Below are 57,486 nucleotides of genomic sequence, written 5' to 3'. Positions count from 1 at the left end.
TACGGGAGACGAAGTCCACATGCAGACAGGCTGCCAGCGCAATCGGCCCAAGCGGACAGTGCGGTGCCAGCGCCACATCGTAGGCTTCTGCCATGCCGGCAATTTTGTAGCATTCGGTGATGCCACCCGCGTGGGAGAGGTCCGGTTGCAGGATCGCAATGCCGCCCGCTTCCAGCACGCGCTTAAACTCGAAGCGCGAGAACATACGCTCCCCCGCCGCGATGGGAATGTGCGTCTGTTCAGCCAGTTTTGGATAGTATTCCGCCTGCTCGGCCAGAACAGGCTCTTCAATAAACAGCGGGCGATACGGCTCCAGCTCTTTAATCAGCACTTTGGCCATTGGCGCGCTGACGCGGCCGTGGAAATCCAGGCCAAACTCAATCTCGTTGCCGAAAGCCTCGCGGATTTGCGCCACGGTGTTCACCGCCCGGTCTACCGCGCGCGAGTTATCGATAACGCCCATCTCTTCGCAGCCGTTGAGTTTGAAGGTGTCAAAACCGATGTTGCGCAGCTGCCGGATACCGTCGATCACTTCCGCAGGGCGGTCACCGCCCACCCAGCTGTAGGCTTTGATTTTGTCTCGCACCAGGCCGCCCATTAATTGCCAGACCGGGGCATTCAGAACTTTGCCTTTGATATCCCACAGCGCCTGATCGATACCGGCGATGGCGCTCATCAGGATCGGACCGCCACGGTAAAATCCCGCCCGGTACATGACCTGCCACAGGTCGTTGATGCGCGCCGGATCCTGGCCAATCAGGTATTCACCCAGCTCGTGAACCGCGGCTTCAACCGTACGCGCACGGCCTTCAATCACCGGCTCGCCCCAGCCAACCACGCCTTCGTCGGTTTCGATTTTCAGGAACATCCAACGCGGGGGTAAACGGTACGTGGTAAGTTTGGTTATTTTCATTGCACTGCCTCTCGATACGCTTTCACAAATGCTGCCGCCTGCTGTGCGGTACGCTCAACGGGCTGTCCGGCACGATAGAGATCGCTGCCCAGCCCCGCGCCCGCACAACCCGCTTTTATCCACTGCACCAGGTTTTCCGGCGTGACGCCGCCCACGGCAAAGACCGGCACGCTGGCGGGTAAGACCGCTTTCAGCGCTTTGATGTAATCCGGACCAAAGGCCGACGACGGGAAAATTTTGAGAGACTGTGCGCCCGCATCGAGGGCGGAAAAGGCTTCTGTGGCCGTGGCGCAACCCGGGCATACGGTCATGCCGTAATCCACCGCCCGGCGGATCACCTCGGGGTTGATATTCGGTGTGACGATAAGCTTGCAGCCCATCTTCGCCAGCTCATCCACCTGCTCCGGCTGTAATACGGTACCAGCACCAATCAGCGCCTTATCACCGAACGCCTTAACAACTGCCGGAATGCTTTTTTCCCATTCCGGGGAGTTGAGCGGGATTTCCACCGCGTCGAACCCGGCGTCGATCACCGCGCCAACGTGCGCTAAGGCCTCACCGGGCGTGATACCGCGCAAAATCGCGATCAGGGGAAGATCAGTTTGCCACTGCATGAGCGATGCTCCTTATACCTGCCTGAAATGCCGTGTCGCCTTCCACCGCAGCAACATCCCGTCCGATAGCGTGGAACGCCTGGCGGTAACGAGACGTCAGCGATGAACCCGCGACGAGCGTGATGGCCTGCTGCCCGGCGAATGCGTCGCTCAGGGTGGCGACTTCGGCGCCAATCAGCAGGCCGGACAGAAATTCGCTGACCTGCTCGCGCGGAAGATTTCCCAGCACGTGCGAGGCGCGAACCTCAAAAAGTTGCGGCAAAACGGCAGGGGATGCGATCCCGCGCTCAAGCCCGGCGGCAAACGCTTCCGGCGAAGGGGTTTGCTCCGGCAAACCGGCCCCCACCAGCGAATGCTTAAGCAGCAAGTGGTGCAGTTCGCCGGTCATCACCGTGCGGAAATCATGAATTTGCTCAGCATCCGCCTGGACCCATTTGCAGTGCGTCCCGGGCATGACGTAGACAGAAGAAGGAGAAAGGGTGCGCGCCCCGAGCAGCTGCGTCTCTTCGCCGCGCATCACGTTATGGTTATCGTCGCGAGAGACGCATAAACCGGGAATAATCCAGACATTGTCGCCAACGGACGTTAACTGCTCGCCAACGGCGGTGAAATGCACCGGAACCGACAGGTAAGGCGCAACCTTCCAGCCCACGTTACTGCCGACCATTCCGGCCATCACCACTGGCGTAGTACCGTCGCGCCAGTTTTGTGTCACCTCTGCTAACACCGCTTCGGGGGATTTACCGTTCAGGCGCGTCACACCTGCTTCTGATTGCCTGCTTTCCAGACACTGCTCCCCCTGGTAGAGCCAGGCGCGCAGATTGGTCGATCCCCAGTCAATTGCGATGTAGCGTGATGTCATGTGATTTCCTTCAACCTTCGTGTCGAGCTGGCGATCATGGTCAGCGCCGCCTGCTCTGCCGCATCGCCGTCTTGATGCCGTATCGCATCGAACAGCGCTTTATGTTCCTGAAGCGTTTTCGGCATGTTGGCCTCATCGCCCATCCAGGTACGTTCAAATACTGCTCGCTGTAGCGAGCTGATCGCCACGCTAAGCTGCTGTAACACCGGGTTATGCACCGACTGCAGTACCGCCTCGTGGTAGCGAATGTCCGCCTCGTTGAACGCCTCCCGATTCTGGTTATTGGCGATCATGTCGTTTAACGCCGACTCAATCTGTGCCAGGTCACCTGACGTTGCGCGCTCTGCCGCCCAGCGGGCGATGGCCGGTTCCACCAGATTTCGGACTTCGCTCATCGCGCCGATAAGCCGTGGGTCGTAGTCGTTTTCCAGTACCCATTGCAGAACATCGGTATCGAGGTAGTTCCACTGGTTACGCGGCGCAACAAACGCGCCGCGATAGCGCTTCATTTCAATCAGCCGCTTCGCCATCAGCGAGCGGAACACTTCCCGGATGATGTTGCGCGAGGTTTCAAACTCCTCGCACAGTTCCGCCTCTGCTGGCAGCGGCGAACCGGGAACGTATTTGCCACCCACAATCTGAGTGCCCAGCGTGATGACAATGCGATCGGTTTTATTGAGTGTCATGGAGAGTCCTTGTGCTCTGTAAGTCCATCACTACTTTACCGCGACCGCTGAATTTCGCCTCACTTTTGCAGTACAAACGTGAGTCCTTTCGCCTTTGCCGTGGTGACAATGTAGTACAATCAGTTAATGTTGTACTACAATCCAGATCACAAAAAGAACAATTCGATAAATTCAGGGCCAAAAAAAGCCCCGGTTGATAATCGAGGCTGATGATTACAGACAGCTGTTAGGACAGGACAAATTTCTCAATCGCATAAGCCACGCCGTCTTCCAGGTTAGATTTGGTGACGAAGTTCGCCACTTCTTTCACCGACGGGATGGCGTTATCCATCGCCACGCCCATGCCTGCATATTCGATCATCGCAATATCGTTTTCCTGGTCGCCCAGCGCCATAATCTCCTCAGGCTTAATGCCCAGCGCATCGGCAAGCGATTTGACACCCGTGCCTTTATTGACGCGTTTATCGAGGATTTCGAGGAAGTACGGCGCACTTTTCAGCACGGTGTATTTCTCTTTTACCTCAGCCGGAATGCGTGAGATGGCTTTGTCGAGAACCGCAGGTTCATCAATCATCATCACTTTCAGGAACTGGGTTGCCGGGTCCATGTTTTCCGCTTCGCAGAACACCAGTGGAATGGTTGCAACGTAGGACTCGTGCACCGTGTAGTAGCTGATATCGCGGTTGGCGGTGTAAAGCGTATTGCGATCGAGCGCGTGGAAGTGAGAGCCCACTTCGCGGGAGAGCTTTTCCAGGAAACGGTAGTCATCATAGCTCAGTGCAGTTTGCGCCACCGTGCTGCCATCGGCTGCCTTTTGCACCAGTGCGCCGTTATAGGTGATGCAGTAATCGCCAGGCTGATTCATGTGCAGCTCTTTCAGGTAGCTGTGCACCCCGGCATACGGGCGTCCGGTGGTGAGCACCACGTTCACGCCTTTTTCGCGTGCGGCGGCGATCGCATTTTTAACGGCAGGAGAGATAGTGTGGTCTGGCAGCAGCAGCGTGCCGTCCATATCGATTGCAATGAGTTTGATAGCCATGAGGTCCCCGGGATAAATGAGTGCTATCTCATGCTAACGCGATTAAGCACACAAAAACAGAGCTACCTTGCGCAACAAAAAGCCCCTTTTGTATTTATCCCGGGAACAAGAACTCACTCGCGGGTGAGAACGATTTTGCCAAACGCACCGCGATCCAGATGCTCAAGCGCCTGTTCCAGTTCGTCAAAACGATAGCGATGTTCAATCACCGGTTTTAACTCCGTGACATCAACAGCACGGACAAAATCTTCCAGCGCCCGGCGGTGTCCAACCCCAATTCCCTGAATGACGGGGGATTTCAGCAGCAGCTCGCCAGCAGGCAGGGAAATGTCCGTTCCGGCCAGCACGCCAATAACGGAGATACGCCCGTGAACGGCTACCGCGCGAAGGGAATGTCTCAGATTCTCCCCACCCACGGTTTCGATAATATGGTCGATGCCGCGATCCTGCGTCAGTGCCAGCGTATTTTCAGCCCAGTCGCCTTTCAGTCGGTTGATGCCCTGGCTGGCTCCCAGCTTTTTGGCCAGAGCCAGTTTTTCATCACTCCCCGACGTAACAATAACTTCTGCGCCGTGCGCTTTTGCTATCTGCAAAGCGAATAGCGCCACACCGCCCGTGCCTTGTACCAGCACCGATTGCCCGGCGCGTAAATGGCCGCGCTCCACCAGCGCGAACCATGCGGTAAGCCCCGCGCAAGGAAGCGTGCTGGCCTCAGCGTCATCCAGGCTTTCCGGGGACGCCACCAGCGCGTCTTCACTCACAATCACATATTCGGCCAGCATACCCTGGAAGTATCCGCCGGACGTTTTATAGGGCAAATCGCGCGCGTCTGCCTGCGGCTTGCCGTCGATCCATTCCGGGAAGAAGGTTGAGATGACGCGTGCGCCGGGTTTGAAACGCGTAACGCCGTCGCCAACGCTGTCCACCACGCCTGCCATGTCAGATGCTGGGGTAAACGGGAAGGAAAGCGGAATCGGCATCGTGCCTTCAATCACCATTTTATCCCGGTAGTTGAGCGCAACGGCATTAACCCTTACGCGAACCTCCCCCGGACCTGGCTGTGGCATAGGCACCTGAACAAGCTGAAGGCTCGCGCGCCCAAGGGCGTTCATTGACCAGCGCTGCATTGTTTCTGTCATTTTTTCTCTCCTGCCATCAAATAAGCTTTAGGACTGACAGTCTACCGTTGACGTTTGGTCGCCAGTGGCGATAAGTTTTCCCATAATTGATGACGCAGTGGATACAATTCATGACCGATACGCTGAAGGATATACCTGTATTTGTGGCCGCCGTTGAGGCGGGAAGTTTTGCGCAGGCCGCCGTCCGTCTGCATTTGTCGCGCTCGGCGGTAGGAAAAAGCATTGCTCGTCTTGAAGAGCGGCTGGGGGTACGTCTTTTCCAGCGTACCACCCGCAGCCAGAGGCTGACCGACAACGGCGCTCTGTTTTATGAACGCTGCCTTCGCGCGCTGGAGGAGATTCGGGGCGCGGAGTCGCTGCTTGAAACAGGGAAGCAGCAGGTCAGCGGCCGCCTGCGCGTTGCCATGCCGGTGCTGTTTGGTCGCCAGTGCGTCGCGCCACTGCTGATAGAACTGACGCAGGAACATCCCGGGCTTGAGCTTGAAATGTCATTCAGCGACCGCGTGGTGGATCTGGTAGAGGAAGGCTTTGATATGGCGGTACGTAACGGCACGCTGCAGGACAGCAGCCTGCTGGTCGCCAGAAGGCTGGGCGAGCATCGCATGGTGCTGTGTGCCGCCCCGGATTACCTGATGAAGAACGGCCATCCAGAAAACGTTGCTGATTTACCCCACCACACTGCCATTAACTATCTGCGATCAGGCAGAGTGCTGCCCTGGCAGCTAATGGATAGCGAAGGGAGATCGCACACCTTTACTCCCCGCTCATCGCTCAATATGGATGATTTACAGGCAATCTGCGACGCTGCGCTGGCCGGACACGGCCTTGCGTGGTTGCCCTGCTGGATGGCCCGCAGAGAAATACATCAGGGAAAACTCATCCCGCTTTTAAAGCAGGCACCGGACGTGCGCTTCGACGTTCATGCAGTCTGGCAGCAGACGCCGCATCTGCCGCTGAGGGTTAGAATAGCGATAGATACGCTGGCGAGCCGTTTACCGTCCGTGATGTCGCTGGATATGCCTGCGCCCATAAAAAAGCCGCGCTAAAAGCGCGGCCTGTTATCGTGCGGTATAACGACGATTAAATATCGATATTCGCCGCTTTCAGGGCGTTCTCTTCGATGAAGGCGCGACGTGGTTCAACCGCGTCACCCATCAGGGTAGTGAACAGCTGATCCGCTGCGATTGCGTCTTTAACGGTGACGCGCAGCATGCGACGGCTTTCCGGATCCATGGTGGTTTCCCACAGCTGATCCGGGTTCATTTCGCCCAGGCCTTTATAACGCTGAATAGAGAGGCCACGACGGGACTCTTTCACCAGCCACTCCAGCGCCTGTTCGAAGCTGGCTACCGGCTGACGACGCTCGCCACGTTCGATGAACGCGTCGTCTTCGATCAGACCACGCAGCTTCTCGCCGAGGGTGCAGATACGGCGGTATTCCGGACCAGTAACAAACTCGTGCTCCAGCGGGTAGTCGGTATCGACGCCGTGGGTACGCACGCGAACAATCGGCTCGAACTGCTGCTCAGCGTTCTGCTGAACGTCGAACTTCCACTGGCTGCCGTGCTGCTCTTTCTCGTTCAGCTCGCTCACCAGGGTGTTCACCCAGCGGGTGACGGTCTGCTCGTTGCTCAGCTCGGCTTCGGTCAGGGTCGGCTGATAAATCAGCTCTTTCAGCAGCGCTTTCGGATAGCGACGCTCCATACGGCCAATCATTTTCTGCGTGGCGTTGAACTCGGAGACCAGACGCTCCAGCGGTTCACCGGCCAGCGCTGGCGCGCTGGAGTTTGCGTGCAGGGTCGCACCATCAAGGGCGATCGCGATTTGGTACTGATCCATCGCCTCGTCATCTTTAATGTACTGTTCCTGCTTGCCTTTCTTCACTTTATACAGCGGCGGCTGGGCAATGTAGACGTGGCCGCGCTCAACGATTTCCGGCATCTGACGATAGAAGAAGGTCAACAGCAGCGTACGAATGTGCGAGCCGTCGACGTCCGCATCGGTCATGATGATGATGCTGTGATAGCGCAGTTTGTCCGGGTTGTACTCGTCGCGACCGATGCCGCAGCCGAGCGCGGTGATGAGCGTCGCCACTTCCTGAGAAGAGAGCATCTTGTCGAAGCGCGCTTTCTCAACGTTGAGGATTTTACCCTTCAGCGGCAGAATCGCCTGGTTCTTGCGGTTACGGCCCTGCTTCGCAGAACCGCCCGCGGAGTCCCCTTCCACAAGGTACAGTTCAGAAAGCGCCGGATCGCGTTCCTGGCAGTCAGCCAGTTTGCCCGGCAGGCCTGCCAGGTCCAGCGCGCCTTTACGGCGGGTCATTTCACGGGCTTTACGCGCCGCTTCACGGGCACGCGCCGCATCGATAATTTTACCCACCACGATTTTCGCGTCGGACGGGTTTTCCAGCAGGTATTCGCTCAGCAGTTCGTTCATCTGCTGTTCAACCGCCGATTTCACCTCAGAAGAGACCAGCTTGTCTTTGGTCTGTGAGGAGAATTTCGGATCCGGCACCTTCACGGAGACCACGGCAATCAGGCCTTCACGGGCATCGTCACCGGTGGCGCTGACTTTCGCTTTTTTGCTGTAGCCTTCTTTGTCCATGTAGGCGTTCAGGGTACGGGTCATCGCCGCGCGGAAGCCCGCAAGGTGAGTACCGCCGTCGCGCTGTGGAATGTTGTTGGTAAAGCAGTAGATGTTTTCCTGGAAACCATCGTTCCACTGCAGTGCCACTTCCACGCCGATACCGTCTTTTTCAGTAGAGAAGTAGAAGATATTCGGGTGAATTGGCGTTTTGTTCTTGTTCAGATACTCAACGAACGCCTTGATACCGCCTTCGTAGTGGAAGTGGTCTTCTTTGTTGTCGCGTTTGTCGCGCAGTCGAATCGACACGCCGGAGTTCAGGAACGACAGTTCACGCAGGCGTTTCGCCAGGATCTCGTACTCGAATTCGGTGACGTTGGTGAAGGTTTCAAGGCTCGGCCAGAAACGCACCATGGTACCGGTTTTGTCGGTATCACCGGTAACGGCCAGCGGTGCCTGCGGCACACCATGGGTGTAAATCTGGCGGTGAATTTTGCCTTCGCGCTGGATAACCAGCTCCAGCTTCTGCGACAGGGCGTTTACTACGGATACGCCTACGCCGTGCAGACCGCCGGAAACTTTATAGGAGTTATCATCGAACTTACCGCCTGCGTGCAGAACGGTCATGATAACTTCCGCAGCAGATACGCCCTCTTCCGGGTGAATACCGGTTGGGATGCCACGACCATCATCGGTAACGGACACGGAGTTGTCCGCATGGATCGTGACCACGATGTCTTTACAGTGACCCGCGAGCGCTTCGTCGATAGCGTTATCTACCACCTCGAATACCATGTGGTGCAGACCGGTGCCGTCATCCGTGTCGCCGATATACATACCCGGGCGCTTACGCACCGCATCCAGTCCTTTCAGGACTTTGATACTGGAGGAGTCATAAGAATTCGACATCAACGTTTCTCGCTCATTTCAACTTGGGTTAATCCGTTATTTTACCCTTTTCCACGGTAAACATCTTCGAATTTTCGTCCGACATGTCCATAACGTGTTCAGCGCTAATGGCGCTGACGAAAACCTGCGACTGCGTGGCTTTTAAGCGGCTGGCAAGTAGCCCGCGCCGCGCGTCGTCAAGTTCCGAGGCAAAATCATCTATCAGGTACAGGCAGCGTCGCCCACTTTCGCGGGTGAGGAATTCCCCCTGCGCCAGGCGCAGCGCGCACATCAGGAGCTTCAGCTGCCCGCGCGACAGCGTGTCTTCCACCGGCGCACCGTCGGCACGAATGCGGAAATCCGCCTTGTGCGGGCCGTGCGCGGTGTAGGTCAACATGCGATCGCGCTCGAAGCTTCTCTCTAACACCTCGGCATAATCCGTCTCTTTTTCCCAGCCACGCTGGAAAGAGAAGGTGAGAGAGAACTCGGGTAAAAACTGTTTGCAGGTATCGGCCATGTCTTCGGCGATACCTGCGCTGTATTCGGCACGCCAGCGGCTGATTTGTTCCGCAAGAGGAATTAATTCCATGTCCCACGGACGCAGCTGGGCGTAGCGCGTGACCTGGCGCAATGCGGCGTTACGCTGTTTAAGCAGACGCTTCAGATTGCTCCAGGCGTTAAAGAAACCGGCTTCATTGTGAAAGCATCCCCAGTCGAGGAACGCTCTTCTGTATTTGGGGCCGCCGTTGAGTAAAGTAAACCCCTCCGGCGTAATCAGCTGCATCGGCATCAGCAGTGCCAGCTCCGCCACCTTGTGGCCGTCGGTGCCGTCGATGCGCACCTTGCTGTCGCCCTGCTTGTCTTTGGTCAGGCCGATGGCAGTTTCCCGCTCGGCACCCTGTAAGCGCCCATGCAGCACAAACGCATCCTGCTCGTGGCGAATCACGCGACCAATCTGCAAACTGCGAAACGCCCGGCCATGACCGAGCGTATAGATGGCTTCCAGCACGCTGGTTTTGCCGCTGCCGTTCGCGCCAACCAGGAAATTAAAGCCAGGGGATAAAGCGAGATCCGCGCTCTCGATGTTGCGAAAGTCGCGGATCAACAGACGGGTGAGCGACATTACAGTCTCATTGGCATGACAACATAAGCAGCCGACTGTGATGCGGCATCTTCAATCTGTACGCTCGAAACGGAGTCAGTCAGCAGGATGCGAACGTTCTCGCATTTCAGTGCATTCAGCACATCCAGCACATAGCTGACGTTGAAGCCGATTTCCATCTCAGCCCCGGCGTAGGTGACGTCCAGAATCTCTTCTGCCTCTTCCTGCTCCGGGTTGTTGGCGGTGATTTTGATCTGGTTTTCACTCACGTACAGACGTACGCCGCGGAATTTCTCGTTGGAGAGAATAGCGGCGCGCGCGAACGCCTGCTTGAGGATGTCGCAACCTGCCTCCAGCGTTTTGTCCGGGTTCTTCGGCAATACGCGGCGATAATCCGGGAAACGTCCGTCTACCAGCTTCGATGTGAAGACAAAATCGCCCACGTGGGCACGAATATTGTTGCTACCGATCTGCACGCGCAGCGGGGTGTCGCCGCCGTCGAGCATACGCATCAGTTCAATTACGCCTTTACGCGGTACGATCACCGAATGGTTTGGCAGTGAATCGCCAATCGGCATAGAACAGACCGCCAGACGGTGACCGTCTGTAGCCACGGTACGCAGCTCTTCACCTTCGGTTTCGAACAGCATGCCGTTTAAGTAGTAACGAACGTCCTGATGCGCCATAGAGAACTGCGTGGCTTCAATCAGACGCTTCATCGTCGCCTGCGGCAGGGTAAATTCAACTTCGCTCTGCCAGTCATCCAGGTTCGGGAAGTCCGCAGCGGGCAGCGTGGAGAGGGAGAAACGGCTGCGGCCAGAGCGCACCAGCATGCGGTCGCCCTCCAGCTGCACGGCGATTTCAGCGCCTTCCGGCAGCCCACGGCAAATATCAAAGAATTTACGTGCCGGAACCGTGGTCGCGCCCGCGTCGTGCGGCTGAGTCAGCGTAACGCGCGCGATCATTTCCATTTCCAGATCTGTGCCGGTCAGCGACAGCGTACCGTCAGCGACCTGAAGCAGCAGGTTTCCAAGAATAGGCAGCGTAGGGCGGCCGCCTAATGGGCCACTCACCTGTTGCAGCGGTTTTAATAAATGTTCACGTTCAACGGTAAATTTCATAGCGTCACGATGATAATGTTCTGATTAAATTGGAAAAATCTTCTTTTATGTCGTGGCTTTCTTCGCGTAACTGCTCAATCTTGCGACAGGCGTGCAGCACGGTCGTATGGTCACGGCCACCAAACGCATCACCGATTTCCGGCAGGCTGTGGTTGGTGAGCTCTTTTGCCAGCGCCATCGCCATCTGACGCGGACGCGCCACCGAGCGGGAACGACGTTTAGACAGTAAATCTGCCACTTTGATCTTGTAGTACTCAGCCACCGTCTTCTGAATATTGTCGATGGTGACCAGTTTTTCCTGCAATGCCAACAAATCGCGCAGCGCTTCACGCACAAAATCGATGGTGATCGCACGACCGGTAAAATTGGCGTTGGCGATAACGCGGTTCAGTGCCCCTTCCAGCTCACGAACGTTGGAACGCAGGCGCTTGGCAATAAAGAACGCCACTTCACCCGGCAGGCGAATGTCGTTCTCGTCGGCTTTTTTCATCAGGATCGCGACGCGGGTTTCCAGCTCCGGCGGCTCGATCGCCACGGTCAGGCCCCAGCCGAAGCGGGATTTGAGACGATCTTCAACGCCGTTGATCTCTTTTGGATAACGATCCGAGGTCAAAATGATCTGCTGATTGCCTTCCAGCAGGGCGTTAAAGGTGTGGAAAAACTCTTCCTGCGATCGTTCTTTATTGGCAAAGAACTGGATGTCATCGATCAGCAGCGCATCAACGGAACGGTAGTAGCGTTTAAACTCTTCGATCGCATTGTTTTGCAGGGCTTTTACCATGTCCTGAACGAAGCGTTCGGAGTGCATATACACTACTTTGGCATTGGGCTTACGCGCCATAATGCCGTTGCCCACCGCATGCAGCAGGTGCGTTTTACCGAGACCCGTGCCGCCATAAAGGAACAGCGGGTTGTAAGCACCACCGGGATTATCGGCAACCTGGCGGGCCGCCGCGCGCGCCAGCTGGTTCGACTTACCTTCAACGAAGTTATCGAACGTGTGTTTCACGTTAACATTAGAGCGGTAGGTAGGCTCAGCGGGGGCCGGAACGTTATCCCAGCCCTGACGAGCCGGTGCAACGCGAGGCGCTGGAGTGGGCGCCGCCTGTGCAGGGGCTGCCACATTGACAACTTCACGAACGGTTTGGGTGACCGGCTTTGTGCCCACTTCAAAACGCAGCTGTGGGGCATCTGACCCGCAGAAATCGTTCAGCAGTCCATTGATGTTATTAAGGTATTTATCCCTTACCCAATCGAGCACGAAACGGTTTGGCGCGTACAAAGCCAGCGTGTTATCGCTCAGTTCCGCCTGCAATGGGCGGATCCACATACTGAATTCTGTGGCTGGTAACTCATCCTGCAATCGGGCAAGACACTGCTGCCAAAGCGAAAGTGACACGGCGGACTCCACTCGAACAATAAAAGAAAACTATTGAATATTCATGATTGTTGGCGCACATCGACATGACCCCATCAGGGTGATGTGCGAACCGCTATCTGCGGTTATACACGCTATCGTTGATAGAGCCTGAACGATGTTGTGTTTATGTCCGGCCAGGATCGCTGGATCCCGATCAGGACCGCGGATCATAGCCTAAACTGAGCCAGAGATCTTCTGTTTCTCACAGATTCTTCCCGATTTATCCACAGGAAGATCCGGAATCGGGTAAGTGTAAACGATCCTGACGCGAGTGCCTCGCGATTTAGGCCGCATATTGGAAAATTTAATGAGCACAGACAATTTTGGGCTTAAATGATCTAACGAAGATCCAGGAGGATCCTTGCGCTTTGTTGGCGAGCCCGTATAATCCTCGACCCGGCGCGTGATGCTCATCTTCCTGCGTCGTTCGTTGCTCATTTTCCACGCGAAATCGTGCGGAAATACGCAGGGATTTAAGGAAAGAGAATTGACTCCGGAGTGTACAATTATTACAATCCGGCCTCTTTAATCACCCACGCTGAGGCGTTAGTCGTTCGAATCTCGTTCGGGTATACGCAAAAGTCAGTGAATTTATTCAAGTTTAGGTAGAAATCGCCATGAAACGCACTTTTCAACCGTCTGTACTGAAGCGCAACCGTTCTCACGGCTTCCGTGCTCGTATGGCTACTAAAAATGGTCGTCAGGTTCTGGCACGTCGTCGTGCTAAAGGCCGCGCTCGTCTGACCGTTTCCAAGTAATAAAGCTAACCCCTGAGTGGTTAAGCTCGCATTTCCCAGGGAGTTACGTTTGTTAACTCCCACTCATTTCACTTTCGTCTTCCAGCAGCCACTACGGGCTGGCACGCCGCAAATCACCATCCTCGGCCGCCAAAATTCGCTGGGGCATCCCCGCATCGGTCTCACAGTCGCCAAGAAAAACGTTAAGCGTGCGCATGAACGCAACCGGATTAAACGTCTGACGCGTGAAAGCTTCCGTTTACGTCAGCACGAACTGCCTTCAATGGATTTCGTGGTGGTGGCTAAAAAAGGGGTTGCCGACCTCGATAACCGTGCTCTCTCGGAAGCGTTGGAAAAATTATGGCGCCGCCACTGTCGCCTGGCTCGCGGGTCCTGATAGCCCTCATTCGGGTCTATCAACGCCTGATTAGTCCGCTACTCGGGCCACATTGCCGTTTCACGCCAACATGCTCAAGCTACGGAATTGAGGCATTGCGCAGGTTTGGAGTGATAAAAGGCAGTTGGTTGACGGTGAAACGCGTATTAAAATGCCACCCTTTACACCCAGGTGGAGACGACCCCGTCCCTCCAGGACCTTTTGATACCAGAGAACACTAACGATGGATTCGCAACGCAATCTTCTTATCATCGCTTTGTTGTTCGTGTCTTTCATGATCTGGCAGGCATGGGAGCAGGATAAAAATCCTCAACCCCAGCAGCAGACCACGCAGACCACGACCACCGCAGCGGGTAGCGCCGCCGACCAGGGCGTACCGGCCAGTGGCCAGGGGAAACAGATTACGGTTAAGACCGATGTGCTTGAGCTGACTATCAACACCCGTGGTGGTGATGTTGAGCAGGCGCTGCTGTTGACCTACCCGAAAGAGCTGAAGTCTACCGAACCGTTCCAGTTACTGGAAACCACGCCTGAGTTTATCTACCAGGCACAGAGCGGCCTGACCGGTCGTGATGGCCCGGATAACCCGGCGAACGGTGCGCGTCCACTGTATAACGTCGAGAATGACACCTTTGTGCTGGCTGATGGCCAGAACGAACTGGTTATTCCGATGACCTACACCGACGCGGCAGGCAACACCTTCACCAAAACCTTCACCCTGAAACGCGGTGAATATGCGGTGAACGTGGGCTACAGCGTACAGAACACCGGTGCGAAACCGCTGGAAATCTCTACCTTTGGTCAGCTGAAGCAGTCCATCAATCTGCCGTCTCACCGTGACACCGGAAGCAGCAACTTTGCGCTGCATACCTTCCGTGGCGCGGCTTACTCCACGCCAGATACCAAGTACGAGAAATACAAATTCGACACCATTGCCGATAACGAAAACCTGAACGTCAGCTCTAAAGGCGGTTGGGTCGCAATGCTGCAACAGTATTTCGCGACGGCGTGGGTACCGAATAACGACGGTACGAACAACTTCTACACCGCGAACCTCGGCAACGGTATTGCAGCCATCGGCTACAAATCTCAGCCGGTTCTGGTGCAGCCGGGTCAAACCGGTAAGCTGGCAAGCACCCTGTGGGTCGGCCCGGAAATCCAGGACAAAATGGCTGCCGTTGCGCCGCACCTGGATCTGACCGTTGATTACGGTTGGTTGTGGTTCATCTCTCAGCCGCTGTTTAAGCTGCTGAAGTTCATCCACAGCTTCCTGGGTAACTGGGGCTTCTCCATCATCGTTATCACCTTTATCGTTCGTGGCATCATGTACCCGCTGACTAAAGCGCAGTACACCTCCATGGCGAAGATGCGTATGCTACAGCCGAAGATTCAGGCTATGCGTGAGCGTCTGGGCGATGACAAACAGCGTCAGAGCCAGGAGATGATGGCCCTGTATAAAGCAGAAAAAGTGAACCCACTGGGTGGTTGCTTCCCGCTGCTGATTCAGATGCCAATCTTCCTTGCGCTGTACTACATGCTGATGGGTTCCGTTGAGCTGCGCCACGCGCCGTTCGCCCTGTGGATCCATGACCTGTCCGCACAGGACCCGTACTACATCCTGCCGATCCTGATGGGCGTGACGATGTTCTTCATCCAGAAGATGTCTCCGACCACCGTGACTGACCCGATGCAGCAGAAGATCATGACCTTTATGCCGGTCATCTTCACCGTGTTCTTCCTGTGGTTCCCGTCAGGTCTGGTGCTGTACTATATCGTCAGCAACCTGGTGACCATCATCCAGCAGCAGCTGATTTACCGTGGTCTGGAAAAACGTGGTCTGCATAGCCGCGAAAAGAAAAAGTCCTGATTCGGTAACTTAACGCTAAAATAAGGGCGGTCGATTGACCGCCTTTTTTATTTGTATTGAACGAGAGCAACCATGAGCCATAACGACACTATCGTCGCCCAGGCAACCCCACCGGGACGCGGTGGTGTAGGCATTCTGCGCATCTCCGGCCTGAAGGCGCGTGAGGTGGCCGAAGCGGTGCTGGGTAAACTGCCAAAGCCGCGCTACGCTGATTATCTGCCATTTAAAGATGCCGACGGCACCTCGCTGGACCAGGGCATTGCGCTGTGGTTCCCCGGCCCAAACTCCTTTACCGGCGAAGACGTGCTGGAGCTTCAGGGTCACGGCGGCCCGGTGATCCTCGACCTGCTGTTAAAACGTATTCTGACCCTGCCTGGCCTGCGCATTGCGAAGCCGGGTGAGTTCTCCGAGCGTGCCTTCCTGAACGATAAGCTCGACCTGGCTCAGGCCGAAGCGATTGCCGACCTGATCGACGCCAGTTCCGAACAGGCAGCCCGCTCCGCGCTGAACTCGTTGCAGGGGGCATTTTCCGCACGCGTGAATCACCTTGTGGAAGCACTTACTCACCTGCGAATCTATGTTGAAGCGGCTATCGACTTCCCGGACGAGGAGATTGACTTCCTTTCTGACGGCAAAATCGAAGCCCAGCTCAACCAGGTGATGAACGATCTGGATGCCGTTCGCGCCGAAGCGCGCCAGGGCAGCCTGCTGCGTGAGGGCATGAAGGTGGTCATTGCTGGTCGCCCCAACGCCGGGAAATCAAGCCTGCTGAACGCCCTGGCGGGCCGTGAAGCGGCGATCGTGACCGACATAGCCGGCACTACCCGCGACGTCCTGCGCGAGCATATCCATATCGACGGCATGCCGCTGCACATCATCGATACCGCTGGCCTGCGCGATGCGAGCGATGAAGTCGAGCGTATCGGTATCGAACGCGCCTGGCAGGAGATCGAGCAGGCCGACCGCGTGCTGTTTATGGTGGACGGAACCACAACCGACGCCGTTGACCCGGCAGAAATCTGGCCAGACTTTATTGCCCGTCTCCCGGCCAAACTGCCGATCACCGTGGTGCGCAATAAGGCCGACGTTACCGGCGAAACGCTGGGCATCAGCGATGTGAATGGTCACTCACTTATTCGCCTGTCGGCCCGTACCGGGGAAGGCGTGGAAGCCCTGCGTAACCATCTCAAACAGAGCATGGGCTTCGACACCAGTATGGAGGGCGGCTTCCTGGCCCGTCGTCGTCACTTGCAGGCGCTGGAAGAGGCGGCTCGCCACCTTGAGCAGGGCAAAGCCCAGCTGATCGGCGCTTGGGCCGGCGAGCTGCTGGCGGAGGAACTGCGTCTGGCGCAGCAGAACCTGAGCGAGATCACCGGGGAGTTTACGTCGGACGATCTGCTGGGACGAATTTTCTCAAGCTTCTGTATTGGTAAGTAATCCCCGATAGAACATGGTGGTTTCCTCCAGGGAAATCACCATTGTCCCAATGGCAACTCGCTTAATCCCCCTATGCCCCCTATCCTGCTTGCCTGCACCTATGGGGGATTTATGGCTCGTTTTCTGTTTTGTAGTTTCGCATTAGTTCTGCTGTATCCGTCCGGTATTGATATGTATCTGGTGGGGCTACCGCATATTGCCCGCGATCTGGGTGCCAGCGAGGCGCAACTGCACATCGCGTTTTCGGCCTACCTCGCGGGAATGGCGTCGTCGATGGTATTTGCCGGGAAAATCGCGGACAGAGCCGGCCGTCAACCCGTCGCCATTACGGGGGCGGTTATCTTTACGCTGGCATCGGTACTGTGTTCAATGGCTCAGGAAAGCACAATGTTCCTGTCAGGGCGCTTTATCCAGGGCATTGGCGCGGGCGGCTGTTACGTGGTGGCGTTTGCCATTCTGCGCGATACCTTGAGCGCCCAGCGCCGCGCCAGGGTGCTGTCGATGCTGAACGGCATTACCTGCATCATCCCGGTGCTGGCACCGGTTGTAGGCTACCTGATCATGCTGAAATTTCCATGGCAGAGCCTTTTCTGGACTATGGCCACAATGGGCGCCATCGTCTTTATACTGTCCGTGACGGTGTTGAAAGAGACCCATCCCGGTTCGCAGCAGACGCACCACGCTGCTACCATTCATCCGGCTGAAAAGCTTCTGAATCGCTTTTTCCTGAGCCGCCTGGCCATCATCACGCTCAGCGTGGCGGTGATCCTCACCTATGTAAACGTTTCCCCGGTGTTACTGATGGAGACGATAGGCTTCGATCGCGGTGAGTATTCGACGGTGATGGCGCTCAATGCGATGGTCAGCATGGCGGTTTCATTCTCGATGCCCTTTGCGCTCAATATCTTCCGCCAGCGCACGCTGATGCTCGCTTCACAGACGCTGTTTCTCGCCGCAGGCGTAATTCTGGCGACCGCCACCTCACATGCGCTGATGCTGGTGGGTATGACCCTGATCTGCGCCGGATTCTCCGGCGGCTTCGGCGTGGCGATGAGTCAGGCGCTTGGCCCGTTCTCACTGCGGGCAGGCGTGGCAAGCTCGGTGCTGGGCATTGCGCAGGTCTGCGGTTCGTCGCTGTGGATTTGGCTGGCGGCAGTCATCGGCCTTAACGCGCTGAATATGCTGATCGGGGTTCTGATTGGCTGTAGCATACTCTGCATTACCTTACTTATGGTCATCCAGCCCGCGGCGCACTATGAAGAAGCCCATCAGCAGTCTCGATCTTAATCTTTTACTTTGCCTGCAGTTGTTGTTGCAGGAGCGCAGCGTCACCAAAGCCGCGAAGCGAATGAACGTGACGCCGTCCGCGGTGAGTAAATCGCTGGCGAAGCTGCGCGACTGGTTCGACGATCCGCTGTTTGTGAAAACGCCTTTAGGGCTACTGCCCACGCCGCTAACGGTGAGTCTGGAACAGGATCTGGCCGACTGGATGCAGATTGGCAATCAAATCGTCGATAAATTCCACCATAGCTCTCCAGGCGGGCTCAAGTTTGTGCTCGCCGCCGAAACGCCGCTGATGCTGATTCGCTTCAACACCCTGCTGGAGCAGGTGAATGAGCGCTACCCACAGGCGACGGTGAAGTTGCGCCAGTGGGATTATGATTCGCTGGACGCCATTACACGCGGGGAGGTCGATCTCGGTTTTACCGGCCGCGAAACGCACCCGCGCTCCCGCGAGCTGCTAAAGCTGATGCCGTGGTTTATTGACTACGAAATCCTGTTCAGCGACCGTCCGTGCGTCTATCTGCGAGAAGATCATCCGGCACTTCACGAAGCGTGGAACCTTGAGACGTTTCTGCGCTACCCGCATATCAGCATCTTCTGGGAGCGCAGCGATACCTGGGCGCTTGATGAAGTGCTAAAAGAGATGGGCCGCGAGCGCAACGTCGCCATGAGCCTGCCCGGCTTTGAACAGTCGATGTTTATGGCGGCTCAGCCGGACCACAACTACATTGCCACTGCGCCCTACTACTGCCATCACTACAATCAACTCCACCAGCGTAATCTGGTCTGCCTTCCCATTCCCATCGATGAGGCGCAGGCAGAAAAGCTGACCGTACCCTTCACGCTAATCTGGCATAAGCGGAACAGCCATAATCCGAAAATTATCTGGCTGCGCGAAACTATAAAAGCCCTGTATACCGCGCCAGGTCAGGTTTTTGCCTAAGATAATGTAAAGTTCGGTCCTCAGGCTTCTCTTATTTCTATTTACTGATTAAAACAGAAGCTGAGTTAAGCGATAATCATGTAACCGTTTAACCGACTACGACCATTATCAGGGAGCGAAAAATGGCTACGCACTTTGCACGAGGAACATTAACGGAAGGGCATCTCGTATCGGCCAGAATTTCTTCAGCCTGTCACAGTGAGGCGCTCAAACTACCTGAACACCGCAGGACGCGGTTTTTAGCTTCCAGAGCGCTCCTCGCAGAACTGCTTTTTATGCTGTACGGCACCAGCGAATTACCGGACATACTCACCCAGCCAGAAGGTCGCCCGGTTTTTGCGGACCCGGCACTCCCCCATTTTTCCATTGCGTATACCGGCAACATTGTTGGCGTCGCGCTGACGACTGAAGGTGATTGCGGCCTGGATATGGAGCTGCAACGCGTCACGCGCAGCTTCCATGGTGCTAACGCGCTCGATGAATACCCGCTCTCCAGCAATGAAAAGCTGTGGATACGTAACCAGAACGATCCCGTTGAAGCCAGAGCGCAGCTCATCACCCTTCGCCAGAGCATCCGTAAACTGAGCGGCGCGGCATCAGACGACGCCAGCCTGTTGCAGCTGCTTCCCGGCTCCGGACGCCTGCGTGCCGCGAAAGCCTCGCTGGTAGAGGCGCTCAGCGACGCTGAGGACGTACTGATCTGGTCCGTTGCGGTGAGCCCCGCCATCGAACGGCTGAAAATCTGGGAGTTTGACAGTATTCGCGGTTGGCGTAGTCTTCCGGATGTACCTGAGCGCGCCAACGAGCCCGCCGCGCGCCTGATGCGATTAACCAGTTTACCGGCAGAAAAAGCATACACCCATAGCTGATCCGTCCAGGGTCATCATGATGAAACAGGAGTAATCATGTCTGATACGTTGAAAGTTGTTACGTTACTGGGAAGCCTGCGCAAAGGTTCGTTTAACGGGATGGTAGCGCGCACGCTGCCACAGCTGGCGCCTGCGGGAATGGAGATCAGCGCCCTGCCGTCTATTGGCGACATCCCGCTTTATGATGCTGACGTTCAGCAGGAAGAAGGGTTCCCGCACAGCGTGGAGGCGATAGCCGAGCAGATCCGTCAGGCTGATGGTGTAGTGATTGTAACGCCAGAATATAACTACTCGGTTCCGGGGGGTCTGAAGAACGCGATTGACTGGTTATCCCGTTTACCGGAGCAGCCGCTGTCAGGCAAACCGGTGCTGATCCAGACCAGCTCAATGGGCGCCATCGGCGGTGCGCGCTGCCAGTATCACCTGCGACAGATCCTGGTGTTCCTGGATGCGATGGTGATGAACAAGCCGGAATTTATGGGCGGCGTGATTCAGAACAAAGTCGACCCGCAGACGGGTGAAGTGGTGGATCAGAGTACGCGTGACCATCTCTCTGGTCAGCTGACTGCGTTTGGGGATTATATTAAGCGGGTTAAAACCTGATAAAAAAGCCCGGTGGCGCTAGCGCTTACCGGGCCTACACTCGTCAGTAGGTCAGGTAAGCGAAGCGCCACCTGACACCACACACCGCACCTTAGTGCGCGTCAATAAACACAATCTTGAGCACAAACAGCAGCGCCACAATCATCACGCACGGGCTGAGTTCGCGAAAACGGCCGGTACCGATCTTCATCACACAGTACGAGATAAAGCCCAGCGCGATACCTTCGGTGATCGAGAAGCTGAACGGCATCATCACCGCGGTAATAAACGCCGGAACGGCTTCCGTCAGATCTTCCCACTTCACGCGCGCCAGGCTCGAGGTCATCAGCACGCCGACGTAGATCAGCGCGCCAGCTGCCGCGTACGGTGGCACCATCCCCGCCAGCGGAGAGAGGAAGATCACCAGCAGGAACAGCAGACCCACGACTACCGCCGTCAGGCCAGTACGGCCACCCACGGACACGCCGGAAGAGGATTCAATGTAAGCGGTAACAGAGGAGGTGCCGATGAAAGAACCCGCAACGGACGAGATGCTATCCACATACAGCGCCTGCTTCATGCGCGGGAATTTGCCTTTCTCGTCCGCCAGACCCGCTTTGTCCGTCACGCCAATCAGCGTACCGGAGGAGTCAAACAGGTTGACCAGCATGAAAGAGAAAATCACTCCGGCCAGACCCAGGTTCAGCGAGCCCGCCAGATCAACGTGACCAATCACGGTAGAAACGCTCGGTGGCGCAGAGACAATACCGCTGTAATGCACGTCACCCAGCATCCAGCCCAGCAGCGTGGTCACGATGATAGAGACCAGCACCGCAGCGTGGATGTTACGCGACGCCAGGATCGCGATAATAAAGAAGCCCAGCACGCCCAGCAGCACGCTGTGAGAGGTCAGGTTACCAATACTCACCAGCGTTTCCGGGTTCGCCACGATTACGCCAGCGTTTTTCAGCCCCATCATGCCGATAAACAGACCGATACCGCTGGTGATGCCCACGCGCAGGCTCACGGGAATGTTCGCAATCATCCAGTAGCGCACACGGAAGATGGTCAGCAGCAGCAGGCCGACCGCGCCCCAGAAAATAGCCCCCATCCCAACCTGCCACGGCAGGCCCATCGCCTGAACCACCACGAACGCAAAGAACGCATTAAGACCCATTGCCGGGGCCAGCGCCACGGGCAGATTAGCGAAAACGCCCATCAGGATGCTGCCAAGGGCCGCGATCAGACAGGTGGTAACAAAGACGGCGCTGGTGTCCATGCCAGCCACGCCCAGAATTTGCGGGTTAACGAAAACGATATAGACCATCGTCAGGAAGGTAGTAAAACCGGCGATCACTTCGGTGCGTGCCGTTGTGCCGTGCTCGCGCAGTTTGAACACGCGCTCAAGCAGCCCCTGACCAGATGTCTGGGTAGTGTGTTGTTGACTCATCATCAATTTCCGAACAAGGAGGGAAAATTCGTCGCTATCCTATACCAAAATGCGACAATAGTGGCGGTTACGGGATACTTTTTTCATTGATTTTGCTTATACGGCAACGATTGCGTCTCGTTAAACTGTCGTACGTAAACGTTAAACTTGTTAAAAGGGAAAGGCATGTCCGGAATTGAAGCGGTATTTTTCGACTGTGACGGTACGCTGGTCGACAGTGAGGTCATTTGTTCCCGCGCGTATGTCGCCATGTTCCAGGAATTTGGCATTACGCTCGATCTCGAAGAGGTGTTTAAACGCTTTAAGGGCGTGAAGCTGTACGAGATCATCGACATCATTAACGAAGAGCACGGGGTGGATCTGGCGAAAGCGGATCTGGAACCGGTGTACCGCGCCGAGGTCGCACGCCTCTTCGACGCCGAGCTGGAAGTTATCGCCGGCGCTAACGCGCTGCTGGATGCGATGACGGTGCCGATCTGCGTGGTCTCTAACGGCCCGGTCAGCAAAATGCAGCACTCACTCGGCAAGCTGGACATGTTGCACCACTTCCCGGAAAAACTGTTCAGCGGCTACGATATCCAGCGCTGGAAGCCGGATCCGGCATTGATGTTCCACGCGGCGAAGGCGATGAACGTCAACGTGGAGAACTGCATCCTGGTGGATGACTCGTCTGCGGGCGCGCAGTCGGGGATTGATGCGGGGATGGAGGTGTTTTACTTCTGCGCCGATCCGCACAACAAGCCGATCGATCATCCAAAAGTGACGACCTTTACAGACCTGGCGCAGCTGCCGGAATTGTGGAAGGCGCGCGGGTGGGATATTACTCGCTGAAAAAACAAAGCCGGATGGCGCTAACGCTTATCCGGCCTACAAGGATCGTAGGGCGGGTAAGCGATAGCTCCACCCGCCACACACATCACTCTTTCGGATCTTTACCCGCCAGCAGCTTGTCCAGCTCGTCGCCGCCCACGTGACGGAAATCCTGTCCCTTCACGAAGTAGAAGATGTATTCGCAAATGTTCTGGCAGCGGTCGCCAATACGCTCAATTGAGCGCGCGCAGAACAGCGCGGTCAGCACGCTTGGAATGGTACGGGAATCTTCCATCATGTAGGTCATTAGCTGACGCACTATGCCTTCGTATTCCTGGTCAACTTTCTTATCTTCACGGTAGATACGGACCGCTTCGTCCAGATCCATGCGCGCGAAAGCGTCCAGCACATCGTGCAGCATCTGCACGGTGTGGCGACCGAGAGACTCCAGGCTCACCAGCAGCGGCTGGTGCTGCTGGGAGAATTTCTCCAGCGCTGTGCGGCAGATTTTATCCGCCACGTCACCAATACGCTCCAGCTCGGCGATAGTTTTGATGATCGCCATTACCAGACGCAGGTCGCTCGCGGTTGGCTGACGCTTGGCAATGATGCGCACGCACGCTTCGTCGATGGCGACTTCCATCATATTGACGTTGTGATCGCCTTCGATAACGCGCTTCGCCAGCTCGCTGTCCTGGTTGTGCATTGCCGTAATCGCATCAGAAAGCTGCTGCTCGACCATGCCGCCCATGGTCATCACCTGGGTGCGAATGCTTTCCAGCTCTGCGTTAAACTGGCCGGAAATGTGTTTATTAAGATTGAGGTTGTCCATGGTTTCTCCACATGCACTAAGGCAAATCAACCGTAGCGGCCAGTAATATAATCTTCGGTTTGTTTCTTCGCAGGACGGGTGAACAGCGCGTCCGTATCGCTGAACTCAATCAACTCGCCCAGGTACATAAACGCCGTGTGGTCAGAACAACGGGCAGCCTGCTGCATGTTGTGAGTGACGATCACCACGGTGTAATCCTGCTTCAGCTCGGTGATCAGCTCTTCGATACGCCCGGTTGAGATCGGGTCCAGGGCTGAGCACGGCTCATCCAGCAGCAAGACTTCCGGGCGAATGGCGATACCGCGCGCAATGCACAGACGCTGCTGCTGACCACCGGAGAGAGAGTACCCGCTCTGGTGAAGTTTATCTTTGGTTTCGTTCCATAATGCGGCCTTGGTCAATGCCCACTGCACGCGCTCGTCCATATCCGCACGGGAGAGCTTCTCAAACAGACGCACACCAAAGGCGATGTTGTCATAGATCGACATCGGGAACGGCGTGGGTTTCTGGAACACCATCCCCACTTTCGCACGCAGCAGGGCGATATCCTGGGTATTGGTCAGGATGTTGTCACCGTCCAGCAGAATTTCACCTTCTGCGCGCTGCTCCGGATAGAGCGAATACATTTTGTTAAAGGTGCGCAGCAGCGTGGATTTACCACAGCCAGACGGACCGATAAATGCCGTGACCTGGTTCTTCGCGATATCCAGGTTGATATTCTTCAGGGCATGGAATTTGCCGTAGTAGAAGTTCAAATCACGAACCTGAATCTTACCCGGGGCAGTATCAACCATACTCATTGACTCATTTCCTCATTCGGCGCCGCGATGTGCCGCGCCGTAAAAATTTAACCGTGTTTCTGCTTCGCGAAAATGACGCGCGCCAGAATGTTCAGCAACAGTACGCAAAGGGTGATGATCAGCACCCCGGCCCAGGCCAGCTGCTGCCATTCCGCGAATGGGCTCATCGCAAATTTAAAGATCGTCACCGGCAGGTTGGCGATCGGCTGCATCATGTCCGTACTCCAGAACTGGTTGGAGAGGGCGGTAAACAGCAGCGGTGCGGTTTCACCAGCGATACGGGCGATAGCCAGCAGGATACCGGTCATGATCCCCGAGACGGACGCTTTCAGGGTGATCGCCGAAATCATTTTCCATTTCGGCGTGCCCAGCGCGTAAGCCGCTTCACGCAGGCTGTCCGGCACCAGTTTCAGCATGTTTTCAGTGGTACGAATAACGATAGGCACCTGCAACAGCGCCAGCGCAATCACACCCGCCCAGCCGGAGAAGTGTTCCATTTGCGCCACCACGATGGTGTAAACAAACAGACCTACCACAATCGACGGGGCAGAAAGCAGAATGTCGTTAATAAAGCGGATGACTTCAGCGATCCAGGACTTGCGGCCATACTCCGCCAGATAGATACCCGCCATGATGCCCAACGGCGTACCGAAAACGGTCGCCCACAGGATCAGCAGGCCGCTGCCCGCCAGGGCGTTTGCCAGACCACCACCCGCCGTGTTTGGCGGCGGCGTCATCTCGGTGAACAGCGCCAGGGACATTCCATCAATACCACGGGTGATGGTGGACATCAGGATCCAGATCAGCCAGAACAGGCCGAACGCCATCGTGGCCATGGAAAGCGTCAGCGCAATGCGGTTTTTAATCCGGCGCTTTGACTGCATTTTGCGACGAGATTCCGCAAGCTGAGCGGTGTTTTGCATGTCGAGAGTCGCCATTAGCGTGCCCCCTCGTTTTTAGCCAGACGCATAATCATCAGCTTGGAGATAGCCAGCACAATAAAGGTAATAACAAACAGGATCAGGCCCAGTTCCATCAGCGCTGCGACGTGCAGCCCGGATTCCGCTTCGGCAAATTCGTTCGCCAGCGCAGAGGTAATACTGTTCCCCGGCATGTAGAGCGACACGCTGTCGAGCTGGTAGGTGTTGCCGATGATAAAGGTCACCGCCATGGTTTCACCCAGCGCGCGGCCTAAGCCCAGCATGATGCCGCCGATCACCCCATTTTTGGTGAACGGAAGGACGATGCGCCAGATAACCTCCCAGGTGGTGCAGCCGATGCCGTAGGCCGACTCTTTCATCATCACCGGGGTTTGTTCGAAGACATCGCGCATGACCGCCGCAATGTACGGAATAATCATGATGGCGAGGATCACGCCAGCCGCCAGAATACCGATACCGAATGCCGGGCCAGAGAACAGGGCGCCCACAAACGGAACGGCGGAGAGAACATTACCCACCGGCTCCTGGAAGTACGTCGCAAACAGCGGAGCAAAGATAAACAGGCCCCACATGCCGTAAACGATACTTGGGATGGCCGCCAGCAGTTCAATGGCGATACCCAGCGGACGTCGCAGCCAGCCTGGTGCCAGCTCCGTCAGAAACAGGGCAATACCGAAGCTTACCGGCACCGCAATCAGCAGAGCGATAAAAGAGGTCACCAGCGTGCCGTAAATCGGCACCAGCGCACCGTAGATATCGTTCGGCGCATCCCACTCTTTGGTCCACAGGAAGGCGAAACCAAATTTTTGAATGCTCGGCCAGGAGGAGAAAATGAGGGACACGATAATGCCGCCCAGCAGCAATAGCACAATCAGCGCAGCCAGTTTCACCAGCGCGCTGAAAATCATGTCACCTTTTTTACCCGGAGGGTTAAATGCAGGCTTGGTTGCAGCCATAAATTACTCTTCTTTATGAGACGTCTTACGAATATGCCCGGTGGCGCTGACGCTTACCGGGCCTACAGGATGAACCGTAGGGCGGGATCGCTGCGCGCCACCCGCCATCTTCGTCAAAAATATCCTGTTAGTACAGCGCTTTACCGCTGCTGTCTTTCACGTTGGTTTTCCATGCAGCACGGATCTGCTCAACCACGCTGTCTGGCAGGCTGGCGTAATCCAGGTCATTCGCCTGTTTGCCGCCGTTTTTGTATGCCCAGTCGAAGAACTTCAGCACTTCAGCACCCTGCTCAGGCTTCTTCTGCTCTTTATGGACCAGAATGAAGGTGGTAGACGTGATAGGCCATGCATCGTCGCCTTTCTGGTTGGTCAGGTCCTGAGCGAAGGATTTGCTCCAGTCAGCGCCTTTTGCGGCGTTAGCGAAGTTCTCTTCGGTCGGGCTAACCGGTTTGCCGTCAGCAGAAACCAGTTTGGTGTAAGCCAGGTTGTTCTGCTTCGCGTAAGCGTACTCTACATAGCCGATAGAGCCAGGCAGACGCTGTACGAAGGCAGCGATACCGTCGTTGCCTTTACCGCCCAGACCGGTTGGCCAGTTAACGGTAGAGCCGGAACCGACTTTAGATTTCCACTCTTCGTTCACTTTCGCCAGGTAGCTGGTGAACACGAAAGAGGTACCAGAGCCGTCAGCACGACGAACCACCGCGATATTCTGCGAAGGCAGCTTAACGCCCGGGTTCAGTTTCGTGATGGCTTCGTCATCCCATTTTTTGATTTTGCCCAGATAGATATCACCCAAGGTTTTGCCGTCCAGCACCAGCTCGCCTGATTTCAGGCCAGGAATGTTAACAGCCAGCACAACGCCGCCGATCACGGTCGGGAACTGGAACAGGCCTTCCTGATTCAGTTTCTCATCAGACAGCGGAGCGTCGGATGCGCCGAAATCAACGGTATTCGCGGTAATTTGTTTTACGCCACCGGAGGAGCCGATACCCTGATAGTTGACCTTGTTACCGGTCTCTTTCTGGTAGGTATCCGCCCATTTGGCATACACCGGCGCAGGGAAGGTTGCACCAGCGCCAGTCAGGCTTGCTGCTGCGAAAGCAGAGAAAGCGCTCAGAGATAAGGTCGCGGCGACAACAGTTGCGACAGTGGTACGCATAACTTTCATAATGTCTCCTGCAAGGATTTCGTAAATCATTGTTTAAGTGGCTACGATGAGCAAAATAGGACAAACAGGTGACAGATAAATGTACGAAATATGACAGTTTTATGACAAAGAAAATTTCACTTAAAAATAAGCAAAAATCCATATTTAAATCATAAACTTAATGATTATTATGACAGCTTGTTTTCAGTAATATTTTCTTTATGTGACACTGATAAAATAGCTGAAAATGACGGATTGTCATAAAAAAAGGCTCCACCGGATGGCGGAGCCTGGAAGGATTATTCTACGGTAACGGACTTCGCCAGATTTCGCGGCTGGTCAACGTCGGTGCCTTTGATCAGCGCGACGTGGTAAGCCAGCAGTTGCAGCGGTACGGTGTAGAAGATCGGCGCAATCACCTCTTCCACATGCGGCATCTCGATGATGTGCATGTTGTCGCTGCTGGCAAAACCGGCATCTTTATCCGCAAAGACGTACAGTACACCACCACGGGCGCGCACCTCTTCGATGTTAGATTTCAGTTTTTCCAGCAGTTCGTTGTTAGGTGCCACCACGATAACTGGCATATCCGCATCGATCAGCGCCAGCGGGCCATGTTTCAGTTCACCTGCCGCGTAAGCTTCAGCATGAATGTAGGAGATCTCTTTCAGCTTCAGCGCCCCTTCCAGCGCGATAGGGTACTGATCGCCACGGCCCAGGAACAGAGCGTGGTGCTTATCAGAGAAATCTTCAGCCAGCGCCTCAATGCGCTTGTCCTGAGACAGCATCTGCTCGATACGGCTCGGCAGCGCCTGGAGACCGTGAACGATATCATGCTCAACGGAAGCATCTTCGCCTTTCAGACGCGCCAGCTTCGCCACCAGCATCAGCAGAACGGTCAGCTGCGTGGTAAACGCTTTGGTGGAGGCCACGCCGATTTCGGTGCCCGCTTTGGTCATCAGCGCCAGATCGGATTCACGCACCAGCGAGGAGCCCGGTACGTTACAGATGGCCAGAGAGCCCAGGTAACCCAACTCTTTAGACAGACGCAGCGCCGCCAGGGTATCCGCCGTTTCGCCAGACTGGGAAAGGGTGATCATCAGGCTGTTACGGCGCACAGCGGATTTACGATAGCGGAACTCAGACGCGATTTCGACATCGCACGGCACGCCCGCCAGGGATTCAAACCAGTAGCGAGAGACCATACCGGAGTTGTATGAGGTCCCGCAGGCCACAATCTGAATGTGCTCGACTTTGCTCAGCATTTCGTTGGCATTGGCGCCCAGCTCGCTCAGATCCACTTCACCATGGCTGATGCGCCCGGTCAGGGTGTTTTTAATGGCGTTTGGCTGTTCGTAGATCTCTTTCTGCATGTAGTGACGATAAGCACCTTTGTCGCCCGCGTCGTATTGCAGGTTTGATTCGATTTCCTGGCGCTTAACCTGCTCGCCTTTCGTGTCGAATACGGTCACGCTGCGACGTGTCACCTCGGCAATGTCGCCCTCTTCCAGGAAGATAAAGCGACGGGTAACCGGCAGCAGCGCCAGCTGGTCGGAAGCGATAAAGTTTTCACCCATGCCCAGACCAATCACCATCGGGCTACCGGAACGCGCGGCCAGCAGCGTGGACGGGTCACGGGAATCCATGATCACCGTACCGTAAGCACCACGCAGCTGAGGGATAGCGCGCAGCACCGCATCACGCAGTGTACCGCCCTGTGCCAGCTCCCAGTGCACCAGGTGAGCAATCACTTCGGTGTCGGTTTCAGAGACGAAGGTATAGCCGCGCGCTTTCAGTTCTTCACGCAGCGGTTCGTGGTTTTCGATAATGCCGTTATGCACCACCACAATGTGTTCAGACACATGCGGGTGTGCGTTGCCTTCAGATGGCTCACCGTGAGTCGCCCAGCGGGTATGCGCAATACCGGTGCCACCGTGCAGCGGATGTTCCTCCGCCGCCTGGGCCAGCATCTGCACTTTACCGAGACGACGCAGACGGGTCATATGACCTTCTGCATCGACGACAGCCAGACCGGCTGAGTCATAACCACGGTATTCCAGACGACGTAAACCTTCGAGAAGGATTTCAGCAATATCACGCTGCGCAACTGCGCCAACAATTCCACACATAGTTAGATTTCCTGATTATGGCGTTATGCCATGCGTTGTCGCTGACCTGTATTTGCCCTTTCCGGGCACCCCGAGCCTTGTAGAGAGTGGGGTTATTTTTATGGGTACTGCTGGTGGGGGGAGGATTATGTTATCCCCTCACCCCAGCCCTCTCCCCATAGGGGAGAGGGTGAAAACCGCACCATTCAGTTCCCCTCTCCCCTATGGGGAGAGGGTCAGGGTGAGGGGTGTATATTGTCGTTACTTTTTCTTCACCGGGCGTTTCCAGCCCTGCTTACTGACCTGCGGAACGCGGCTTAACACCAGCTCGTTCTCGGCCACATCGCGCGTAACGGTTGTCCCGGCGGCAATGGTCACGCCTTTGCCCACGGTAACAGGCGCCACCAGCTGGGTATCGGAACCTACAAACACATCATCACCGATGATGGTTTTAAACTTATTGGCGCCGTCATAGTTACAGGTAATCGTCCCTGCACCGATGTTCACGTTGTCGCCAATTTCCGCATCGCCCAGATAGGTCAGATGACCGGCTTTCGAGCCTTTACCGAGACGTGCTTTTTTCATTTCCACGAAGTTACCTACATGAGCGCCTTCCAGCAGCTCAGCGCCCGGGCGCAGACGCGCAAACGGGCCGATGGTACAGGCGGGATCCAGACGCGCATCTTCTACCACGCTGTACGGGCTGATTTCGCAGTCGTCACCGATCACGCTGTTTTTAATCACACAGCCGGTGCCGATTTTGACGCGGTTGCCCAGCGTGACGTTACCTTCCAGGATAACGTTAGTATCTATTTCAACGTCGCGACCGTGGGTCAGCGTGCCACGCAGATCGAAACGCGCCGGATCGCGCAGCATAACGCCCGCCAGCAACAGTTTTTCTGCCTGCTCGGACTGGTAAATACGCTCCAGGCGTGACAGCTGTAGACGGTTGTTTACCCCGTCCGTTTCGCTGATACGCGCCGGATGAACGGCAGCAATCTCACGCCCTTCCTGGTACGCCATCGCAATGATGTCGGTGATGTAGTATTCACCCTGCGCGTTGTTATTATTGAGTTTGGACAGCCAGCGCTTCATATCCGCACCGTTCGCAATCAGGATGCCGGTGTTGATCTCCTGAATCTGACGCTGTTCGTCAGTGGCATCTTTATGCTCAACAATCCCGGTTACCTTGCCGTTTTCACGCGTAATGCGGCCATAGCCGGTTGGATCGTCCAGCACGACGGTTAACAACCCAATGCCACCCTGCGGTTTGGCTTCACGCAGGCGAGTGAGGGTTTCAACGGAGATCAGCGGGACGTCGCCGTAGAGCATCAGGATGTCTTCATCATCAGCGAAGAAGGGTGCAGCCTGCTGCATTGCATGACCCGTACCCAGCTGTTCTGCCTGTAGCACCCAGTTGAGATTGTCGTCACGCAGCGTTTTTTTCAGCAGATCGCCGCCATGTCCATAAACCAGATGCACCTGGCTGGCGCCTAATTCATTAGCTGCATCAATAACATGCTGCACCATTGGCTTTCCTGCCAGTGTGTGGAGCACTTTAGGCAGATCGGAATACATGCGGGTACCTTTGCCTGCAGCAAGGATCACCACGCTCATCGCACTGTTTAACATACGCATCCTGACGGTAGTTTGTGTGAGAAGTAAAAACGTTTGATGCTTAAAATTCTACATCTTTTTCATCATGAATTAAGGCCGAAAAAAAAAGCCAGCCTGGGATCCAGACTGGCTTTTGTGCTTTTCAAGCCGGTGTTACATCGCTTTTTTGGTCAACTCGATAACGCGCAGTTTCGCGATCGCTTTGGCCAGCTCCGCAGACGCCTGAGCGTAATCCACGTCACCATGAGAGCTGCTAATGTGCTCTTCAGCCTTACGCTTCGATTCCAGGGCTCGCGCTTCGTCGAGATCCTGGCCACGAATAGCGGTATCGGCCAGAACGGTCACACTGCCTGGCTGCACTTCAAGAATGCCGCCGGACAGATAGATAAACTCTTCATGACCGAACTGTTTAACGATGCGGATCATACCAGGCTTAATGGCGGTGAGCAGCGGTGCGTGACCCGGGAAAATACCCAGTTCACCTTCACTACCCGTTACCTGGATTTTCTCGACCAGACCAGAGAACATTTGTTGCTCTGCGCTGACGACGTCCAGGTGGTAAGTCATTGCCATATCACCCTCCGATTAAGGCGTTAAAGTTTTTTGGCTTTTTCCACGGCTTCTTCGATGGAACCAACCATGTAGAACGCCTGCTCTGGCAGGTGATCGTATTCGCCTTCCATGATGCCTTTAAAGCCACGGATGGTGTCTTTCAGGGATACGTATTTACCTGGAGAACCGGTGAATACTTCCGCAACGAAGAACGGCTGGGACAGGAAGCGCTGGATCTTACGCGCACGTGCTACCACCAGTTTGTCTTCTTCAGACAGTTCATCCATACCCAGGATGGCGATGATGTCTTTCAGTTCCTGGTAACGTTGCAGCAGGGACTGTACGCCACGCGCGGTGTCGTAGTGTTCCTGGCCAACAACCAGTGGATCCAGCTGACGGCTGGTAGAGTCCAGCGGGTCAACGGCCGGGTAGATACCCAGAGACGCGATCTGACGGCTCAGTACCACGGTTGCATCTAAGTGAGCAAAGGTGGTGGCTGGAGATGGGTCAGTCAAGTCATCCGCAGGTACGTATACCGCCTGAACGGAGGTGATAGAACCAGTTTTGGTAGAGGTGATACGTTCCTGAAGAACACCCATCTCTTCCGCAAGCGTAGGCTGATAACCTACCGCTGAAGGCATACGACCCAGCAGTGCAGATACTTCAGTACCGGCCAGGGTGTAACGGTAGATGTTATCAACGAACAGCAGAACGTCACGGCCTTCGTCACGGAACTTCTCAGCCATCGTCAGGCCAGTCAGCGCAACGCGCAGACGGTTTCCTGGTGGCTCGTTCATCTGGCCGTAAACCAGGGATACTTTATCCAGAACGTTGGAGTCGGTCATTTCGTGGTAGAAGTCGTTACCCTCACGAGTACGTTCACCAACACCCGCAAACACGGAGTAACCGGAGTGCTCGATCGCGATGTTACGGATCAGCTCCATCATGTTTACGGTTTTACCTACACCCGCACCACCGAACAGACCAACTTTACCGCCCTTCGCGAACGGGCACATCAGGTCGATAACTTTGATGCCGGTTTCCAGCAGTTCCTGAGAGCTGGACAGCTCTTCGTAGGAAGGTGCCGCGCGGTGGATAGCCCAACGCTCTTCTTCACCGATGTCGCCTTTCATGTCGATTGGTTGACCCAATACGTTCATGATACGACCCAGTGTTGCTTTACCTACCGGGACTTCGATCGGGTGCTCAAGGTCTTTCACTTCCAGACCACGACGCAGACCGTCGGAAGAACCCATGGCGATGGTACGCACGATACCGCCGCCGAGCTGCTGCTGAACTTCCAGCACCAGGCTCTCGTTACCATTTTGTACCTCAAGCGCGTCGTACACGCGTGGTACGGCGTCCTGAGGGAACTCGACGTCCACCACGGCGCCGATTACCTGGACAATCTTTCCAGTAGCCATCTTGAATCCTCTACGTAATTCGTAAACCTGGTTAAACCGCGGCGGCCCCCGAGACGATCTCGGTGAGTTCCTGAGTAATGCTGGCCTGACGAGCTTTGTTGTAAACCAACTGCAGCTCTTTAATCAGGCTGCCGCCATTATCGGTCGCGGCTTTCATCGCCACCATTCGTGCGGCCTGCTCGCTGGCCAGGTTTTCTACAACGCCCTGATAAACCTGAGATTCAACGTAACGACGCAGCAGGGTATCCAGCAGCGGTTTCGGATCGGGTTCATACAGGTAATCCCAGGCTTTCTGTTTCAGCTCGTCATCTTCTGATGCCGGTAACGGCAGCATCTGAGTGAGCGTAGGCACCTGAGACATGGTGTTAATAAATTTGTTGCTGACAACGTACAGTCTGTCCAGACGGCCTTCATCGTAGGCCTGCAACATCACTTTAACCGGGCCGATCAGTTCGGACAGGGACGGGTTATCACCCATACCGGTCACCTGAGCGACAATGTTGCCACCAACGGAGTTAAAGAAAGAGACGCCTTTAGAGCCAATCAGTGCCAGATCGCACTGAACGCCTTTATCAGACCAGCCTTTCATATCCGCCAGCAGTTTTTTGAACAGGTTAATGTTCAAGCCGCCACACAGACCACGGTCAGTCGACACCACCAGGTAGCCCACGCGCTTAACGTCGCGTTCTTCCAGGTAAGGGTGCTTATATTCCAGATTACCGTTTGCAAGGTGACCAATCACTTTGCGCATGGTCTCTGCATAAGGACGGCTGGCCGCCATGCGATCCTGCGATTTACGCATTTTGGAAGCGGCGACCATCTCCATCGCTTTAGTGATCTTTTGCGTGTTCTGGACGCTTGCGATCTTACTACGTATCTCTTTTGCGCCGGCCATGAGCTTCTCCTCAATGCCAGACGGCTTGTCCTGAGACAAGCCGCCGGACGATTACCAGGATTGGGTTGCTTTGAAGGAATCGAGGATAGCTTTCAGCTTGCCTTCGATTTCGTCGTTATAGCCACCGGTCTGGTTGATCTCTTGCATCAGCGGAGCGTGATCACGGTCGACGTAAGCCAGCAGAGCGGCTTCGAAGCTACCGATTTTCGCCAGTTCCACATCTTCGAGGTAACCGCGTTCAGCCGCGAACAGTACCAGGCCCTGCTGAGCAACAGACATTGGCGCGTACTGTTTCTGCTTCAGCAGCTCGGTCACTTTCTGACCGTGGCTCAGCTGTTTACGGGTTGCTTCGTCCAGATCGGATGCGAACTGAGAGAACGCAGCCAGTTCACGATACTGTGCCAGCGCGGTACGGATACCACCGGACAGTTTCTTGATGATCTTGGTCTGAGCAGCACCACCCACACGGGATACGGAGATACCCGGGTTAACCGCCGGACGAATACCGGAGTTAAACAGGTTGGTTTCCAGGAAGATCTGACCATCGGTAATGGAGATTACGTTGGTCGGAACGAACGCAGAAACGTCACCCGCCTGGGTTTCAATGATCGGCAAAGCGGTCAGAGAACCTGTTTTACCCTTCACTTCACCTTTGGTGAAGTTCTCGACGTATTCCGCATTAACGCGGGAAGCACGCTCCAGCAGACGAGAGTGGAGGTAGAATACGTCGCCCGGGAATGCTTCACGTCCTGGTGGACGACGGAGCAGCAGGGAAACCTGACGATAAGCAACAGCCTGTTTAGACAGGTCATCGTATACGATCAGCGCATCTTCACCGCGGTCACGGAAGTATTCGCCCATTGCGCAACCAGCGTATGGTGCCAGGTATTGCAGTGCAGCAGATTCAGACGCGGTAGCTACCACAACGATGGTGTTAGACAGTGCGCCGTGCTCTTCCAGTTTACGAACCACGTTGGAAATGGTGGACGCTTTCTGGCCGATAGCCACGTACACACATTTGATGCCGGAATCACGCTGGTTGATGATGGCGTCGATTGCCATCGCGGTTTTACCGGTCTGACGGTCACCGATGATCAGTTCACGCTGACCACGACCGATTGGGATCATGGCATCAACGGACTTATAACCCGTCTGCACTGGCTGATCAACGGACTGACGGTCGATAACGCCTGGTGCGATAACTTCGATTGGAGAGAAGCCATCGTGCTCAACCGGACCTTTACCGTCGATTGGCGCACCCAGGGTGTTAACAACGCGACCCAGCAGGCCACGGCCAACCGGCACTTCCAGAATACGGCCAGTACACTTAACCTTCATGCCTTCGGCAAGGTCAGCGTATGGACCCATCACAACGGCACCTACGGAGTCGCGCTCCAGGTTCAGTGCGATAGCGTAACGGTTACCCGGCAGGGAAATCATCTCACCCTGCATACAATCGGCCAGGCCGTGGATGCGGATAACACCGTCACTTACAGAAACAATAGTACCTTCGTTGTGAGCTTCACTCACAACACTGAACTGAGCAATGCGCTGCTTGATCAGTTCGCTGATTTCGGTGGAATTCAGTTGCATGCTCCAGTCCCCTTAAGACTGCAAGACGTCTGCAAGGCGCTCAAGACGGCCGCGTACGCTGCCATCAATGACCATATCACCCGAACGGATGATTACGCCTGCCATTACAGACTTATCGATTTTGCAATTCAGCTTAACTTTGCGTGACAGACGTTTTTCCATCGCGGCGGTGATTTTCGCAAGCTGTTCATCACTCAGTTCAGTCGCGGAAGTTACTTCAACTTCAGCGGTAGCTTCACTAAGGGCACGTAAGTGCTCAAACTGCTCGAGAACATCCGGGAGCACACGGAGACGACCATTTTCCGCCATCACCTTAATCAGGTTCTGGCCGTTGGCATCCAGTTGCTCTCCGCACACGGCGATAAACGACGCGGCGAGGGTTTCAGGCGCTAACGCACCAGAAAGCAACTCGGCCATTTGTTCGTTTTTCGTCACCTCAGCGGCAAACGCCAGCATATTCTGCCAGCGATCGACATTTTGGTGTTCGACAGCAAAGTCAAAAGCTGCTTTGGCGTAGGGGCGAGCTACCGTAACAAATTCAGACATCAGCCCCTCCCTCCTTACAGTTCAGCGACAAGTTTGTCCACGATGTCGCTGTTAGCAGCTTCATCCACGGAACGTTCGATGATCTTCTCGGCGCCAGCAACAGCCAGAATCGCAACCTGCTTACGCAGTTCTTCACGAGCACGTTTACGCTCAGCTTCAATTTCAGCCTGAGCCTGTGTCACGATCTTAGTACGTTCCTGTTCTGCTTCAGCTTTGGCTTCGTCCAGGATCTGAGAACGGCGTTTGTTAGCCTGTTCAATGATTACCTGAGCTTCAGCTTTCGCTTTTTTCAGCTGGTCTGTCGCGTTGGCCTGTGCAAGGTCCAAATCTTTCTTAGCGCGTTCTGCGGAAGCCAGACCGTCAGCAATTTCTTTCTGACGTTTTTCGATGGCAGCCATTAAAGGCGGCCATACATACTTCATGCAGAACCAGACAAAGAGAATAAACGCGATGGCCTGGCCGAGGATTGTTGCGTTCATGTTCACAGCACAATACCTCTTAAATTTCTGTGGCTTGGGGTTTTAAAACAACTACTACGCGACAGCAAACATCACGTACAGACCCAGACCTACAGCGATCATTGGGATTGCATCCACCAGACCCATAACGATAAAGAACTGAGTACGCAGCAGAGGAATCAGATCAGGTTGACGCGCTGCGCCTTCCAGGAATTTGCCCCCGAGGATGCCGATACCGATCGCAGCACCGATAGCCGCCAGACCCATCATCACAGCGGCAGCCATGTACAGCAGATCCATATTCAGGTTTTCCATGACAGTCTCCAGTTTGTTTCAATTAAAACGTAGTAGTGTTGGTAAAAAATCAGTGCTCTTCAGACGCCATCGACAGATAGACGATCGTCAGAACCATGAAGATAAAGGCTTGCAGCGTAATGATCAGGATGTGGAAAATGGCCCATGGCACATTCAGAATCCACTGTGACCACCACGGCAGAAGACCCGCGATCAGAATGAAAATCAGCTCACCCGCATACATGTTGCCGAACAGTCGCAGACCCAGTGAAACAGGTTTGGACAGCAGGCTAACGCCTTCCAGGATCAGGTTGACCGGAATAAACGCCCAGTGGTTGAACGGCTGCAAGGTAAGCTCTTTCACAAAGCCGCTTACGCCTTTCATTTTGATGCTGTAGAAAAGAATCAGGATAAATACGCCCAGCGCCATCGACAGGGTGATGTTCACGTCGGCAGACGGAACCACGCGCAGGGCAGGCAGACCGAAGACATGCTCGCCGATCCACGGCAGGAAATCGATAGGCAGAAGGTCCATCAGGTTCATCAGGAAGACCCAAACGAACACGGTCAGGGCCAGCGGAGCAATCAGCTTGCTCTTACCATGGTACATGTCTTTGACGCTGCCATGGACGAAGCCGATGATCATCTCGATGAACGTCTGGAATTTCCCTGGAACACCGCTGGTCGCTCGTTTAGCAACACCGCGGAACATGGCCAGGAACAGAAGACCCAAAACCACCGAGAAGAACATGGAGTCGATGTTGATCGTCCAGAAGGTGGCCGGGGGGTTATGTGGATCCACCAGCGAGAATGTACGCAGGTCCAGCTGAAGGTTATTCAGATGGTGACCTATGTAATCCTGCGGCGTCATATTTTCTGAAGCCATGATGCCTTTTACCCTTTGTTATTGATTACAGCTGGAGCCAGAACTTGTACCACCAGCACCAAAACCCACGTTGCTATCAGCGGCATGAATACCACTTTCAAAACCGCCAGCGCCATCACCAGTAGAGCAAAGGTCAGCAACACCTTACACACTTCGCCGAGAGCGAAGGACCAGGCCACGCGGCCTTTGGCGGGTGTATGCGCCTGATGACGCCAGGCAAAAATCATAAACAACACGTTTGGCAGAACCACCGCCAAACCTCCGCACGTGGCGGAGATGCCCCAGAAGGGGTCTTTGAGGCTAAACAGCAGTCCACTTGCTATCACAGCCAGAAACTGAATGAACAGAAGCTTACGAGCAACGTTTCTACTCAAGAGCGACACAGACATCACGTTTTTACTCCTGCTCCCTTCGAGGTATGCCGCGTGTCGTATAAAACGTCCTTTAAGGCTCAGAGTCAAGCATCAAAAAGCGGTCAAATTATACGGTGCGTACCCGTGATTTCAAACATTAAGTAGCGAAAAGGTGAATAAATGTTTAAATATTTTTCCCCAGTCCTATTTTTCAACTTTTGAACTCAGTGCCAACCTTCAGGCAAAACTGCAAACAGCGCGGAAACGTTGGTGATAAAGCGTGCACGAGATCACAAAATACACATTTGCGATAAAGTGGTATTTATCAAAGACGTAAAACGATTTATTTCATCCGATTGAAATTAAAGCAAAAAAATCGCAACTATTTTTAAAACAGAGCCGTATACAACAAAAACCTTTTATTGACATTCTTAATAAATATTTAACATTTCATTCTTGTTGCCTTTACCCACTTTTAGCAGGCTGATATTTTCATGGTTGACTATCTTCAGGGTGAACGAATCACTTCAGGTTAACCATAAGAAAATCCATGGTGACAACAAGGTTAAATTAACTACGGCCAAATCAGACTGGATGTGCTGCTTTTTAACACCATCAGAACAGCACAAATTCCACATTTTTTATTAATTTTTTAAAATGTGTTTGGCTTAATTATCACCAGATGACGCTCACCTTCGAGCTGAGGGATCTGGAGTTTTTCAATGGATTCCACTGCAAAACCGTCCGGAAGCTGCTCTATTTCGTCCCCCGGAAGTTGCCCTTTCAGCGCATAAAAACGGCCCTTATCCGCCGGCAGGTGTTTGCACCAGCTCACCATGTCATTGAGTGAGGCAAACGCGCGGCTGATAACGCCGTCAAACGGTGGCTCTGCCGGGAACTCCTCTACCCTGCTCTGCACGGGCGTGATGTTTTCCAGCTTCAGCTCATGCTGAACCTGTCGTAAAAAGCGTACGCGCTTGCCCAGACTGTCCAGCAGCGTGAAATGACTCTCCGGTCGAACAATAGACAACGGAACGCCCGGCAAGCCCGGACCGGTGCCCACGTCGATAAAACGTTCACCGGTAAGATACGGCGCCACAACGATGCTATCGAGAATATGGCGAATCAGCATCTCGTTGGGATCGCGTACGGAGGTGAGGTTGTACGCTTTATTCCATTTGTTCAGCATATCGACATAGGCCACCAGCTGATTTTTCTGGTGATCGGTGAGCGAAATACCTGCCTGTTCCAGCAGACGAGAGAGTTTATTGAGCACGGTGGATACCTGTTAAGAGATTTTTCACCCGGTGGCACAGCCGCTTACCGGGCCTACGATTAAGTAGGGCGGGTAAGCGAAGCGCCACCCGCCAAAAGCAATGTTAATTACGCGCTGCGGCGCAGCATACCCTGCTTTTTCAGCCACACCAGCAGAATCGAAATCGCGGCAGGTGTGACACCGGAGATACGTGAGGCCTGGCCAATCGACACAGGTTTGTGATCGTTCAGCTTAGCGATCACTTCGTTGGAAAGCCCCGTCACCTGACGATAGTCCAGCATTTCCGGCAGTAGCGTATTTTCGTTGCGCTGCTGTTTTTCGATCTCATCCTGCTGACGCGCGATGTAACCTTCGTATTTCACCTGAATCTCGACCTGTTCAGCCGCTTCAGCGTCTTCAAGGCCCGGTGCGAACGCGGTCAGTTTGACCAGATTCTCGTAGGTGACTTCAGGACGGCGCAGCAGATCTTCACCACTGGCTTCGCGCGAAAGCGGCGCAGTTAAGTGAGCGTTCACTTCAGCAGCAGTTTCCGCCTGCGGATTCACCCAGGTGGTTTTCAGGCGCTGACGTTCCTGTTCGATACGCTCTAGCTTCTCGTTGAAGCGCGCCCAGCGTTCGTCATCCACCAGACCCAATTCGCGGCCCACCTCGGTCAGACGCAGATCGGCATTGTCTTCGCGCAGCATCAGGCGATATTCCGCACGAGAAGTAAACATGCGGTACGGTTCTTTGGTCCCCAGCGTGCAGAGATCGTCGACCAAAACACCCAGGTAAGCCTGAGAACGCGCCGGTGCCCAGCCCTCTTTCTCGGCAGAGAAGCGAGCGGCATTCAGACCGGCCAGCAGCCCTTGTGCGGCAGCTTCTTCGTACCCGGTGGTGCCGTTAATCTGGCCTGCGAAGAACAGACCCTGGATGAATTTGCTTTCCAGCGTCGGCTTCAGGTCACGCGGATCGAAGAAATCGTACTCAATAGCGTAGCCAGGACGAACGATCTTCGCGTTTTCCATCCCCTGCATTGAACGCACAATCTGCATCTGCACGTCGAACGGCAGGCTGGTGGAGATGCCGTTCGGGTAAATTTCGTTCGAGGTCAGCCCTTCAGGTTCGAGGAAGATCTGATGCTGGTTACGATCGGCAAAGCGCATCACTTTATCTTCGATCGACGGGCAATAACGTGGGCCGATCCCTTCGATCACGCCGGCGTACATTGGGCTGCGATCGAGGTTGCTGCGGATCACGTCATGGGTTTTTTCATTGGTGTGCGTGATGTAGCACGGCACCTGCTGCGGATGTTGCGCCGCATTGCCCATGAACGAGAACACCGGCATCGGGTTATCACCGTGCTGCTGTGCCAGAACGCTGAAATCAATGGTACGCGCATCAATACGCGGCGGCGTGCCGGTTTTCAGGCGGCTTACGCGCAGCGGCAGCTCACGAAGACGACGAGACAGCGGAATCGACGGCGGATCGCCCGCACGGCCACCGCTGTAGTTGTCCAGACCAATATGGATTTTACCGTCCAGGAATGTCCCGACCGTCAGCACCACCGCTTTTGCGCGGAACTTGAGACCCATCTGGGTCACGGCGCCAACAACGCGATCGTTTTCCACGATAAGATCTTCTACAGCCTGCTGGAAGATCATCAGGTTCGGTTGGTTTTCCAGCGCTGTGCGCACAGCCTGACGGTAAAGCACGCGGTCTGCCTGTGCACGGGTGGCGCGAACAGCCGGACCTTTACTCGCGTTTAGTATCCTAAACTGAATGCCCGCATGATCGATCGCTTTCGCCATCAGGCCGCCAAGTGCATCCACTTCTTTTACCAGGTGTCCTTTCCCAATGCCGCCAATCGCCGGATTACAGGACATTTGTCCCAGCGTGTCGATATTGTGTGTCAAAAGCAGGGTCTGCTGACCCATTCGCGCTGCGGCCATTGCGGCCTCAGTGCCTGCGTGACCCCCGCCAATGATGATGACGTCAAAAGGATCCTGATAAAACATGGTGGTCTGCCTCGCGTAAAGCGGTATGAAAATGGATTGAAGCCCGGGCCGTGGATTCTACTCAACTTTAGTCTTTCGAGAAAGCATTGGGATCCTGGGCTATTAAAAAGAAGATCTTTTTATTTAGAGATCTGTTCTATTGTGATCTCTTATTAGGATCGCAGACCTTTGTGGATAAGTCCGATCCCATAAATAAGATCATGCAGTTAGGAAGGATCGTTTGCTGTGAATGATCGGTGATCCTGGACCGTATAAGCTGGGATCAGATCGCCACTTTATACACAGGTCAAAAACTAAACTAACGTTGTTCTTTGGATAACTACGGGTTAATACGAGCTTTTAACCAGAGTTATCCACATCTGATCGCACGATCTTTAATCGTTTTTGAGTAAATTTTTCCATTCCGCGAGCCAGATCTCAGCTGGATCTTCGGGAATATCATGATCGAGGATGTTGATCTTCAGTGTTTCACCCAGCTGTTTTGCTCCGCAGGCGGTCACCGCAGCTTCTACTTTCTCTATGGCGCCACAGAAAGTGTCATATTCACGGCTGCCGATCCCCACAGCGCCAAACCGGACGTTTGACAGATCGGGCTGTTGTTCCAGCAGTTCGTCATATAAAGGTTGCAGGTTATCTGGCAGATCGCCCGCGCCGTGCGTGGAGGTGATCAGCAGCCAGACCCCGTCAGTCGGGAGATCTTCCAGCAGCGGTCCGTGCAGCGTTTGTGTAGAAAAGCCCGCGTCTTCCAGCTTCTCAGCCAGATGTTCCGCTACATATTCCGCACCGCCCAGGGTGCTGCCGCTGATAAGAGTAATGTCCGCCATTGATCGCTCGCTCAGATAAAGAGGCGGCCATTGTACGCTGTGAACGAGCTGGGATCTACCTGTGGAAAATGTGGGAATGAAATTGCCCGATCACGGGCGGATAGTACGCATGATCGGGTTTTGCAGGGAGATCAGGGTTTCGGTGGACTGAATTTCATCGATTGTTTGGATCTTGTTGATAAGTACCTGCTGGAGGGCGTCGATGGATCGGCACATGACCTTTATAAAGATGCTGTAGTGCCCGGTGGTATAGTACGCCTCAGTGACTTCATCCAGCGCGTTCAGCTTCTCCAGCGCGGAGGGGTAATCTTTGGCGCTTTTCAGAATAATGCCAATGAAGCAGCAGACGTCGTAGCCGAGTTGCTTCGGGCTGACATCAATGCGTGCGCCGGTGATGATCCCGGCCTGCTTCATTTTCTCTACGCGAACGTGAATGGTCCCCGGGCTGACGCCAAATTGTTTCGCCAGTTCGGCATACGCGGTGCGTGCGTTGGCCATGAGCGCTTCCAGAATGCCGCGGTCCAGATTGTCGATCTGATAATTTTCCATAGGTTTTTCTTATGAAGATTAATGATTCCTTCTATTCTAGCGTCTTATTTTAACGAATCAAAAGTGAAGGTGGCTTTTTGTTGATGGGTTATTGAATTAAGCGCCTGTTCTGTTGCTTAATCAGTATCAACAGGACGCAGGAGTATAAATAATGAAAACCGCTTACATCGCAAAACAACGCCAGATCAGTTTCGTTAAATCCCATTTTTCTCGCCAGCTGGAAGAGAAGCTTGGCCTTATTGAAGTGCAGGCGCCGATTCTGAGCCGCGTGGGTGACGGGACGCAGGATAACTTGTCTGGTTGCGAAAAAGCGGTACAGGTAAAAGTGAAAACACTGCCAGACGCCCAGTTCGAAGTGGTTCATTCCCTGGCGAAGTGGAAGCGTCAAACCCTGGGACAACACGACTTCAGCGCGGGCGAAGGGCTTTACACGCATATGAAAGCCCTTCGCCCCGATGAAGACCGCCTCTCCCCTATTCACTCTGTCTACGTTGACCAGTGGGACTGGGAGCGCGTAATGGGTGACGGCGAGCGTCACGTCGGTACGCTGAAATCTACCGTTGAGGCGATCTACGCCGGGATCAAAGCGACCGAAGCGGCCGTGAGCAAAGAGTTTGGTCTGGCACCGTTCCTGCCGGAAACGATCCACTTTGTTCACAGTCAGGAGTTGCTGAGCCGTTTCCCGGATCTGGATGCCAAAGGCCGTGAACGCGCGATCGCCAAAGAGCTGGGCGCGGTATTCCTGATCGGCATTGGCGGGAAATTGTCTGATGGTAAACGTCACGACGTCCGTGCGCCGGATTACGATGACTGGAGCACCGTGGGCGAGAGCGAATATGCCGGTCTGAACGGCGATATCCTGGTCTGGAACCCGGTTCTGGAAGATGCGTTTGAACTCTCTTCGATGGGGATCCGCGTGGATGCTGAAGCACTGAAGCGTCAGCTGGCCGTGACCGGTGATGAAGATCGTCTGCAACTGGAGTGGCACCAGGCGCTGCTGCGCGGTGAAATGCCGCAGACCATCGGCGGTGGTATTGGCCAGTCTCGTCTGACCATGCTGCTGTTGCAACTGTCCCATATCGGTCAGGTGCAGTGTGGGGTCTGGCCGCAGCAGGTACGTGAGAGCGTCGGTTCTCTTCTTTAATTAACGTCGCCAGCGTCTGAGCAGGCGGCTACGCAACCCGGTATCAAAGCGCCAGATGTGATCGAAGATGCGCATGATGCCGGGTTTTCCATGTGCAGACATCGCCACGGCATGGAAACGGTGCTGGTGCACGCGCTGCATCTCCTTCACTTTATTCACGACGTCGTCCGGCAGCCGCTGGGCAATAAAATCGGAAATCACCACCGCATCCGCGTCGTACCAGTCTCCGCCCTGCATGCGCTCAATGATGCTGCGAAAACAGCTGGCCAGATCGGTGCCGCCGCGAAAGCGCTGGCTTAAAAAGCGGATCGCCTGCTCCAGCCCCTGTGGGCTGGTCAGTTCATACCCCACCACTTCGCTGGAAAATAACATGATGTAGCAGCGACGACGATCGGCGAGCGCCACGCGCATCAGAGCCAGGCAGAACGCTTTTGCACACTGCTCGTTAAATCCCCCCATCGATCCGGACGTATCTACGCAAACAATGAATGGACCGCGCGGTTGCTCATCAAAGTCCTGATGCACCACCGGGCGCTGGCTGATTTTTTCGCGCCAGGCTTCGCCATGCAACCGATAGGTAAGAAGCTGTTTTTCCACCAGCCGACGATAAAACTCATACTCCAGTTCGGTCATTCCCAGCGTGCTGAGTTCCGTAGGCAACAGGCGCAGGATATCATCGCTTTGCTGTAAGCCGTCCACCTGCTCCGGTACGGTGGAGGGCTCGCGTACCAGCGTACGGAAGGTTTCCATCGGCGCATCTTTCTTTGGAATTGACCTGGCCTCCCGGGAACGACCAAGCTGTTCTGCAAGCTTCATCAGCTCCGGCTGTTGTGCCAGAAAGTCGCCGTACTTCACGATCAACTGATAATCGCCACGTTTTAACTGACCGGCACTCATATCCCAGAGTCGACCGGCGGCGTTTTCATTCTCCACCAGCACCTGTTCTAGCTGGCCGCTTAACGTCATCCGCTCCTGAACTTCGCTTAACAGCTGTTCGCGCTCTTCGTCCAGCAACTGCTGGTTGAGAGAGGTGGCCTGAACGACAAGACTGAGCCGCCAGCGCTGTAAAAACAGCGTATGCAGGGCGGGAGTAAAGCTGGGGTTGTCCGTGACCAGCGCTCTGGCCTGGCTGGCAAACGGGGAGTGAACGTTATCTAGCAGCGTCAGGGTTTGCTGTAGCTGGGCAATAAACTGCGGCGTTGAAAGCCGCTGGCACTGCTGGTAACCAGCCACTTCCTCTGTCAGTTCCGGCGGGACTTCCGTCTCCTTAAACCGCTGGCGCAGGTTATCGCGCCAGCGGGGAAGATCGTCCGTCATTGCTTTTCTGAGCTTCGGAAATTTTTCAAAGAAGGCCGCCAGCTGCGGTGAAGCGAGCAGGGTAATGACGACCTCTTCGATCAACCCTTCCTCGCTAACCGCCAGCATGACGTTAAGCGTGTCCAGCGTTAGCATTGACGCGCCTGTTTAATCTGCGCGCTGACATCCTGCAAGCTGGCTTCAATGCGACCTAACCAGTCGCTATGGATAAAGAGGCATTTCTGCTGCTCGCTGAAGCGCGTGTGCTGCTGATGCCATTCGTTATCCAGCGCTTCGAGCTGCTGTTTGATCTCCTCCGGAAGACTGTCAGAGGCCGTGCCCGGCAGCGCCAGGCGCGATCCCTGAAGGCTGACGTCGCGGATCACAAGGTGCTGGCTGCTGTCGACTTCCATCGACAGCGGCTGTGCAAAGCCGATACCGTTGAGTTTACCGCGGATCTCGCCGCCCTTATCCAGCCACTGAACCAGCGCAACGCGTTCGATCGTCACGTGCACCACCTGCATATCATGAAGCTTCAGCGGCTGCTGAAGAAGAAGCGTGAGCGAGGCGTCAGTCAGCTCGGCTGGCAGTTCATAGTGCGGTTTACGGGCAAACATCCCGCCAAGACGGTTCACCTTCAGCGCGGTTTTGTCACTTTGCTGCTGCTGAAGCTGAAGACGACGTTGGGCAATCGCCCCCAGTTGATTAAGCATGGATTGCTGACCCCACGCGTGCCCGGTCATCAAAACGTCCAGCTGCTGCTGCATCAGATTCATCCCTTCTGCGTCGTGCCACAGACAGTCTTTCAGCAGGATCAGATCGATGGGGGCGACAGCATCGCGGCCGCTGAACAGGGCGCTTGCCTGAAGCAGACGAATGGCTTTTTTCCAGCGACGGTCGGAGACGTACGGCGCGGAGGGCAATAAATCAAGCTGCTGGCGCAGCATGAAGATCAGCTCAAAGACGGCATCGGGCAGCTTAATTTTGCCTATCTCTTCCTGCCACTGGTCATACTCTTCGTCCGTGACCTGTAATGATGGTGCCACCGGATTTTCGTTTTCGTCCTGCTGGCTTACCAGCATTGAGCGGAAGTTCGATTTGTCCTGGACTTTATCCAGCCACAGGCGGATCAGCATGCGGTCATACAGCGCTTCCAGGCTGCTGTCGGCTTCGGGAAGTTCGTTAGACGCGGCCACCAGCAACCGCATGGGGATCTTCTCTTCGCTCGCGCCGTTGCGGAAGCGGCGTTCGTTGATTGCCGTCAGCAGGGTATTCAGAATGGCCGGGCCGGCTTTCCAGATCTCATCAAGAAAGACGATTTCCGCTTCCGGGAGATAGCCCGCCGTCAGACGTTCATAGCGTCCCTCATCTTTTAACGCCTGAATGGAGAGCGGGCCGAAAACTTCTTCCGGCGTGGAGAAGCGCGTCATCAAATACTCGAATGCGCGAGCGTTCTGGAAAGCGAATTTGAGGCGGCGTGCGATCAGACTTTTGGCAATGCCCGGCGGACCCAGCAGAAACACGCTTTCCCCGCTCAGCGCCGCAAGTAAACAGAGGCGAATGGCGTGGCTACGCTCGTATAGGCCTTTCTCCAGCGCACTGCTGAGGCGGGAAATTCTTTCTGCTAATAAATGTGAGTGAGCCATAATAGTTTTGCATCCTTTCGCCGTCGTGGCGGCTAATTGAAGCGAGTATAGACGTTTCGGTCTGGCCTGGTAATAGGCTGAAGTGCGGCGCTATTTTCTTTGCGCTACATTAATGCGGCTGCATTTAGGGGTACGATTTTGCATTGAATCGTGCATACTGTGCGCTTTTTGTGGGCCAAGGGACTAAGCACACATTTGTTATTCAAACGAAAAGACTAGTCTATGAGCACTGATAATAAGCAATCATTACCCGCAGTAACGCTTGCAGCGATCGGGGTTGTCTACGGTGATATCGGCACCAGCCCGCTTTATACGCTTCGTGAATGTTTGTCCGGTCAGTTTGGTTTTGGTGTAGAGCGTGACGCCGTATTTGGTTTCCTCTCGCTCATCTTCTGGCTGCTGATCCTGGTGGTCTCCCTTAAGTATCTCTCTTTCGTTATGCGGGCTGATAACGCGGGCGAGGGCGGTATTCTGACCCTGATGTCCCTTGCTGGGCGCAATACGTCTGCAAGAATGACCTCCGTGCTGGTCATCATTGGCCTGATTGGCGGCAGCTTCTTCTATGGGGAAGTCGTGATTACGCCAGCGATTTCGGTGATGTCGGCCATAGAGGGGCTGGAGATTGTCGCGCCACAGCTTGATACGTGGGTGGTGCCACTCGCTATTATCGTGCTGACGTTGCTGTTTGCTATACAAAAACACGGTACCGGGCTGGTGGGTAAGCTGTTCGCGCCTATTATGCTGGCCTGGTTCCTGATCCTGGCGGCGCTGGGCTTACGCAGTATTATCGCCAATCCGGATGTCCTGCATGCGCTGAACCCAATGTGGGCGGTGCATTTCTTCCTGGAATATAAAGTGGTGTCGTTTGTGGCGCTGGGCGCGGTAGTGCTTTCCATTACCGGTGTTGAAGCGCTGTATGCAGATATGGGCCACTTCGGGAAACTCCCAATTCGCGTCGCCTGGTTTAGCGTTGTTCTGCCTTCACTGGTGCTGAATTACTTCGGCCAGGGCGCGCTGCTGCTTGCCCATCCTGAAGCGATTAAAAACCCGTTCTTCCTGCTGGCGCCGGACTGGGCGCTGGTTCCGATGCTGATCCTGGCGACGCTGGCGACGGTCATTGCCTCTCAGGCTGTTATTTCCGGCGTATTCTCCCTGACGCGTCAGGCCGTGCGTCTGGGGTATCTCTCGCCGATGCGCATTATCCATACCTCTGAGATGGAGTCAGGCCAGATCTACATTCCGTTCGTCAACTGGCTGCTCTATTTCGCGGTGGTGATTGTTATCGTCAGCTTCGAGCACTCCAGTAACCTGGCGGCGGCGTACGGTATCGCGGTGACCGGAACGATGGTGTTGACCTCTATTCTCTCCACCACCGTGGCGTACCGTAACTGGCACTGGAATAAGTTCCTCGTGGGGCTGATCCTGGTTGGCTTCCTCTGTATCGACGTACCGCTGTTCTCTGCGAACCTCGATAAGATTGTCTCCGGTGGCTGGCTGCCGCTGACGCTGGGTCTGGTGATGTTCATCGTGATGACGACGTGGAAGAGCGAACGTTTCCGCCTGCTGCGTCGTATGCATGAGCACGGTAATTCTCTGGAGGCGATGATCGCCTCGCTGGAGAAATCCCCGCCGGTGCGAGTGCCGGGTACGGCGGTGTATATGTCTCGTGCGCTGAACGTGATCCCGTTTGCGCTGATGCATAACCTTAAGCACAACAAAGTGCTGCACGAGCGCGTGATCCTGCTGACGCTGCGTACCGAAGATGCGCCGTATGTTCACAACGTGCGACGCGTACAGATTGAGCAGCTGTCGCCAACCTTCTGGCGCGTGGTGGCAAGCTACGGCTGGCGCGAAACGCCGAACGTGGAAGAGGTATTCCACCGCTGCGGTCTGGAAGGGTTGAGTTGCCGCATGATGGAGACATCGTTCTTTATGTCCCACGAGTCGCTGATCATCGGCAAGCGCCCATGGTATCTGCGCCTGCGCGGCAAGCTGTATCTCATCCTGCAACGTAACGCCCTGCGTGCGCCTGACCAGTTTGAGATCCCGCCTAACCGCGTGATTGAGCTGGGGACGCAGGTCGAGATTTAAGTCCTTTTAAAAAATGCCGGGTGGCGCTGTGCTTACCCGGCCTACCAGATCCTCAACATACCCGCCAAAATCACCTCAATATTTCACTTAGCGAAACGTTTCGACGTTGATCACAAATCCGTTACGTCATGATGGTTTTCTGAACACTTCTGCGGCTACACTGTTTTTAGCGAAACGTTTCGCTAGTGGAGCAAAAAATGAAGAAAGGCACAGTACTCAACTCAGAAATCTCATCGGTGATTTCCCGTCTTGGGCATACCGATACGCTGGTGGTTTGCGATGCAGGCTTACCGGTTCCGCGCAGCACAACCCGTATCGATATGGCGTTAACGCAGGGCGTACCCTCGTTCATGCAGGTACTGGAAGTCGTGACGGCGGAGATGCAGGTTGAGGCGGCCATTCTCGCGGCGGAAATCAAACAACATAATCCGCAACTCCACGAAACGTTGCTCAGCCACATTGAGCAACTGCAACAGCACCAGGGAAACACCATAGAAATTCGTTACACAACGCACGAGCAGTTCAAACAACAAACCGCAGACAGTCAGGCGGTGATTCGCAGCGGGGAGTGTTCCCCGTATGCGAATATCATTCTCTGTGCTGGCGTCACCTTCTGAGGCCATCATGGACGCATTACTGCAACTCAAAGGGATCGATAAGTCGTTCCCGGGCGTTAAAGCCCTCTCTGGCGCGGCGCTGAACGTCTATTCCGGGCGCGTAATGGCGCTGGTGGGCGAAAACGGCGCGGGCAAATCCACCATGATGAAAGTGCTGACCGGTATCTACCAACGCGATGCCGGTTCGCTGCTGTGGCTGGGTAAAGAGACCACCTTCAACGGCCCGAAATCCTCTCAGGAAGCGGGCATTGGCATCATCCACCAGGAGCTGAACCTGATCCCGCAGCTCACCATTGCGGAGAACATCTTCCTCGGCCGTGAGTTCGTGAACCGGTTTGGCAAAATCGACTGGAAAACCATGTATGCCGAAGCGGACAAACTGCTGGCGAAGCTGAATCTGCGCTTTAAGAGCGACCGACTGGTGGGCGACCTTTCCATCGGCGATCAGCAGATGGTGGAGATCGCGAAGGTGCTGAGCTTCGAGTCGAAGGTCATCATTATGGATGAACCGACCGACGCCCTGACCGATACCGAAACCGAATCCCTGTTCCGCGTGATCCGTGAGTTGAAATCCCAGGGGCGCGGCATTGTCTATATCTCTCACCGCATGAAAGAAATTTTCGAGATCTGCGACGACGTCACCGTCTTCCGCGACGGGCAGTTCATTGCCGAGCGAGAAGTGGCCACGCTGACCGAAGATTCGCTGATTGAAATGATGGTGGGACGTAAGCTCGAAGACCAGTATCCGCGTCTGGACAAAGCGCCAGGAGAGATCCGCCTGAAGGTGGATAACCTCTGCGGGCCGGGCGTGGATGACGTCTCCTTTACCCTGCGCAAGGGCGAGATCCTTGGCGTCGCGGGCCTGATGGGCGCGGGACGTACCGAACTGATGAAAGTGCTCTATGGCGCACTGCCGCGCACCAGCGGCTACGTTACCCTTGACGGCCATGAGGTAGTCACCCGCTCGCCGCAGGATGGCCTGGCGAACGGCATTGTCTATATCTCCGAAGACCGTAAGCGTGACGGCTTAGTGCTGGGCATGTCGGTAAAAGAGAACATGTCCCTGACCGCGCTACGCTATTTCAGCCGCAGCGGCGGCAGCCTGAAACATAAAGATGAGCAGCAGGCGGTCAGCGATTTTATCCGTCTCTTTAACGTTAAAACCCCATCGATGGAGCAGGCGATTGGCCTGTTGTCCGGCGGTAATCAGCAGAAAGTGGCGATTGCCCGCGGGTTGATGACGCGCCCGAAAGTACTGATCCTCGATGAGCCAACTCGCGGCGTTGACGTGGGCGCGAAAAAAGAGATCTATCAGCTGATTAACCAGTTCAAGGCCGACGGTCTGAGCATCATTCTGGTCTCTTCCGAGATGCCAGAAGTATTAGGCATGAGCGATCGCATTATCGTCATGCATGAAGGGCATCTCGGCGGTGAATTCACTCGCGAGCAGGCCACCCAGGAAGTTCTGATGGCTGCCGCTGTGGGCAAGCTTAATCGCGTGAATCAGGAGTAAGAAGATGACTACCCAGGCTGTTTCTGGTCGCCGCTATTTCACAAAGGCATGGCTGATGGAACAAAAATCGCTGATTGCCCTGCTGGTGCTGATCGCGATTGTCTCGACCATGAGCCCGAACTTTTTTACCGTTAATAACCTGTTCAATATTCTTCAGCAGACCTCCGTCAACGCCATTATGGCGGTGGGGATGACGCTGGTGATTTTGACCTCGGGTATCGATCTGTCCGTCGGTTCCCTGCTGGCGCTCACCGGTGCGATTGCCGCGTCGATTGTCGGTATTGAGGTCAACGCGCTGGTGGCCGTTGCTGCTGCGCTGGCGGCAGGTGCGGCAATTGGCGCCGTAACCGGCGTGATTGTGGCGAAAGGTCGCGTTCAGGCGTTCATCGCCACGCTGGTGATGATGCTGCTGCTGCGCGGTGTGACCATGGTGTACACCAACGGCAGCCCGGTGAATACCGGCTTTACCGAAAACGCCGATCTATTTGGTTGGTTTGGTATCGGACGCCCTCTGGGTATCCCGACGCCAGTCTGGATCATGGCTATCGTCTTCCTGGCGGCATGGTACATGCTGCATCATACCCGTCTGGGTCGTTATATTTATGCGCTGGGCGGTAACGAATCGGCAACGCGTCTGTCCGGTATTAGCGTCAACAAAGTTAAAATTATCGTTTACTCCCTGTGCGGTCTGCTGGCATCTCTGGCGGGCATCATCGAAGTGGCGCGCCTCTCTTCCGCGCAGCCAACGGCGGGTACGGGCTATGAGCTGGATGCCATCGCGGCAGTGGTTCTGGGTGGTACGAGCCTTGCGGGCGGTAAAGGTCGCATTGTTGGGACATTGATCGGCGCACTGATCCTCGGTTTCCTGAATAATGGTTTGAATTTGTTAGGTGTTTCCTCCTATTACCAGATGATCGTTAAGGCAGTGGTGATTTTGCTGGCGGTACTGGTAGACAACAAAAAACAGTAACTGACGACACTACAGGACATCTTAGATATGAACATGAAAAAACTGGCTACCCTGGTTTCTGCTGTCGCGCTGAGCGCAACCGTAAGTGCTAACGCCATGGCGAAGGACACCATCGCGCTGGTTGTCTCTACCCTGAACAACCCGTTCTTCGTCTCCCTGAAGGATGGCGCGCAGAAAGAAGCAGACAAACTGGGTTACAACCTGGTGGTGCTGGATTCTCAGAACAACCCGGCGAAAGAGCTGGCTAACGTTCAGGACTTAACCGTTCGTGGTACCAAAATCCTGCTGATCAACCCAACCGATTCCGACGCGGTCGGTAACGCCGTGAAGATGGCAAACCAGGCGAAGATCCCGGTAATCACCCTGGACCGTCAGGCGACCAAAGGCGACGTTGTTAGCCATATTGCGTCTGATAACGTACTGGGCGGCAAAATCGCCGGTGACTACATCGCGAAGAAAGCAGGTGAAGGCGCGAAAGTGATCGAGTTGCAGGGTATCGCCGGGACTTCCGCGGCCCGTGAACGTGGTGAAGGTTTCCAGCAGGCTGTAGCGGCGCACAAATTTAACGTGCTGGCGAGCCAGCCGGCAGACTTCGACCGTACAAAGGGTCTGAACGTCATGCAGAACCTGCTGACCGCGCATCCTGATGTGCAGGCGGTATTCGCACAGAACGACGAAATGGCGCTCGGTGCGCTGCGTGCGCTCCAGACTGCGGGTAAATCAGATGTGATGGTTGTCGGATTTGACGGCACGCCGGATGGTGAAAAAGCAGTAAATGATGGCAAACTGGCTGCGACCATTGCTCAGCTGCCTGAGCAGATTGGCGCGACTGGCGTGCAAACTGCCGATAAAGTGCTGAAGGGCGAAAAAGTTCAGGCCAAATATCCTGTTGACCTGAAACTGGTCATTAAGCAGTAAAGGCGATTCAGGCAGTCGCTGGCTGCCTGAGGGACACCAAATAAAAGAAAAGTGTGGCATACGCCACCGGGTAATACCGGTGGCGCTCTCAGATGGACACCTCAATACATGAAAACCGCAGGCAACCTCGTCGTCCTTGGCAGTATCAATGCCGATCACATTCTTAACCTTGAAACGTTCCCCACTCCGGGCGAAACCGTCACCGGCAATCAGTATCAGGTCGCGTTCGGCGGTAAGGGTGCAAACCAGGCAGTTGCCGCCGGACGCAGCGGGGCAAATATCGCGTTTATCGCCTGTACGGGTGATGACGATACCGGCGAGCGCGTACGCAAACAGCTGGCAAGCGACAACATCGACATCGCACCCGTCAGCGTGGTTGCAGGGGAATCTACCGGCGTGGCGCTGATTTTCGTCAATGCGGAAGGTGAGAATGCCATCGGTATTCATGCGGGGGCTAATGCCGCGTTAACGACTGAACGCGTCGAAGCGCAGCGTGGGATCATCGCCGGAGCGGAAGCCCTGCTGATGCAGCTGGAGTCACCGGTTGAAAGCGTGCTGGCCGCTGCGAAAATTGCGCATGAAAATCATACGTCTGTCGTACTTAACCCGGCGCCTGCCCGTGTATTATCAGACGAGCTGCTGGCGCTGGTGGATATCATCACCCCGAACGAAACCGAAGCGGAAAAGCTGACGGGTATCCGTGTCGAAAATGATGACGATGCCGCGCGTGCCGCGCTTGCGCTGCATGATAAAGGCATCGGCACCGTGATCATCACCCTCGGCAGCCGTGGGGTGTGGGCTAGCGTCAATGGCGAAGGCCGTCGCGTACCGGGCTTTAAGGTCAAAGCCATTGATACCATCGCCGCAGGTGACACCTTCAACGGTGCGCTGGTAACGGCGCTGCTGGAAGGAAAAGCAATGGATGACGCGATTCGCTTCGCGCATGCCGCCGCCGCGATTGCGGTGACGCGTAAAGGCGCTCAGCCTTCTGTTCCATGGCGTAAAGAGATTGATGAATTCTTAAGTCAGCAGGGGTAACGCTTGGCCACAATGAAAGATGTCGCCCGTATGGCGGGCGTTTCTACCTCGACTGTCTCCCACGTTATCAATAAGGATCGCTTCGTCAGCGAGGCGATTCGGGAGAAAGTTGACGCTGCAATTAAAGAACTCAACTATGCGCCGTCTGCGCTGGCCCGCAGCCTGAAGCTTAACCAGACGCGCACCATCGGCATGCTGATCACCGCCAGTACCAACCCTTTTTATTCTGAACTGGTGCGCGGCGTGGAGCGCAGCTGCTTCGAGCGCGGCTACAGCCTGGTGCTGTGCAATACCGAAGGCGATGAGCAGCGCATGAACCGAAACCTGGAGACGCTGATGCAAAAACGCGTCGACGGGCTGCTGCTGCTCTGTACCGAAACGCATCAACCCTCGAAAGAGATTATCCAGCGCTACCCTTCTATTCCTACGGTCATGATGGACTGGGCACCGTTCGACGGCACCAGCGATCTGATCCAGGATAACTCGCTGCTGGGTGGCGATATGGCGACCCAGCATCTGATAGATAAAGGTCATACCCGCATTGCCTGTATTACCGGCCCGCTGGATAAAACCCCGGCGCGCTTGCGTCTGGAAGGCTATCTTTCGGCCATGGAACGGGTGGGGCTTGCCATTCCTGATGGCTATCGCATCACCGGCGATTTCGAATTTAATGGTGGATTTGAAGCAATGCAGAAACTGCTGGCGCAAGAGCCGCGCCCGCAGGCGGTGTTTATCGGTAACGATGCGATGGCATTCGGAGCTTATCAGGCGCTGTATCAGGCGGGATTACGTGTTCCGGACGACATGGCGATCGTCGGTTATGATGATATCGAACTGGCGCGCTACATGACGCCGCCGCTGACCACCATTCATCAGCCGAAGGATGAACTGGGTGAGCTGGCTATCGATGTGTTGATCCACCGCATGGCTCAGCCCACGCTGCAACAGCAACGTTTGCAGCTTACTCCTGTTCTGATGGAACGCGGTTCGGTTTAGCCTTATCTTTATGACGCTCTTTAATCAGGTTCCGGCCGTCTTTTGGTTTTAACAACATAAAGACCACCGCCGATACCACGGTAAGCGCGCCCATGGTGATAAAGGTATAGTGGAACTGCTCAACGGTATTTGTACCGTCAAACCCTTCATAAAAACGCAGTACCGCCGCGCTCACGGCAACCCCGAGGCTGATCGACAGCTGTTGAGTGACCGCCAGTACGCTGTTGCCGCTGCTGGCATTCTCGTCGGTGAGGTCCCCAAGGGTGATGGTGTTCATCGACGTAAACTGCGTCGACATGGCCATACCCAGCACAAACAGCGGCAGGATCAGCATCCAGATGGGTAACGCCGCAGATTGCAGGGAGAACTGCGCAATCATCAATCCAATAAAGATCGTCACGCCAACCAGCGTCTTACGATACCCAAACCAGCGCAGCACCTGCGTGACCGTCGATTTTGCCAGAATTGAGCCCATCGCTGTGGGGGCCATCATGCAGCCAGCAATCAGGGCCGGATAGCCGAAACCGACCTGGAGCATCAGCGGCATCAGGAACGGTACGCAGCCCGTGCCCAGACGCGAGGCAATATTGCCCGCGATCCCGACGGAAAACGTTCGGGTGTTAAACAGAGATAAAGAGATAAGCGGTGTCGGATGGCGACGCGCATGACGGATATATAGAAGGAACAGCAGAATACCGCTAAGGATGATGGCCAGCGCCAGCCACGTCGCTACGATTTTCTCGCCAAACAGCTCCATCCCGCTGGAGAACAGGACCAGGCTCAGGCCAAACAGGAAGAAGCCGCCCATATCGAAGCTGCGTCGTGGTGTGGTGAAGTTCGGCATATATTTGCGGGCATAGATTAGCCCTGCCACACCAATCGGAATATTAATCAGGAAGATCCAGTGCCAGCTTGCCCAGGTCACCAGTACGCCGCCGAGAACCGGGCCAAGTATCGGGCCGACCAGCCCCGGCATAGTCACAAAGTTGAGCACCGGGAGCAGTTCGCTGCGCGGATAGGCGCGCAATAACGCCAGACGCGCGACGGGCATCATCATCGCGCCGCCTATCCCCTGTAGAACGCGGAAGATAACCAGTTCCGTCAGAGAGGTAGAGAGGGCGCAAGCCAGAGAACCGAGGGTGAACAGCGTCACCGCCAGCATAAACACTTTGCGCGTGCCGAAACGATCGGCCAGCCAGCCGCTGACCGGAATGAGCATCGCCACCGTCAGGGTATAACTGATGATGGCGGATTGCATCGCCAGTGGGGAGCGGTTAAGGCTTTGGGCTATTGCGGGAAGGGCGGTATTGAGGATAGTGGCATCCAGTGCCTGCATAAAGAACGCCATGGCTGCAATCCACGGCAATCCGGCCATACTGCGTGCTTTTTTCTCTGTCATTTATTTACCTGCTGGTGGGTTGGCGCGGCCAGCAACGCCTGGCACGCACTCAGGGCTCGCTGCCCGTCGCTTTCCTGAATGGCATCGACTATCGCCTGATGCAGATCCAGCTTCACCACCTCATCCTGTGTGATAGAGGCAAAGTAAGTGTGGTACACAGAATGGAATAAAGAAGCAAAGGAGGTCAGGAAAGGATTTCCGCTCATATTATAGATATGTTCATGCCAGGCCATATCGACTTCTATCCAGCGCTCGCGGTCAAAGTGCTTTTTCAGATCCACCATCTCTTCCATAAAAGTATTGAGCTGCGCTTTTTGCTCTGCTGTGCCGAGCGTGGCGGCAAGCAGACAGGCCTGAGGCTCAAGACTGCTGCGCATGACCAGAAAGTGATCGACGACCTGATTAAAGTTATCTTCGGTCATCCACCAGGTGAGCAACTCCTGATCGAGAAAGTTCCAGTTCCCCTGAGGCATAACGCGGGTGCCAATGCGCGGGCGTGGAAGCACCATCCCTTTCGCCGTTAATGTTTTTACCGCTTCGCGAACGGCGGTACGGCTTACACCAAACTGATCCCCCAGCTCCATCTCGCTGGGCAGGATGCTACCTGGGGCATATTTACCCGCTAAGATCAGCTGAGCCAGCTTTTCTGCCAGCACATAGGACAGGTTTTTTTGAGCTGCCAGCTGTTGTGCGCTTAATGGCATCGCTTTTATTCCTTAAATATTGATGCGGCTAATTATGCCATCTCAGGTGTGATTGTGGTTGCAGATACATCAATTAGAACAATTTGTAGCTTGATCTCATCGCTTTTGGTGAAAAAAAACACGGTCAGAAACTTTTTTTAAATTACCTCTTGTCACTTCAGAAGAACTCCCTATAATGCGCCTCCACTGACACGGAACAACGGCACGCAAGCCGCCGGGTCAGCAGAGAAAAGAAAAATAAACGCTTGACTCTGAAGCGGGAAGGCGTAATATGCACACCCCGCGCCGCAGCGAAAACGTAGCGGCACTGCTCTTTAACAATTTATCAGACAATCTGTGTGGGCACTCAAAGTGACATGGATT

General features: G+C 55.0%; 54 protein-coding genes (1 of these 54 only partly in view). 19 read left to right on the top strand and 35 right to left on the bottom strand.

What is annotated here, in order from left to right:
• The 6 genes from dgoD to ACNQ0T_RS13895 form a co-directional block, all read right to left on the bottom strand.
• A protein-coding gene (gene dgoD, locus ACNQ0T_RS13920) for a galactonate dehydratase (RefSeq protein WP_017694024.1) crosses the window boundary here: on the bottom strand, positions 1–913 show its 5' portion. The gene continues 236 nt to the left of window position 1, outside the view; the window shows 913 of its 1,149 coding nt (coding positions 1–913); the start codon lies at positions 911–913; its stop codon lies off the left edge, out of view.
• Entirely contained in the window at positions 910–1,527 is a 618-nt protein-coding gene (locus ACNQ0T_RS13915; RefSeq protein WP_063152590.1) for a 2-dehydro-3-deoxy-6-phosphogalactonate aldolase, read from the bottom strand. The genes dgoD and ACNQ0T_RS13915 overlap by 4 nt, the downstream gene beginning before the upstream one ends.
• Positions 1,511–2,389, bottom strand: coding sequence for a 2-dehydro-3-deoxygalactonokinase (locus ACNQ0T_RS13910; protein ID WP_022646534.1), 879 nt, complete (start codon positions 2,387–2,389; stop codon positions 1,511–1,513). The genes ACNQ0T_RS13915 and ACNQ0T_RS13910 overlap by 17 nt, the downstream gene beginning before the upstream one ends.
• Positions 2,386–3,075 carry a D-galactonate utilization transcriptional regulator DgoR gene (gene dgoR, locus ACNQ0T_RS13905; protein ID WP_003861109.1) on the bottom strand — a complete coding sequence of 230 codons (690 nt, stop codon included), beginning with the start codon at positions 3,073–3,075 and terminating at the stop codon, positions 2,386–2,388. Before dgoR ends, ACNQ0T_RS13910 begins: the two co-directional genes overlap by 4 nt.
• Before the next feature lie 226 nt (positions 3,076–3,301).
• Positions 3,302–4,114, bottom strand: a complete 813-nt coding sequence (gene yidA, locus ACNQ0T_RS13900) for a sugar-phosphatase (RefSeq protein WP_023305134.1) — start codon at positions 4,112–4,114, stop codon at positions 3,302–3,304.
• A gap of 113 nt (positions 4,115–4,227) precedes the next feature.
• Positions 4,228–5,253 (bottom strand): zinc-dependent alcohol dehydrogenase family protein, encoded by a 1,026-nt coding sequence (locus ACNQ0T_RS13895; protein ID WP_417930149.1) that lies wholly within the window; start codon positions 5,251–5,253, stop codon positions 4,228–4,230.
• Between the two features lie 110 nt (positions 5,254–5,363).
• Here ACNQ0T_RS13895 and ACNQ0T_RS13890 point away from each other — a divergent pair, with 110 nt between their 5' ends.
• Complete coding sequence (locus tag ACNQ0T_RS13890) at positions 5,364–6,299, top strand: LysR family transcriptional regulator (RefSeq protein ID WP_063849880.1); 936 nt, start codon at positions 5,364–5,366, stop codon at positions 6,297–6,299.
• Between the two features lie 34 nt (positions 6,300–6,333).
• Here the strand turns inward: ACNQ0T_RS13890 and gyrB are convergent, their stop codons facing one another.
• Genes gyrB through dnaA form a run of 4 tightly spaced genes read right to left on the bottom strand, consistent with a single transcriptional unit; the run spans position 6,334 to position 12,346 of the window.
• Entirely contained in the window at positions 6,334–8,745 is a 2,412-nt protein-coding gene (gene gyrB, locus ACNQ0T_RS13885; protein ID WP_063137909.1) for a DNA topoisomerase (ATP-hydrolyzing) subunit B, read from the bottom strand.
• A gap of 28 nt (positions 8,746–8,773) precedes the next feature.
• The gene (gene recF, locus ACNQ0T_RS13880; protein ID WP_022646527.1) at positions 8,774–9,847 is read right to left on the bottom strand and encodes a DNA replication/repair protein RecF; all 1,074 of its coding nucleotides are present in this window, start codon (positions 9,845–9,847) and stop codon (positions 8,774–8,776) included.
• On the bottom strand, positions 9,847–10,947 hold the full coding sequence (dnaN, locus tag ACNQ0T_RS13875) for a DNA polymerase III subunit beta (protein ID WP_003861122.1): 1,101 nt from the start codon (positions 10,945–10,947) through the stop codon (positions 9,847–9,849). The genes recF and dnaN overlap by 1 nt, the downstream gene beginning before the upstream one ends.
• A 4-nt stretch (positions 10,948–10,951) precedes the next feature.
• Entirely contained in the window at positions 10,952–12,346 is a 1,395-nt protein-coding gene (gene dnaA / locus ACNQ0T_RS13870) for a chromosomal replication initiator protein DnaA (protein WP_023298950.1), read from the bottom strand.
• Between the two features lie 638 nt (positions 12,347–12,984).
• On the opposite strand from dnaA, the gene rpmH reads away from it, so the two are divergent.
• From rpmH to ACNQ0T_RS13825, 9 genes are all read left to right on the top strand, one after another.
• Positions 12,985–13,125: a 50S ribosomal protein L34 gene (gene rpmH / locus ACNQ0T_RS13865; RefSeq protein WP_000831330.1), complete on the top strand. Its 141-nt coding sequence runs from the start codon at positions 12,985–12,987 to the stop codon at positions 13,123–13,125.
• A 16-nt stretch (positions 13,126–13,141) separates the two neighbouring features.
• Positions 13,142–13,501 carry a ribonuclease P protein component gene (gene rnpA, locus ACNQ0T_RS13860; protein ID WP_006808764.1) on the top strand — a complete coding sequence of 120 codons (360 nt, stop codon included), beginning with the start codon at positions 13,142–13,144 and terminating at the stop codon, positions 13,499–13,501.
• Positions 13,465–13,722: a membrane protein insertion efficiency factor YidD gene (gene yidD, locus ACNQ0T_RS13855; protein ID WP_001307474.1), complete on the top strand. Its 258-nt coding sequence runs from the start codon at positions 13,465–13,467 to the stop codon at positions 13,720–13,722. The genes rnpA and yidD overlap by 37 nt, the downstream gene beginning before the upstream one ends.
• 2 nt (positions 13,723–13,724) lie before the next feature.
• On the top strand, positions 13,725–15,368 hold the full coding sequence (gene yidC, locus ACNQ0T_RS13850; protein WP_023298949.1) for a membrane protein insertase YidC: 1,644 nt from the start codon (positions 13,725–13,727) through the stop codon (positions 15,366–15,368).
• Positions 15,369–15,440: 72 nt separating this feature from the next.
• Positions 15,441–16,805, top strand: a complete 1,365-nt coding sequence (mnmE, locus tag ACNQ0T_RS13845; protein ID WP_022649885.1) for a tRNA uridine-5-carboxymethylaminomethyl(34) synthesis GTPase MnmE — start codon at positions 15,441–15,443, stop codon at positions 16,803–16,805.
• A 111-nt stretch (positions 16,806–16,916) separates the two neighbouring features.
• Positions 16,917–18,092 carry an MFS transporter gene (locus ACNQ0T_RS13840; RefSeq protein WP_032622027.1) on the top strand — a complete coding sequence of 392 codons (1,176 nt, stop codon included), beginning with the start codon at positions 16,917–16,919 and terminating at the stop codon, positions 18,090–18,092.
• The gene (gene yidZ, locus ACNQ0T_RS13835) at positions 18,061–19,032 is read left to right on the top strand and encodes an HTH-type transcriptional regulator YidZ (RefSeq protein WP_022649883.1); all 972 of its coding nucleotides are present in this window, start codon (positions 18,061–18,063) and stop codon (positions 19,030–19,032) included. The genes ACNQ0T_RS13840 and yidZ overlap by 32 nt, the downstream gene beginning before the upstream one ends.
• 122 nt (positions 19,033–19,154) lie before the next feature.
• Positions 19,155–19,901, top strand: coding sequence for a 4'-phosphopantetheinyl transferase family protein (locus tag ACNQ0T_RS13830; RefSeq protein ID WP_023298947.1), 747 nt, complete (start codon positions 19,155–19,157; stop codon positions 19,899–19,901).
• Between the two features lie 36 nt (positions 19,902–19,937).
• A complete protein-coding gene (locus tag ACNQ0T_RS13825) occupies positions 19,938–20,504 on the top strand; it encodes an NADPH-dependent FMN reductase (protein WP_022649881.1) in 567 nt (188 codons plus the stop codon).
• A 91-nt stretch (positions 20,505–20,595) separates the two neighbouring features.
• Here ACNQ0T_RS13825 and adeP read toward each other — a convergent pair whose 3' ends face one another.
• Positions 20,596–21,933, bottom strand: a complete 1,338-nt coding sequence (gene adeP, locus ACNQ0T_RS13820) for an adenine permease AdeP (protein ID WP_139152660.1) — start codon at positions 21,931–21,933, stop codon at positions 20,596–20,598.
• A 165-nt stretch (positions 21,934–22,098) separates the two neighbouring features.
• Here adeP and yieH point away from each other — a divergent pair, with 165 nt between their 5' ends.
• A complete protein-coding gene (gene yieH, locus ACNQ0T_RS13815; RefSeq protein WP_022649879.1) occupies positions 22,099–22,764 on the top strand; it encodes a 6-phosphogluconate phosphatase in 666 nt (221 codons plus the stop codon).
• 85 nt (positions 22,765–22,849) lie between these two features.
• Here the strand turns inward: yieH and phoU are convergent, their stop codons facing one another.
• The 20 genes from phoU to asnC form a co-directional block, all read right to left on the bottom strand.
• The gene (gene phoU, locus ACNQ0T_RS13810; RefSeq protein ID WP_003861153.1) at positions 22,850–23,575 is read right to left on the bottom strand and encodes a phosphate signaling complex protein PhoU; all 726 of its coding nucleotides are present in this window, start codon (positions 23,573–23,575) and stop codon (positions 22,850–22,852) included.
• Positions 23,576–23,601: 26 nt separating this feature from the next.
• The gene (pstB, locus tag ACNQ0T_RS13805) at positions 23,602–24,375 is read right to left on the bottom strand and encodes a phosphate ABC transporter ATP-binding protein PstB (RefSeq protein ID WP_003861154.1); all 774 of its coding nucleotides are present in this window, start codon (positions 24,373–24,375) and stop codon (positions 23,602–23,604) included.
• 47 nt (positions 24,376–24,422) lie between these two features.
• Positions 24,423–25,313 carry a phosphate ABC transporter permease PstA gene (pstA, locus tag ACNQ0T_RS13800; RefSeq protein ID WP_022649878.1) on the bottom strand — a complete coding sequence of 297 codons (891 nt, stop codon included), beginning with the start codon at positions 25,311–25,313 and terminating at the stop codon, positions 24,423–24,425.
• The gene (gene pstC / locus ACNQ0T_RS13795; protein WP_022649877.1) at positions 25,313–26,272 is read right to left on the bottom strand and encodes a phosphate ABC transporter permease PstC; all 960 of its coding nucleotides are present in this window, start codon (positions 26,270–26,272) and stop codon (positions 25,313–25,315) included. Before pstC ends, pstA begins: the two co-directional genes overlap by 1 nt.
• Before the next feature lie 127 nt (positions 26,273–26,399).
• Entirely contained in the window at positions 26,400–27,440 is a 1,041-nt protein-coding gene (gene pstS / locus ACNQ0T_RS13790; protein WP_022649876.1) for a phosphate ABC transporter substrate-binding protein PstS, read from the bottom strand.
• Between the two features lie 278 nt (positions 27,441–27,718).
• Entirely contained in the window at positions 27,719–29,548 is a 1,830-nt protein-coding gene (gene glmS, locus ACNQ0T_RS13785) for a glutamine--fructose-6-phosphate transaminase (isomerizing) (protein WP_032626716.1), read from the bottom strand.
• A gap of 240 nt (positions 29,549–29,788) precedes the next feature.
• A complete protein-coding gene (glmU, locus tag ACNQ0T_RS13780) occupies positions 29,789–31,159 on the bottom strand; it encodes a bifunctional UDP-N-acetylglucosamine diphosphorylase/glucosamine-1-phosphate N-acetyltransferase GlmU (RefSeq protein WP_022649874.1) in 1,371 nt (456 codons plus the stop codon).
• Positions 31,160–31,297: 138 nt separating this feature from the next.
• Positions 31,298–31,717, bottom strand: a complete 420-nt coding sequence (locus tag ACNQ0T_RS13775; protein WP_006177560.1) for a F0F1 ATP synthase subunit epsilon — start codon at positions 31,715–31,717, stop codon at positions 31,298–31,300.
• A 20-nt stretch (positions 31,718–31,737) separates the two neighbouring features.
• Positions 31,738–33,120 carry a F0F1 ATP synthase subunit beta gene (gene atpD / locus ACNQ0T_RS13770; RefSeq protein ID WP_003862362.1) on the bottom strand — a complete coding sequence of 461 codons (1,383 nt, stop codon included), beginning with the start codon at positions 33,118–33,120 and terminating at the stop codon, positions 31,738–31,740.
• A 31-nt stretch (positions 33,121–33,151) separates the two neighbouring features.
• Positions 33,152–34,015, bottom strand: a complete 864-nt coding sequence (gene atpG, locus ACNQ0T_RS13765) for a F0F1 ATP synthase subunit gamma (protein WP_003862364.1) — start codon at positions 34,013–34,015, stop codon at positions 33,152–33,154.
• Between the two features lie 51 nt (positions 34,016–34,066).
• Positions 34,067–35,608 (bottom strand): F0F1 ATP synthase subunit alpha, encoded by a 1,542-nt coding sequence (atpA, locus tag ACNQ0T_RS13760; RefSeq protein WP_006808751.1) that lies wholly within the window; start codon positions 35,606–35,608, stop codon positions 34,067–34,069.
• 12 nt (positions 35,609–35,620) lie between these two features.
• Positions 35,621–36,154, bottom strand: coding sequence for a F0F1 ATP synthase subunit delta (gene atpH, locus ACNQ0T_RS13755; RefSeq protein ID WP_003862369.1), 534 nt, complete (start codon positions 36,152–36,154; stop codon positions 35,621–35,623).
• Between the two features lie 14 nt (positions 36,155–36,168).
• On the bottom strand, positions 36,169–36,639 hold the full coding sequence (atpF, locus tag ACNQ0T_RS13750) for a F0F1 ATP synthase subunit B (protein ID WP_003862370.1): 471 nt from the start codon (positions 36,637–36,639) through the stop codon (positions 36,169–36,171).
• A 48-nt stretch (positions 36,640–36,687) separates the two neighbouring features.
• Positions 36,688–36,927, bottom strand: coding sequence for a F0F1 ATP synthase subunit C (gene atpE, locus ACNQ0T_RS13745; RefSeq protein ID WP_000429386.1), 240 nt, complete (start codon positions 36,925–36,927; stop codon positions 36,688–36,690).
• Positions 36,928–36,976: 49 nt separating this feature from the next.
• Positions 36,977–37,792, bottom strand: a complete 816-nt coding sequence (gene atpB, locus ACNQ0T_RS13740) for a F0F1 ATP synthase subunit A (protein ID WP_022649873.1) — start codon at positions 37,790–37,792, stop codon at positions 36,977–36,979.
• Positions 37,793–37,800: 8 nt separating this feature from the next.
• Positions 37,801–38,181, bottom strand: coding sequence for a F0F1 ATP synthase subunit I (atpI, locus tag ACNQ0T_RS13735; protein ID WP_417930147.1), 381 nt, complete (start codon positions 38,179–38,181; stop codon positions 37,801–37,803).
• Positions 38,182–38,797: 616 nt separating this feature from the next.
• Entirely contained in the window at positions 38,798–39,421 is a 624-nt protein-coding gene (rsmG, locus tag ACNQ0T_RS13730) for a 16S rRNA (guanine(527)-N(7))-methyltransferase RsmG (protein ID WP_022649872.1), read from the bottom strand.
• 107 nt (positions 39,422–39,528) lie between these two features.
• Positions 39,529–41,418: a tRNA uridine-5-carboxymethylaminomethyl(34) synthesis enzyme MnmG gene (mnmG, locus tag ACNQ0T_RS13725; protein ID WP_022649871.1), complete on the bottom strand. Its 1,890-nt coding sequence runs from the start codon at positions 41,416–41,418 to the stop codon at positions 39,529–39,531.
• A 374-nt stretch (positions 41,419–41,792) separates the two neighbouring features.
• The gene (gene mioC / locus ACNQ0T_RS13720; protein ID WP_003862381.1) at positions 41,793–42,242 is read right to left on the bottom strand and encodes an FMN-binding protein MioC; all 450 of its coding nucleotides are present in this window, start codon (positions 42,240–42,242) and stop codon (positions 41,793–41,795) included.
• Between the two features lie 90 nt (positions 42,243–42,332).
• Positions 42,333–42,791 carry a transcriptional regulator AsnC gene (asnC, locus tag ACNQ0T_RS13715; RefSeq protein ID WP_003862383.1) on the bottom strand — a complete coding sequence of 153 codons (459 nt, stop codon included), beginning with the start codon at positions 42,789–42,791 and terminating at the stop codon, positions 42,333–42,335.
• 151 nt (positions 42,792–42,942) lie between these two features.
• Here asnC and asnA point away from each other — a divergent pair, with 151 nt between their 5' ends.
• Positions 42,943–43,935 carry an aspartate--ammonia ligase gene (gene asnA, locus ACNQ0T_RS13710; protein WP_003862385.1) on the top strand — a complete coding sequence of 331 codons (993 nt, stop codon included), beginning with the start codon at positions 42,943–42,945 and terminating at the stop codon, positions 43,933–43,935.
• On the opposite strand, the gene viaA is transcribed toward asnA, so the two are convergent.
• On the bottom strand, positions 43,936–45,387 hold the full coding sequence (gene viaA / locus ACNQ0T_RS13705; RefSeq protein WP_022649870.1) for an ATPase RavA stimulator ViaA: 1,452 nt from the start codon (positions 45,385–45,387) through the stop codon (positions 43,936–43,938).
• Positions 45,381–46,877, bottom strand: coding sequence for an ATPase RavA (ravA, locus tag ACNQ0T_RS13700; RefSeq protein ID WP_022649869.1), 1,497 nt, complete (start codon positions 46,875–46,877; stop codon positions 45,381–45,383). Before ravA ends, viaA begins: the two co-directional genes overlap by 7 nt.
• Positions 46,878–47,099: 222 nt before the next feature.
• Between ravA and kup the strand changes: the two genes are divergently transcribed.
• The 7 genes from kup (at position 47,100) to rbsR (ending at position 55,020) form a co-directional block, all read left to right on the top strand.
• Entirely contained in the window at positions 47,100–48,968 is a 1,869-nt protein-coding gene (gene kup / locus ACNQ0T_RS13695) for a low affinity potassium transporter Kup (RefSeq protein ID WP_006808744.1), read from the top strand.
• A 197-nt stretch (positions 48,969–49,165) separates the two neighbouring features.
• The gene (gene rbsD, locus ACNQ0T_RS13690) at positions 49,166–49,585 is read left to right on the top strand and encodes a D-ribose pyranase (protein ID WP_003862392.1); all 420 of its coding nucleotides are present in this window, start codon (positions 49,166–49,168) and stop codon (positions 49,583–49,585) included.
• Positions 49,586–49,592: 7 nt separating this feature from the next.
• Entirely contained in the window at positions 49,593–51,098 is a 1,506-nt protein-coding gene (gene rbsA, locus ACNQ0T_RS13685) for a ribose ABC transporter ATP-binding protein RbsA (RefSeq protein ID WP_022649867.1), read from the top strand.
• Positions 51,099–51,102: 4 nt separating this feature from the next.
• Positions 51,103–52,068 carry a ribose ABC transporter permease gene (gene rbsC, locus ACNQ0T_RS13680; protein WP_022649866.1) on the top strand — a complete coding sequence of 322 codons (966 nt, stop codon included), beginning with the start codon at positions 51,103–51,105 and terminating at the stop codon, positions 52,066–52,068.
• 27 nt (positions 52,069–52,095) lie between these two features.
• Complete coding sequence (rbsB, locus tag ACNQ0T_RS13675) at positions 52,096–52,986, top strand: ribose ABC transporter substrate-binding protein RbsB (protein ID WP_003862397.1); 891 nt, start codon at positions 52,096–52,098, stop codon at positions 52,984–52,986.
• Positions 52,987–53,094: 108 nt separating this feature from the next.
• Positions 53,095–54,024, top strand: a complete 930-nt coding sequence (gene rbsK, locus ACNQ0T_RS13670) for a ribokinase (RefSeq protein ID WP_417930146.1) — start codon at positions 53,095–53,097, stop codon at positions 54,022–54,024.
• Between the two features lie 3 nt (positions 54,025–54,027).
• Positions 54,028–55,020 (top strand): ribose operon transcriptional repressor RbsR, encoded by a 993-nt coding sequence (rbsR, locus tag ACNQ0T_RS13665; protein ID WP_417930145.1) that lies wholly within the window; start codon positions 54,028–54,030, stop codon positions 55,018–55,020.
• Here the strand turns inward: rbsR and mdtD are convergent.
• Both mdtD and ACNQ0T_RS13655 read right to left on the bottom strand, forming a co-directional pair.
• Positions 54,986–56,419, bottom strand: a complete 1,434-nt coding sequence (gene mdtD / locus ACNQ0T_RS13660; protein ID WP_022649863.1) for a multidrug transporter subunit MdtD — start codon at positions 56,417–56,419, stop codon at positions 54,986–54,988. The genes rbsR and mdtD overlap by 35 nt on opposite strands.
• Entirely contained in the window at positions 56,416–57,123 is a 708-nt protein-coding gene (locus ACNQ0T_RS13655) for a FadR/GntR family transcriptional regulator (RefSeq protein WP_417930144.1), read from the bottom strand. The genes mdtD and ACNQ0T_RS13655 overlap by 4 nt, the downstream gene beginning before the upstream one ends.
• Positions 57,124–57,486: the final 363 nt, after the last annotated feature.

It is taken from the genome of Enterobacter cloacae complex sp.6700776 (assembly GCF_048284255.1).
GTDB classification, from domain to species: domain Bacteria; phylum Pseudomonadota; class Gammaproteobacteria; order Enterobacterales; family Enterobacteriaceae; genus Enterobacter; species Enterobacter intestinihominis.
Note: the sequence above shows the minus strand (reverse complement) of the source record. Positions and strands in the feature narration are given on the sequence as shown.

What these genes read in the sequence shown, in the direction of transcription:
- ACNQ0T_RS13915 (WP_063152590.1), bottom strand. Translation starts at nt 1,527, where the DNA reads ATGCAGTGGCAAACTGATCTTCCCCTGATCGCGATTTTGCGCGGTATC.
- ACNQ0T_RS13910 (WP_022646534.1), bottom strand. Translation starts at nt 2,389, where the DNA reads ATGACATCACGCTACATCGCAATTGACTGGGGATCGACCAATCTGCGC.
- dgoR (WP_003861109.1), bottom strand. Translation starts at nt 3,075, where the DNA reads ATGACACTCAATAAAACCGATCGCATTGTCATCACGCTGGGCACTCAG.
- yidA (WP_023305134.1), bottom strand. Translation starts at nt 4,114, where the DNA reads ATGGCTATCAAACTCATTGCAATCGATATGGACGGCACGCTGCTGCTG.
- ACNQ0T_RS13895 (WP_417930149.1), bottom strand. Translation starts at nt 5,253, where the DNA reads ATGACAGAAACAATGCAGCGCTGGTCAATGAACGCCCTTGGGCGCGCG.
- ACNQ0T_RS13890 (WP_063849880.1), top strand. Translation starts at nt 5,364, where the DNA reads ATGACCGATACGCTGAAGGATATACCTGTATTTGTGGCCGCCGTTGAG.
- gyrB (WP_063137909.1), bottom strand. Translation starts at nt 8,745, where the DNA reads ATGTCGAATTCTTATGACTCCTCCAGTATCAAAGTCCTGAAAGGACTG.
- recF (WP_022646527.1), bottom strand. Translation starts at nt 9,847, where the DNA reads ATGTCGCTCACCCGTCTGTTGATCCGCGACTTTCGCAACATCGAGAGC.
- dnaN (WP_003861122.1), bottom strand. Translation starts at nt 10,947, where the DNA reads ATGAAATTTACCGTTGAACGTGAACATTTATTAAAACCGCTGCAACAG.
- rpmH (WP_000831330.1), top strand. Translation starts at nt 12,985, where the DNA reads ATGAAACGCACTTTTCAACCGTCTGTACTGAAGCGCAACCGTTCTCAC.
- yidD (WP_001307474.1), top strand. Translation starts at nt 13,465, where the DNA reads ATGGCGCCGCCACTGTCGCCTGGCTCGCGGGTCCTGATAGCCCTCATT.
- yidC (WP_023298949.1), top strand. Translation starts at nt 13,725, where the DNA reads ATGGATTCGCAACGCAATCTTCTTATCATCGCTTTGTTGTTCGTGTCT.
- mnmE (WP_022649885.1), top strand. Translation starts at nt 15,441, where the DNA reads ATGAGCCATAACGACACTATCGTCGCCCAGGCAACCCCACCGGGACGC.
- ACNQ0T_RS13840 (WP_032622027.1), top strand. Translation starts at nt 16,917, where the DNA reads ATGGCTCGTTTTCTGTTTTGTAGTTTCGCATTAGTTCTGCTGTATCCG.
- yidZ (WP_022649883.1), top strand. Translation starts at nt 18,061, where the DNA reads ATGAAGAAGCCCATCAGCAGTCTCGATCTTAATCTTTTACTTTGCCTG.
- ACNQ0T_RS13830 (WP_023298947.1), top strand. Translation starts at nt 19,155, where the DNA reads ATGGCTACGCACTTTGCACGAGGAACATTAACGGAAGGGCATCTCGTA.
- ACNQ0T_RS13825 (WP_022649881.1), top strand. Translation starts at nt 19,938, where the DNA reads ATGTCTGATACGTTGAAAGTTGTTACGTTACTGGGAAGCCTGCGCAAA.
- adeP (WP_139152660.1), bottom strand. Translation starts at nt 21,933, where the DNA reads ATGAGTCAACAACACACTACCCAGACATCTGGTCAGGGGCTGCTTGAG.
- yieH (WP_022649879.1), top strand. Translation starts at nt 22,099, where the DNA reads ATGTCCGGAATTGAAGCGGTATTTTTCGACTGTGACGGTACGCTGGTC.
- phoU (WP_003861153.1), bottom strand. Translation starts at nt 23,575, where the DNA reads ATGGACAACCTCAATCTTAATAAACACATTTCCGGCCAGTTTAACGCA.
- pstB (WP_003861154.1), bottom strand. Translation starts at nt 24,375, where the DNA reads ATGAGTATGGTTGATACTGCCCCGGGTAAGATTCAGGTTCGTGATTTG.
- pstA (WP_022649878.1), bottom strand. Translation starts at nt 25,313, where the DNA reads ATGGCGACTCTCGACATGCAAAACACCGCTCAGCTTGCGGAATCTCGT.
- pstC (WP_022649877.1), bottom strand. Translation starts at nt 26,272, where the DNA reads ATGGCTGCAACCAAGCCTGCATTTAACCCTCCGGGTAAAAAAGGTGAC.
- pstS (WP_022649876.1), bottom strand. Translation starts at nt 27,440, where the DNA reads ATGAAAGTTATGCGTACCACTGTCGCAACTGTTGTCGCCGCGACCTTA.
- glmS (WP_032626716.1), bottom strand. Translation starts at nt 29,548, where the DNA reads ATGTGTGGAATTGTTGGCGCAGTTGCGCAGCGTGATATTGCTGAAATC.
- glmU (WP_022649874.1), bottom strand. Translation starts at nt 31,159, where the DNA reads ATGTTAAACAGTGCGATGAGCGTGGTGATCCTTGCTGCAGGCAAAGGT.
- ACNQ0T_RS13775 (WP_006177560.1), bottom strand. Translation starts at nt 31,717, where the DNA reads ATGGCAATGACTTACCACCTGGACGTCGTCAGCGCAGAGCAACAAATG.
- atpD (WP_003862362.1), bottom strand. Translation starts at nt 33,120, where the DNA reads ATGGCTACTGGAAAGATTGTCCAGGTAATCGGCGCCGTGGTGGACGTC.
- atpG (WP_003862364.1), bottom strand. Translation starts at nt 34,015, where the DNA reads ATGGCCGGCGCAAAAGAGATACGTAGTAAGATCGCAAGCGTCCAGAAC.
- atpA (WP_006808751.1), bottom strand. Translation starts at nt 35,608, where the DNA reads ATGCAACTGAATTCCACCGAAATCAGCGAACTGATCAAGCAGCGCATT.
- atpH (WP_003862369.1), bottom strand. Translation starts at nt 36,154, where the DNA reads ATGTCTGAATTTGTTACGGTAGCTCGCCCCTACGCCAAAGCAGCTTTT.
- atpE (WP_000429386.1), bottom strand. Translation starts at nt 36,927, where the DNA reads ATGGAAAACCTGAATATGGATCTGCTGTACATGGCTGCCGCTGTGATG.
- atpB (WP_022649873.1), bottom strand. Translation starts at nt 37,792, where the DNA reads ATGGCTTCAGAAAATATGACGCCGCAGGATTACATAGGTCACCATCTG.
- atpI (WP_417930147.1), bottom strand. Translation starts at nt 38,181, where the DNA reads ATGTCTGTGTCGCTCTTGAGTAGAAACGTTGCTCGTAAGCTTCTGTTC.
- mnmG (WP_022649871.1), bottom strand. Translation starts at nt 41,418, where the DNA reads ATGTTTTATCAGGATCCTTTTGACGTCATCATCATTGGCGGGGGTCAC.
- mioC (WP_003862381.1), bottom strand. Translation starts at nt 42,242, where the DNA reads ATGGCGGACATTACTCTTATCAGCGGCAGCACCCTGGGCGGTGCGGAA.
- asnC (WP_003862383.1), bottom strand. Translation starts at nt 42,791, where the DNA reads ATGGAAAATTATCAGATCGACAATCTGGACCGCGGCATTCTGGAAGCG.
- asnA (WP_003862385.1), top strand. Translation starts at nt 42,943, where the DNA reads ATGAAAACCGCTTACATCGCAAAACAACGCCAGATCAGTTTCGTTAAA.
- viaA (WP_022649870.1), bottom strand. Translation starts at nt 45,387, where the DNA reads ATGCTAACGCTGGACACGCTTAACGTCATGCTGGCGGTTAGCGAGGAA.
- ravA (WP_022649869.1), bottom strand. Translation starts at nt 46,877, where the DNA reads ATGGCTCACTCACATTTATTAGCAGAAAGAATTTCCCGCCTCAGCAGT.
- kup (WP_006808744.1), top strand. Translation starts at nt 47,100, where the DNA reads ATGAGCACTGATAATAAGCAATCATTACCCGCAGTAACGCTTGCAGCG.
- rbsD (WP_003862392.1), top strand. Translation starts at nt 49,166, where the DNA reads ATGAAGAAAGGCACAGTACTCAACTCAGAAATCTCATCGGTGATTTCC.
- rbsA (WP_022649867.1), top strand. Translation starts at nt 49,593, where the DNA reads ATGGACGCATTACTGCAACTCAAAGGGATCGATAAGTCGTTCCCGGGC.
- rbsC (WP_022649866.1), top strand. Translation starts at nt 51,103, where the DNA reads ATGACTACCCAGGCTGTTTCTGGTCGCCGCTATTTCACAAAGGCATGG.
- rbsB (WP_003862397.1), top strand. Translation starts at nt 52,096, where the DNA reads ATGAACATGAAAAAACTGGCTACCCTGGTTTCTGCTGTCGCGCTGAGC.
- rbsK (WP_417930146.1), top strand. Translation starts at nt 53,095, where the DNA reads ATGAAAACCGCAGGCAACCTCGTCGTCCTTGGCAGTATCAATGCCGAT.
- mdtD (WP_022649863.1), bottom strand. Translation starts at nt 56,419, where the DNA reads ATGACAGAGAAAAAAGCACGCAGTATGGCCGGATTGCCGTGGATTGCA.
- ACNQ0T_RS13655 (WP_417930144.1), bottom strand. Translation starts at nt 57,123, where the DNA reads ATGCCATTAAGCGCACAACAGCTGGCAGCTCAAAAAAACCTGTCCTAT.